Origin of the sequence: Spirosoma endbachense, from assembly GCF_010233585.1 — a bacterium.
Lineage (GTDB): Bacteria > Bacteroidota > Bacteroidia > Cytophagales > Spirosomataceae > Spirosoma > Spirosoma endbachense.
In genome coordinates this window covers 8,332,149-8,389,819 of sequence record NZ_CP045997.1, presented here as the reverse complement: position 1 = coordinate 8,389,819, position 57,671 = coordinate 8,332,149, and the positions used below count along the sequence as shown (strand labels likewise).

Genomic DNA, 57,671 nt, shown 5'->3' with positions numbered 1-57,671 from the left:
TGGTCTGGACGTAGACGAAACCAAACTTGAACTGGCCAGGCAACGGGGTATTATAGCGCTGAACCCGGCCAGAGATACCGATCCGGTGAAAGCTGTGTTGTCGCTCACAAACAACATTGGTGCCGATGGGGTGCTGATCACGGCTTCTGCCAGAACGGATGAACTCGTATCGCAGGCGGCCCGCATGAGCCGTAAACGGGGCCGCATTATAGTAGTCGGTGTGGTAGGGCTAAACCTGAATCGTGCTGAGTTTTATGAGAAGGAGTTGGCGTTTCAGGTATCCTGTTCCTACGGTCCTGGCCGCTACGATGAGGAATATGAACAACAGGGCCATGACTATCCCTTACCCTTTGTCCGGTGGACGGAGAATCGCAATTTTCAGACAATTCTACAATTGATCGCCAGTGGTCAGCTGCCTGTAAAACAGCTTATTGCCGAGGTTGTTCCCTTTGCTGATTACTATAAAATCTATAGTACGATTGGGCAGAAAAATCGGCCAGGCATCGCATCGTTAATGTGCTATCCCGAATCGGTTAGCCAGACCTCGACAGTAAAGCTTTATGAAGCTAAATACGAGCCGAATGCGGGTACAGTCGGCATTATCGGCGCCGGAAATTTCACCGCTGCAACCCTGCTGCCAGCGCTAAAGGCGGCTGGTGCGAATATCAAAGCGATTGCTAGCGCCAGTGGACTAAGTGCTACGTTACTAGCCAGAAAATATGGTGTCAGTGAAAGTACATCGGACTATGGACAACTACTTAATGATCCTGACATTGACCTCTGTGTAATCACGACCCGGCACAATAGCCATGCCCGTATGACGGTCCAGGCTTTGCGGGCTGGCAAACACGTATTTGTTGAAAAACCACTGGCGATTCACAACGACGAGGTAGCACAGATCATGGAAGCTCAGCAACAGGCAGGGCGCTTGGTTATGGTTGGTTTCAATCGACGATTTTCACTCTATTCCCAGAAGATGAAATCGTTGCTGGGTGGGGACCTGTCGGGCCAAATCCCGATGAATGTTATTGCCACGATGAATGCCGGGGCAATTCCCGCGAATTCATGGGTGCATGATCGGGCTGTGGGTGGTGGTCGAATTTTGGGAGAGGCCTGTCATTTTGTTGATTTGATTACCTTCCTGACAAGTAGCCGAGTAATCAGTGTATGTATGAATGCAATGGGGAAGCAGCCTTCCGAAACCAGTGATTCGGCCTCGCTACTGTTACGCTATGAAAACGGGTCAACAGGGGTTATCAATTATTTTGCCAATGGCAGCAAAGCCTATGCAAAGGAGCGTATAGAGGTTTATTCGCAGGAACGGACCCTTGTACTCGACAACTTTCGCAAACTGACAGGCTACGGATTTATGGGTTTTTCGAGTATGTCTGGGCGGCAGGATAAAGGTCATGTTGAGCAGATGTCACGATTAGTTCGACAGCTCCGAAACGGGAAAGTTAACCCCACAGGAGAGCAGCTTATTCCATTTGATGAGCTAATTAATACAACCCAAACGACCCTGGCTGCGTTGCAAAGCCTGCGCGAAAAGGGGTGGATAGACGTAAGTCGTATCGAGCTTTTTCAGGAACATGAGTAAGATTGGTCTTATCTGGCGGACCGTTCGCTATTTGCGCGTCAGGCAGATTGCCTATCAACTCGTCAATCGTCTGCGAAAACGACCGAAACTTCGCTTACCGAAACAGGCTCCAATTGGATATTTTCTGGTCGTGCCAGAAGCGGATAAACCAGTGTCTTATACAGATAGAACATTTACATTTTTAAATCAGCCGGTTCTGTTTGCGTCTGCCATTGACTGGAATTATGTTCAGAATGGGAAGCTCTGGACCTACAATCTCAATTATTTCGATTACCTGAATCAAACCAGCCCCTGTCTGACAACTGAAGAAGGCCAGCGATTGATTCATGAATTTATTACCCATACTGATTCGCTCAGCGATGGCCTGGAACCATACCCAACATCATTGCGAATTATAAACTGGATACAATTCCTAAGCCGACACCAGGTTCGTGACAATAAAATAGAGATTCATCTGTTTGCTCAGATTGACTTAGTAAACAAGCGTCTGGAATATCATCTTGCTGGCAATCACTTACTCGAAAATGGCTTCGCCCTTCTCCTGGGAGCATTGTATTTTCAACAGGAACACTGGTTTCGTCGAGCCTCGAAACTGCTTCGGCAGGAGTTGACCATACAAATACTGGCCGATGGCGCCCATGATGAACGTAGCCCCATGTATCATCAGCTATTGCTCGATCGACTGCTGGATGTCTTGATCGCTTTACAGGCAAATTCATGGCATAACGACGCCAGTCTTGTTGAATTCTTGGCCGGAATAAGCACAAAAATGCTTGACTGGCTAAAGGCGATTACGTTTTCTAACGGTGATGTGCCAATGGTTAATGATGCTGCTTTCGGTATTGCACCAACTTCCGCGCAGATTCTGGTAAAGGCACAGAATCTGCCATTTCGGAAGAAAAGCAAACGGGCTGAAATGTTAATTTTCTCACAGACCGACCAGGATAGCGGCTACCGAATGTACCGTTGGCCACATTATGAGCTTTTTGTGGACGCCGGAGCTGTCGGCCCTGACCATCAGCCCGGTCATGCTCACGCTGATACGTTCTCGTTTGTACTCTACGTAGATGGGACACCTGTCATTGTAGATAGCGGCACATCGACCTATCAGATTGGGTCGCGTCGGGCATGGGAGCGGAGCACGGCTGCGCATAACACGGTAGAAATCAGTGCATACAACTCATCGGAAGTTTGGGGCGGGTTTCGGGTTGGACGGCGAGCGCACGTAGCAATACGCAGGGAAAGTGACGTGGGAATTGCTGCTCACCATGACGGCTACCGTAGCCTTGGCATAACGCATGTTCGAAACTGGGAAATAGAATCACTAAAGTTTAGTATCTTGGATCGAATTATAGGTCACAAAGTCGATTGTAAAACTAGGCTATTCTATGTTGCCCGTTTGCACTTTCATCCCGATGTGTTGGTGAGATCATATACCGACCATGTGATAGCTGGGCCGATAGAGCTAAGGTTTTTATCGGATACAACGCCGAAACTCGTGCTAAAGCCCTATTCGATGGCTGATGGCTTCAACCGATTGCGGTCTGGGCATTGCCTGGAAATTACGTTTACGAATTACCTGCATACCATCGTAACCCACAATGAATGAGAATTTTATACCTGACTTTTTATTTCGAACCTGATCTTTGCGCTGGCTCATTTCGAAATACGCCGTTAGTGGAAGAACTAGCTAGCCAGCTTACATCAGGAGACCTGATTCACGTAGTTACGACGCAGCCGAACCGCTACCAGTCGTTTAAGCTGGCCGCTCCTGGCCATGAAGAAAGAGGAGGCAATCTAAGCTGCCGGGTGCGAATCGACCGCGTTGCCGTTCCGACTCATGCCAGTGGATATGTTGACCAGATGCGTTCGTTTCTGACTTATTATAGAACGGCTCATCGACTGACAAATGGGCAACAGTACGATTTGGTCGTTGCGTCTTCGTCACGATTGTTTACTGCTTTTCTGGGAGCGCGATTAGCACGCGGTAAATTCCTTCCCTTAGTCCTCGATATTCGGGATCTATTTCGCGAAACAATTCTGGAGATGGTTAGAAATCGTTGGGGCCAATTTTGGCGCTTCGGCCTGAATCTGGTCCTGAGCGTCGTTGAGCGTTATACGTTCAGCTATGCGAAGCACATGAACCTGGTTTCAGAAGGGTTTAGATCGTATTTTAATCCCTATCCACAGGCAACCTACAGTTATTTTACGAATGGGATTGACGATGAATTTCTTTCACTTACACCTTCGACAGGTCGGATTACTCTGGAAAAATTAATTCTTTATGCCGGTAACATTGGCGAAGGACAGGGGCTACATAAAATCATTCCACAGGCGGCCCGACTGTTGGGCGATGCCTATCGATTTATCGTCATTGGCGACGGCGGAGCAAAGGCTAAACTAGAGGCTGTTATTCAGATTGAGGGTGTTCTGAATGTCGAATTACGCAAACCTGTAGGCCGGAAAGAGTTACTGCGCGAGTACCAAAAGGCTGATTATCTGTTTGTTCATCTTAATGATCTTGATGCGTTTAAACGTGTTCTGCCCTCTAAATTATTTGAATACGGAGCCACCGATAAGCCGGTTATAGCTGGTGTAGCGGGCTATGCCGCCCAATTTGTGCTGGAATACATTGAAAACAGCATTCTGTTCGACCCCGGTAATGTGAATAAGCTGGTGACGCAACTGCGCGCGACGCCTTACCGAACGGCCTATCGCACTGCTTTTGTGGCCAGATTTCAGCGACGGGCAATCATGGCCGCTATGGCCAGACAGATTCTTAACGTTGTGCCTTCGGTTAATCATTCTGAAACGTCGGCCCTATGACTATTCTGCTGACAGGCGCTTCCGGTTTTCTGGGGAGCCGGATTCTGAAAGAACTTGAGCCTGATAACTCGGTAACGACACTGGGTCGGCAGCTTAGTGGTAGTCGCCATATTGTTTGCGATTTAGCAAAAGAAGCCCCTGATCTGATAGGCCATTCCTTCGATGTTGTCGTTAATGCTGCAGGCAAGGCCCATTCTGTACCACGCAATTCACAGGAGCTGGCCGATTATGAACGAGTGAACGTGCAGGGTACGGCCCGGTTACTGGCTTCACTAGAAAAATTACCGGTTTTGCCGCAATCGATCGTTCACATCAGTACTGTGCTGGTGTATGGACGCTCGGAGGGAAAGCACCTCAACGAACAGACATCACTCGATGCCAAGGATGCTTATGGCTACAGTAAGGTTAAGGCAGAAGCCGTCGTGCAGGCATGGGGGGTAAAGAATGGCGTTCGGGTAACAATTTTGCGGTTACCGCTCGTAGTAGCTGAACAGCCTACCGGTAATCTGGCTGCCATGCTGAAAGGCATACGTCGAGGCTATTATGTGCGGATCGGTGCTGGTTTAACCCGTCGGAGTATGGTTCGGGCCGACGATGTGGCTGCTGTTATCATTCGGGCTGCGTCGGTTTCTGGTATCTATAACCTTACCGATGGGCGGCATCCAAGTGTTCGTGAGCTCGAAGACGCCATTGCCCGTACCGTTGGCAGAAACCGTATTCCGTCGATTCCACTGAGCTTTTCCAAAGCGATTGCTTATGTCGGTGATGGTATAAACGCTCTTATTGGTCGCAGGTTTCCACTTGACTCCGCTGCTCTGCAAAAATTGACGGGCTCGCTAACTTTTTCGGATGAAGCCGCTCGCCAGCACCTGAACTGGAATCCACGCTCTGTCCTTGATAGCTTCAAATGACCCTCATTGGTTATGCGTTTCTGACTGCCTTGCTGGTTGCCAGCGAAGTGTCCTACCTGCGTTTAGCGCAGTATTTTGGCATTGTCGATAGGCCCAATGAGCGAAGCTCACATAGAGGTCAGACGACCATCAGGGGTGGAGGAGTTCTCTTCTGGATTGCGGCCTGGGGTGCGTTCGTCTTTACTTATTTTGACTTTCCTTACTTTTTTGCGGGACTGTCGTTGGTAGCCGCAATAAGTTTTCTGGATGATCTTCACTCGCTGGCAAATCGATACCGGATTAGTATGCACTTTATCGGGATTGGTTTGATGCTTTACCAGACAACTGGTTTCGACCTCGAATTCTGGATGATGGGAGTCCTATTGATAATTGGCGTTGGCATTCTGAACGCCTATAACTTCATGGATGGCATCAACGGTATCACTGCTTTTTATAGCCTTGTTACGGTTGGAACATTCTGGTATGCCTACCTACAGCACCTACCAGAAGGGGCTATAAACAACGCACTATTGCCATTTACTCTCGTTGCAGTGCTCATTTTCAGCTACTTCAATGCGCGATCCAGGGCCATCTGTTTTGCCGGGGACGTAGGTAGTGTATCCATCGCCTTTATTATCCTATATGCGTTAATTGTGTTTATTAAGGCTAGTCAGACCTATCTGCCAACCCTGTTTTTAGCTGTATATGGTATCGATAGTGTTCTGACAATTACGCACCGGCTCTATTTACGACACAATATTTTTCAGGCCCACCGACTTCATTTGTTCCAACTGCTTGTGCATAAAAAACACTGGTCTCACCTGCGCGTATCTGCTTTGTATGCCCTCGTACAACTAGGGATCAATGGGTTGGTTTTGGCTGCGCTCCACCGGCCTTTAGTCAATCAACTAACCCTAGCCGCTATCATTTTAAGCGTACTGGCCAGTATGTATGTCGTGGTGAAATCGCGATTGATGAAGGTAAATTTGGAGACAACAGAGCCGTGCCACGGTTCATCAATAAGCGATGGTTAACCGTGGCACGGCTCTGTTTCGTTTCCAAACAAAAGTCCTAAAAAGCCGAAGGGCCGATTTGCTAAAATCGGCCCTTCGACAATGATAAGTGAAGCAACGTTCAGATTACTTCACGCTCTTACCGATAGCGATCAGATTTTCAGGAGTTTGAAGCCCGATTACCTTTTTCAGTATTTTGCCATTGCTATCAATGAACAATAACGTTGGATAAGCTTCCAGTGGGTAAACCTGCGACAGAGCAGGCCCTTCCCCTTTTTCCATATCCATTTTTACGTTGATAAACTTGGCATTATAGACTTCACCCACCGCTTTTTTGGTAAATACATTCTTCTGAAGAAGCTTGCAGGGACCGCACCAGCTTGCATAGGCGTCCAGAAAAATTACTTTCTTTTCCGCTTTTGCCTTCTTAAGAATGTCTTTCCACGCAGCATCGGTAAACTGGATTCCCTCACTATCTTCTTTAGGGGCTGGTTTATGATCGCCAGCAGAAATGGCCTGTGTGGCTGAGTAGCTAAATCCGACGAATAGAATGGTTAATAACCAAATAACTTTTTTCATGCTCGGACCGGTACACCGGTGATTTTTGAGTTTCGGATGAATAACGCACCGGATGGGCATTTTCGTTTCTACCGGTGTTGAATAAGCAAATTAATACGCACTTTCTCAAAAGGCAAACAGTGTGCCATTTTCCTTATTCTTTCCGACCTTTGTACTCGTTTCAGCCATCATTGCTATGCCCGTTAAACAAGCTGAGTTCTTTGTCAGTAATTCTGATCCAGCCAAATGCCCTAAGCCCGACCGGCCCGAGTACGCTTTCATTGGCCGTTCTAATGTAGGGAAATCGTCACTGATTAATATGCTGACCGGCCGTTCATCGCTGGCTAAAATTTCAGGGAAACCGGGTAAGACCCAGTTGATCAATCACTTTGTGATCGACAATGAATGGTATCTGGTCGATTTGCCTGGCTACGGTTATGCGCAGGTAAGTAAAACTGAGCGCGAGAAATTTGCAGCTCTGATTGATGGCTATCTGACTAGCCGACCCAATTTACTGTGTATTTTTGTGCTGGTCGATTCTCGCATTGAGCCGCAAAAAATTGACCTCGATTTTATGTATAATCTGGGCGAGAAAGGATTGCCATTTGTGATTGTGTTTACCAAAACAGAAAAACTCGGTCCAACCAAGTTGCAGGCAACGCTGGATACCTATCGGGCTAAATTGCTGGAAACATGGGAAGAAGCTCCCCAGTTTTTTGTTACCTCTGCTGTTACGGCTGCCGGGCGTGAGGAAATCCTGTCCTTTATCAGGCCGCTGAACCAGGAGTATAGGAAATAGGTAAGGGAACTGGACTAACCAAATTAACTTCATCAATCCAGATTCTTAATTATCATTTAACCTAATTACCCACTAAAAAAGGCAATACGTCGGCCTAAACAGGCGTTACAATTTTACAAAGTATCTATGGAAGCATTAAAACAAATTGCCAACATTGCCGGTCAAAGCGGCCTTTTTCGGATTTTGAAACCTAGCCGAAATGGTGTTATTGTTGAATCGCTGGACGACAAGAAGGCTAAAACAATGATGGGCCCAACGGCTCGGGTGTCGGTTCTGAACGATATTTCGATTTACGTCGATACGGCCGATCAGTCGATTCCGCTTGCTGATGTGCTGTTGGCTGTCAATGATAAATATGGCGAAACACTGACCGTTGATCCAAAAGGATCACCCAGCGAACTAGCCGATTTTATGGCGTCGGTTGTGCCTGATTATGATCGCGAACGGGTTCGGCAGGCTGATATTAAAAAATTAATTGTGTGGTTCGGCATTCTGCGTCAATACGCGCCCGAAGTGTTCGAAAAACCAACTGACGAATCGGCAGAGGCATCTACAGAGGAAACGCCTGCCGAAGCATCGGCCGCCGAAACAGAAGAAGAAAAAGCATAATTGGGTTTATGTTTCTGGATGATTGCTTACGGAAAGCAGACATCTAAAAACATAAACTAATAAAAATCTCCATTTTCAGTGAGAACGGAAAAGCCGCGATGACCCTTGGTTTCGCGGCTTTTTAGTCGTTAGAGCCAATCCGAAAATTGGCTCTAATCATTAATCGACAGAACTTAGCTTCACCGTATTGGTTCGGCGAGCCTGTGTGAGTGGCATACTGAGGGTATTGATAAAAATATCGCCGGAAGCCAGCTTGCCCTGACTGATCAGCGTCTGTTTGATACCTTCTACAGTCTGATCGACCGTTAGCTCAGGGTTTGGCTCGTAAGGTAACACCTGAACACCCCAGTACAACCCGAGCGTGTTGCGTAGTTGCGGATCGTTGGAGAAGACAAACAAGTCAGCTTTAGGCCGGTGATGCGATAGCCGTACTGCTGTATAGCCCGAATTGGTAATCCCGATAACCGCTTTCGCCTTGGTGTCGCGTGCCAGACGGCAGGCACTCATAACGACGTTGTCATTAATGACATTTTCGCTCGGATGTTCATTAACGTAGGCGTGATACCGATAATAAATCTTGTCGGTTGTGTTTTCAACCTGCAAAATGGTATTGGCCATACTCTCGACCGCCAGAATCGGGTATTTACCAGAAGCTGTTTCGGCACTTAGCATCACGGCGTCGGCCCCATCGAGAACCGAATTGGCGATGTCATTGATTTCGGCGCGGGTTGGGCGGGGAGCATCGATCATACTTTCGAGCATCTGCGTAGCAACAATGACCGGTTTTGCGGCTTTGTTACACTTCTCAACCAGCATTTTCTGAATCATTGGTACTTCCTCGGCGGGTAGTTCGACGCCAAGGTCACCGCGTGCCACCATCAGGCCGTCAGTTGCTGCAATAATGGCATCGATGTTCTGAATGGCTTCAGGTTTTTCGATTTTGGCAATAACGCGGCAGTTTTTACCCTGAGATTTGATGTATTCTTTAATCTCGATAATTTCAGAGGCTTCACGAACAAAAGACAGCGCGATCCATTCGGCATTGTGTTCGAGGCCAAACTTAAGGTCTTCCCAGTCTTTGTCGGTTACGGCAGGCATTGATACCCGCGTATTGGGCAGGTTGACGCCTTTTTTAGACTTCATGGATCCACCATAAACAACTTCAGTGACTACGTCGGTGCCTTCGGTGCCAATTACCCGAACCTCCAGTTTGCCGTCGTCCATCAGAATACGCTCGCCCGCATGGACATCTTTGTACATGTCTTTGTAGGGAGTACTTACGCGCTCTGCTGTACCCAGTACATCATCGTTTGTAAATACCAGTCTGTTGCCAGGCAGAATCATGACGCCGTCTTTATTCTCGACGTTACCGATACGAATCTTCGGCCCCTGCAAATCCTGTAGTACGCAGAGGTTTAGGTTAAACTCCGCATTGATTTCACGGATACGGTTAAGTCTGATAAGGTGATCGTCGTGGGTACCGTGGGAAAAATTAAGCCGGAATACGTTTACACCGGCTTTGGCTAATGCCAACAATTGTTCTTTCGTTTCGGAAGCCGGGCCGATAGTGGCCACGATCTTGGTTTTCTTAGACATGAGGGACGGGAAAATTGGGCAAAAACGGCCAAGAGCCGGTGCAAAAATAACCGGCAGGGTTAATAAACAGTTGTGTTTACTGAAATTTTACGACTTATATCGAAACGGTTGCATCTGGGAATTGAGCAAAATAGCCAAAATGAGCCTGGCTACTAGCCCTTAAGACTTCCTGTGTTATGTGAAGATAAACTCTTCCGACTGAGTTTTAATGATGTGTTAAGCCAGGGCGATTTTGTAAATGATTTCCAGTGATTTTATCGTTTTTTCAATCTTCTTTTCCATTTACGAGTTTAGTTAAAATACCCGGTTTCAAGGGGTAGACAAGGATACATTGTTTTAATCTACTTTCTCTCCCGCTATGGCGAATAAGACCAGTGACCTCGACCAACTTAGTATTAATACGATCCGGCTGTTGTCGGTAGATGCTGTTCAAAAAGCTAATTCCGGCCATCCCGGATTACCGCTGGGTGCGGCACCGATGGCCTACGTGCTCTGGTCGCGCTTTTTGCGATTCAACCCTAAAGACCCGCATTGGCCCGATCGTGATCGGTTCGTGCTGTCGGCAGGTCATGGTTCGGCGCTACTTTATAGTCTCCTGCATCTCTATGGATACGACCTGTCGCTCGATGACCTGAAGAGTTTTCGGCAGCTCCATTCCAAAACACCCGGCCATCCCGAATCAAACCTGACGGCAGGGGTTGAAGTTACAACCGGGCCGTTGGGGCAGGGGTTTGCTAATGGAGTGGGTATGGCTATGGCCGAAGCTTTTCTGGCGGCTACCTACAACAAAGAGGAGCATACCGTAGTCGATCATTATACCTATTCGATCGTAAGTGATGGTGATCTGATGGAAGGAATTGCGTCGGAAGCGGCTTCGTTGGCAGGCCACCTTAAATTAGGAAAGTTGATTTATCTCTACGATGATAACCTGATTTCATTGGATGGGCCAACAAATCTGGCATTTACCGAAGATCGGATGGCTCGTTTTGATGCCTATGGCTGGCATACACAGCAGGTAGCTGATGGAAATGATCTGGAGGCCATTGAGGCAGCTATCCGGGAGGCTCAGGCCGAAACAGAGCGCCCATCGATCATTGCCGTCCGAACCATTATCGGGTATGGTAGCCCGCAGGAAGGCACCAGTAAAGTACACGGTAGTGCGCTGGGAGAGGAGAATGTCCGGAAAACCAAGGAGTTTTTCGGATGGGACCCTGATAAGACATTTGTTGTGCCCGAAGAGGTTGTCCCTCATTTGCTCGAACCCGGACAACAGGGCGCTACTTTACAGGCGGACTGGCAAAAACGATTTGACCAATACAACGCTCAGTTTTCTGCGGAAGCCGATAATTTCAGTCGGTCGTTTGCCGGTAAACTTCCTGAAAACTGGGATGCTGACCTACCCCAGTTCAAGCCTGAAGATGGCCCTCTGGCAACCCGGCAGGCATCGGGTAAGGCACTGATTGCGTTAAAACAGCGGGTGCCTTATTTAGTTGGAGGCTCGGCCGATCTGGCGTCGTCCAATGAAATGCCAACGAAAGGCGATGTTAGTTTTCAGCCTGGCCATTATGGAAATTCTAATATCTGGTTTGGCGTTCGCGAACACGCTATGGGAGCCGCGCTCAATGGTATGGCGCAACACGGTGGCGTGCACCCGTATGGGGGAACATTCCTGAACTTTTCTGACTACATGCGGGGAGCCATCCGCCTGACGGCTCTGGCCGAATCGTCGGTAACGTTCGTATTTACGCATGATAGTATCGGGTTAGGCGAGGATGGGCCTACACATCAGCCCGTTGAGCAATTTGTTTCCCTCCGAACCATTCCAAACACTATTGTTATCCGGCCGGCCGACGCCAATGAAACAACAGAAGCCTGGCGGGTAGCCATGACCCAGCCCAAAACACCGGTCTTGTTGATATTAGGCCGTCAAAAACTTCCAGTGCTGGACCAGAGCAAATATGGATCGGCACGTGGTCTGGAGAAAGGAGCTTACATTCTGAGCGAAGCCGAAGGATCTCCTCAATTGATTCTGATCGCTACGGGTTCCGAGGTTTCATTGGTACTGGATGCCCAGGCCGAACTAAGAAAGGAAGGTATTCAGACGCGGGTTGTTAGTATGCCTTCCTGGGAGTTGTTCGAAAAGCAGGACCGAACGTATCAACATGAGGTCTTGCCGCCTTCTATTCGGAAGCGACTGGCTGTTGAAGTTGGATCACCGATTGGCTGGCATAAATATGTAACAGACGAAGGGACAACAATCAGTATGAATCGCTTTGGATTATCTGGTCCCGGCGAGGAGGTGATGGCCTATTTCGGGTTTACAGTCGAAAATGTGGTTAAAAGAGCGAAATCGGTGTTGCAGGGACAACCGGAAGACATTGAAAAAAAAGAAATAGTGTCCTGATAAATACCATGCGTCCCTACGTTTCACGCAGAAGTTGCCGGATCTCGAGCCGACCTCTGCGTGGAACGTAGGGACGTAATAACTTGTAACTACGGACCCATATACGCTACTCGTACAACCAATTTTCAGATGACGCCCAGCTAAGACTGTACCAGCGACCGTAACGTAGTGCGTTCATACACAGATAGGTTCGCATCACGAACGCGCTCCATAATGGGCCGGATTTTGCAGGTTTCTTCATCTTCGCAGTCGTCGCAACGGACATAAAAGTTCAGGGAAACGCAGGGTGTGGGAGCAATTGGGCCGTCAATTATTCGAACGACCTGGGCCAGATTCACCCGTTCGGGTTCAACCCGGAGCAGATAGCCTCCTCCTTTCCCTTTCTGACTCTGAAGAATGCCATGATTTCGTAATTCCAGTAGAATGGCTTCCAGGAATTTTTTCGGAATACCTTCCTGAGCTGAAATGTAAGAAATCAGCACAGGACCATTTCCGAATTGTTCGGTTAGCACCTTGAGTGCCTTAATGGCATATTTTGCTTTCTTCGAGATCATTTTTACTTGTTCTTATTGGTGAATGGTAGTTTATTAGTCAATGGCGGTAGTGTTCTCTACGTCGATAAGCTGTTAATGGGCTAAGTCTGACCGGATTCTGGCAACTTCACCTACTCTACAATAAATATAGCTATTGGGCCTGCATACCATAAATCGGCTCTTTCATAGTCCCTAATCTGAGACTATGCTTCCTGCTAGTTGTTTCAATTGGCTAGACAGCAGCATTTCCTTCAGGGACCTGTTTCAGTTGCAAAGAACGATTAATAAATTAATACTTCCTACTTAACCTATAGATATTATTCAATTTGAAATCAGGTTAAATTTTATACGCAGGACCAGCTTATCCAGGTATAAGCTAGGAAAGACGACAAAAGGTAAATCTACCGCAGCAATGGCTAATTCTGCTACTAGTTAAAATTTGACGCTACAGGCTAATCTGGTAAAATAGTGTCCTACATGGCTACTATTGCTGGCATTGCAATACTGTTTTCTGCCAAAAAAGCAGTCAATGTGGTGTCGGTTTCTTCAAACCGACACCATGACGCCGGTTCGCCGTGGCGTTTCTCAAAACCGCTTCATTCACACCAATCAACCTGGCCTACTGCCAATACCGGCTAAATGGAGTCAATGTGGCTAGTCAGCTGAACAATTTTACGGATCGAATCACCTACCAGTACTATGAAAAGTCTAATTGGAAGAGAAAGCACTTTGTGGTATACCTATGGGTTCGTGCTGACTACGAAACTGAGCGAGTCCTTTAATTTTTCCACCCGGTAAACTATTAAGCTGCCGAACCACCGGAGTAACACGACGACGACTTACAGGAAGCCAGATATCGGCAACCAGCACATCCGCCGAGCGATCATTGTTCCGGCGAACCTGTACAATGTGAGTCGGGTTTACGGCCAGGCTCTTACTCAGGCGAATAAAGCCAGGCAGCATATTGACACATTTTTTGAGCGTGGTGGAGTTCAGCTCTGGTGATGCGTCAGTCAGAAATATACGAGTGTAGTTTCCCCAACCCATTAAATATAAAATGCGGCAGGTGTTGATACTCAACTTACTAAATTTCATGTAAATTTTGTGGCGATATGGTAACTATTAGTGATGTTATAAAGATATGAGTAAATTTAAAAAATAATAAAATAAGGCAACCCTACATGAGAAGCCTTATTAACTAAATGTTGAAAAGAAAAGTCAAGGGTATATACGTGAGCGATTGCCAAATGGATTTTTGGAAATGTGTTGTACTAATAAAATCGACAGGGCAATCGCTAAAGTGATTTTCGTACGATAAGCTGAAACGGGTTTTCGATGTGTTCTACACTGGTATTGAGTACTAATTGAGCTGCTGTGCGACCCATTTGGGCAAAATCAGTAGACATTACCGTAATGCCTTCCAGCAGGAATTCTTTCAGCGGGGTTTCATTATAGGACAAAATACCAACCTCCTGTCCAACGATATACGTTGTCATCTTGATTTTCTTGATAAGTTCAACAAGATCATCTTCCATTAGATTAATATAAGCTTGTTGCGGATAGATTACTTCCTGCTGAATATTATCAATCACACGAGTGTTAAAATTATGCTCGTAGCAAAACTTATAAAAGCCATTTAGAATTGCTTTCGGGTGATAGGTATACGAGGGAAAGAGAATACAAAGTGTTGTGTATTTTTTTAACAAAGGGAGCGCATCCGTAAGGGCCTGGTAGAGGTCTTTTTCAAAGTTCTGAAATACGGCAGCATACTTTCCGGATACCCCTTCCAGAAGCTTATCCAGAAGGATCAGCTTATGTTTGGGTAAGCTATTAATCAGCTCATTTGCTTTTTCACCCCCTTCATAAAAGTGGCCAATGATCACATAATGAGTATGGTTACGGGCCTGACGCTCAATCAGATCCCGAAATAGTCTGAAATCATTGTTATAGATAAAGAAATCGATCGCTACGCCAGGCCCCAGTAGTTCAACAAATGAGTCGTAAATGATTTTTTTGTGAGCACTCAGTTTGTTGAAGAGTAAAAATATTTTCAGGTTCTGGCCAGTCTTGGTATAGTTTATGTAAAATCCTTTTCCTCGAACGGCCTCGATAATTTCTTTTTCCTTAAGGAGCTCGTAGGCTCGCTCAATGGTTCCTTTGGCCACATCGAATTCGGCACATAACTCATGAATGGACGGCAATTTGTCGCCTGGAATTATATCCCGATTTTCAATACCCTCTACAATTGAATTATAAATCTGCTGATACTTAGGGGTATTCGAATAGTCGTTGATTTTAATATGTCGGAGCATGTTGGATTAATTTAGACCGAACTAGTAGCAGCATCGAACTGGCTGACTAAATTCATTATAGCAAGGCTACCAGCAAAAGCGCAGTCCATAGTAACAGGCAATCTGGATAATAAATAATTCCAGAAGAAACGTTAGACGAATTTCTCTATAAAAAGGTCGTTTTCCCGAATCCTACTACCCGGATTCAGAATGTTTATGCGGTTAAGCTACGAATGAACAATTGATTGAGCTGATAAAATAGCATATGTAAACTAGATGTTGGTTAATCTATTTTTTCGATCGAATATACTTTAGAAAATCAGATAACGGTGGCCTCGCTCACAGAAGAGAGAGCTAGAAGGATATCAATTGGGTTGGCTTGCCTGTCACACTTTTTCAGGCTTTCGATAATGGGCAAGCCAGTCTCGGGAAATAATTACTACAAAAGCTATAGGAAATGATCTATGGAGCCACTCAGCCTACTTTTTGGCCTTGTCTACCGGGCAGAATTAATGAATGGTGGCCAATGGGAAATGTAGATTAATTTATTTAAATAATTATGAAAGTGGGTAAGTATGGGAAAGTTGGCGGCATTGAGATGGTAATATTTGGCCATTGAATTGGTTTTTTGAAAGCCAGTTCAGCTAGTTCTTTAATCCTAATCTCTTTTGTTAATCTCATGAAAAGACTCTATCAATTAGCAGTGCTAGGTCTGATAACGAGCAGTTATTCAGGCTACGCACAGGAGGTAATAGTACAGAAAAGTAATGCGGTCAAAAATGGGCATCTGATCGCCAGGAATGTTACAATGAAAGATAGGTCACACACAGTTACTGCCTTGGCAGATGTAACCGTGTCGGGGAAGGTGATCGACGAGAAAGGGGATGGGCTGCCGGGCGTAAGTGTCATTGTTAAAGGAACGACCCAGGGAACCAACACCGATGGTACGGGAAGTTTTAAAATTGTAGTGCCAAATACCAATGCAACGCTGGTTTTTAGTTTTGTGGGCTATGCGCGTAAAGAGGTAGTTGTGGGTAACCAAACAACAGTGAGTGTTACGCTGTCTCCCGACGACCAAACCCTGAACGAAGTGGTGGTTGTAGGTTATGGTAGCCAGTTGAAAAAGGAAATAACCGGTGCTGTTCAAACGGTAAGTGCAGCAGAGATTAAAGATTTACCTGTTTCGCAGATTGGCCAGAAATTACAGGGTCGTCTGGCAGGTGTGCAAATCAACCAGGCTACTGGTAAGCCTGGTCAGGGTATTAGTATCCGTATTCGGGGTCAGGTATCGGTTTCGGCTGGTAGTGACCCACTTTACGTAGTCGATGGTTTTCCGATAACGGGGAACATTGCCCAGCTTAACCCCGATGAGATTGAAGATCTTTCGGTTTTGAAAGATGCTGCTTCTACGTCGCTGTACGGTTCTCGGGCGGCCAACGGTGTTGTTCTGATTACCACCAAAAAAGGGAAACCTGGCCAGACAAACGTTAGCTTCAGCGCGTATGCGGGGGTACAGAAGGTACCTATGAGAGGTCGTGTGAAAATGCTGAACGCTGTTGAGTTCGCTCAGTTCAAGAAAGACTTCTACGAAGACCAGTTGCAGCCCGTACCAGCCGAGTTCCAGAATCCCGCTCAGTATGAAGGGAAAAATAATGACTGGTATGATGCGTTACTGCGGCAGGCACCCATTCAGAGCTATAACCTGAGTGTTTCTAATAATACCGGCAAGGCCAATACGTCGTTGGTTGCGGGTATCTTCAACCAGGATGGGGTGGTGCTGAACAACAAATACAAACGGTACTCGCTGCGCCTGAACTCAAATTATAACCTGTCGGATAAGGTAACGGTTGGCTTTAACGTAGCACCTTCGTACGTGTACGACAATACGCCCCGGACCGATGGTGACCGCGGAACCGGGATTCTGTTCAACGCGCTGCACACATGGCCGGTAATGCCCATTTACGATGCCAATGGTGAGCTAACCAAATTCAACCAGTTTCCGGCTAGTACAGGTAATATTTTTCAGTATCCTAACTGGCTGCGTGCCGCTAAAGAGCTGATCAATGAAACCAAGAACACAAACCTACTGGCGAATGCCTATGTGCAATACCGACCGATCACTGGGTTAACCCTCCGGTCGACGATGAACATCGAATACCAAAACTCTAAATTCTTTTTCTTCAACCCGTCGACGGCTACCAGCGCTATTAACGTGCCGATCCCAACTACGGCTGTTTCGATTCGGCAGAGTCTGGAAAACACATCCTGGCTAAACGAAAACCTGGCGACCTATACCCGCAGCTTTAACGATCATAACTTCGAGTTGCTGGCTGGTTTCACCAATCAGTGGTACCGTCAGGAATTCAGCCGTATTCAGGCCAATACATACGCCGATGATCGGTTACCAACGATCCAGGGAGCACTTAATATAGACCGGAGTGGTAACCCTAACGCTACAAGAAACGATGTAAACCAATGGGCTCTGACCTCTTATCTGTCTCGCCTGACGTATAACTACAAAGGCAAATATCTGTTTACAGCGGCTGTTCGGACAGATGGCTCGTCCCGCTTCGGCGCGAATAATCAGTTTGGTACGTTCCCGTCGGCTTCGGTAGGCTGGGTAATGTCGGATGAAGATTTTCTGAAGCCAATCCAACAGATTTCGTTTGCCAAAATTCGGGCTAGTTATGGCGTAATCGGTAATAATAACATCGGTAACTACACATCGTATGCCTTAGTTAACAATACGACAAATGCAGTATTTGGTAGCACAGTTGCTACGGGGGCCGTCGTTACGTCGTTGGCTAACCCTAATTTAGGATGGGAAACAACCAGGCAGTTTGATATAGGGCTTGATCTGGGATTACTGAACGACCGTATCCAGTTCATCTACGATTTTTATACGAAACGTACGACGAACCTGCTCTACGCCGTACAGGTTCCGCAGGAATCGGGCTTTACAAACTTCAATGACAACATTGGCGAAATTAAGTTCTGGGGCCATGAATTCTCGCTGACAACCAAGAACACAACGGGTAAACTGAAATGGACAACCAACGCCAACATCTCATTTAACCGCAATCTGGTTGTTTCGCTGGCTCCGGGTATCGACCGGGTATATGGTGGTACAGGTTTCCACATTACGCAGGTCGGTAAGCCCTTCGGCCAATTCTATGGTTTGGTGAAAGAAGGGTATTATAAGAATGCTGAAGAACTCAAGAGTTCACCTGTCATTCCAGGACGTTCGGCTATCGGCACCATCAAGTTTAAGGACATAAATGGCGATGGTGTTATCACGAACGGTGGCGATGCCGACGACCGGACCATCCTTGGAAGCCCATTCCCGAAATTCACCTACGGGATTACCAATGACTTGAAATACGGCAATTTCGATTTCTCGATTACGGGTTCCGGCTCCTACGGAAATCAGTTGTGGGTTCGCCACTTATACAGCACCGCGAACCTGGATGGCGTATTTAACATGGTAGAAGGTGTTAAAGACCGCTTCCGTGTTCAAAATACCATGGTTAACATTAACGGTACTCTTACCGGTGTAGCGACCAATGTTATTACTCAGGGAGCAGGTCAGTTCGGTGCAACGAACAATGGCGGGAACTTCACGGGTATTGAGCGTGACTGGCATAGTTCGCAATTCCTGGCTGATGCATCATTTTTCACCATCAAAAACATAACACTGGGCTATAATATAGGGGCGGTCAATAAGCTCTTCAAATCAGCCCGTGTATATGCGTCGGCTCAACAGGTCTATATATTCACGAAATACTGGGGTGGTCCAAATCCAGAAACCAGTGGAAACGGTGCGGGTGATGGTCCAGGCGACAACTTGAGCCAGGGCGTTGATTTCTCGAACTACCCAGTTCCACGCACGTTCACGCTAGGCGTTAACCTGAATTTCTAAATCAGACCAGCATTTCAAAATCATATTTTCAACATTCTTATTTTATATATAGAATGAAAACAAAACTTATTGCGACCTGGCTTTTAGGAATTGCCCTAACCGGTTGCCAGAAAGATTTTCTGACTGTAATACCCGAAACGGCGTTGAGTTCGGCTACATTCTTCAAAACCGAAGCCGATTTTCAGCAGGCTGTCAATGGGGCTTATGTACCTTTTCGGCAGATGTATAACGAACGGGCCTGGGTTCTGGAGGAGATGCACTCCGACAATACGTATTATGCTCGTAACACGCTCTATGGGGCTGTTGACCCGACAGAAAACGTGGCTGATTTTGCTGTTCCAACGGCTAATGGTGTTACCGCCAATGATAACGTGCTGGTGCAGTATCGGTTAAATTATGTGATTATTGCCCGCGCTAATCAAATTTTAGCGCTCATTGATGGTGCCGGAATAACGTTCAGTACGCCCGCTAACAAAGACAATTTGAAGGGCCAGGCGCTGTTTCTTAGAGCATTTGCCTACTTCGATCTGATTCGGTTATTTGGTAAAGTACCACTGCATTTAGTCCCCATTACGGGTCGGGAAGATGCCGCCTTACCACTTTCGACAGCGGAACAAGTCTATGCTCAGATTGAAAAAGACGCTACGGATGCCAGTAAGCTTCTGCTGAATAAAGCAAAGCAGGAAGCTGGTCGGGCTACGTCGGGGGCTGCTAAAACGCTATTGGCGAATCTCTATCTGACGCAGAAAAAATGGGCTCAGGTTGAACCGCTGATGAAAGACGTAGTAACCAACGATGGCTATACGCTGATGCCTGATTACAACAACGCCTTTGCATTTACCAGCACGAACAAGAACAATCAGGAGTCAGTGTTTGAGGTCCAGTACATGGAAGGCTCGGCCGGCTATAACGGTAACCAGATTTACCGCTTTCTGCCGTCTCCCATAAGTGCAGCGGAGATCGCGCCAATTACCGGTACATCGAACCCGCAGCCTACGTCTCAGGAGAGTAATAACATTCCGACCCCGGATCTGATTGCGGCCTACGAACCCGGCGATAAGCGGAAAGATATTTCCATCGGAACCGTTGTATTAAACGGTAGCCTACGAGCCGAGAAGACCTATCCGTATATCAAAAAATACGCCCGGACCCACTCGCTGCACAACAATACTGGTCAGAACTGGCCCGTTTATCGTTATGCTGAAGTGCTGCTGTTTTTGGCGGAGTCGTTAAATGAGCAGGGTAAAGCAGGTGAAGCTGCTACTTATATAAACCAGGTGCGTACCCGTGCAGGTTTGGCTGCTACAAAGGCAACATCTCAGGCCGACATGCGGGAAGCTATTTTCAAAGAACGTCGCGTTGAGCTGGCCTTCGAAAACAAACGCTGGTTCGACTTGACCAGAACGGGCCGCGTGAAGGAAATCATTGGTGCATATGGTGCGAAGGTAAAAGCTAATCCGGCAGCCTATTATTTCCCGGCTGGCGCGGTTCCTCCCCCGAATGCATTCACTGTCCTGGATGATTATTATGGACTGCCTGCTGTTGAGGCTGCTCTGACGCCCAATTTCTGATGACTTACCTGTCGGGGTGTCGGGTGTCAAAGCCCGACACCCCGATATATAAAAGAGTGAACGAACAGAATTGCATGAAGCGAAGCATGATTAAAAACCAGCCATAGCCGTAAGGTGACTGGCGAATTGTTACAACTTGAACAAGTGAAAGCCACTCGTACTGGCTCGGCGAAATCAACGACATTATCAATCATCTCGGTTCTGCCATCGTCGGCGAAACGAATGATTATCTGGTAGACGAGTAGATACCGACACGGCTGCAGAAACCATGAAAGTGGAAAACTGGACGATCACAACTAAAGAAAAAACTGTTTCCATGCGACCAGTTCGTATCCTGAGTATTCGCCAGCTAAATCAGTAGAATATGCCAAAATATTGCCTCTTATTAACTGACAACAGCAAATGTGGTATAGGTTGAGTCTAAGTCGACAGGCATCAACAATATCCATTAAACCTTTATCTACGAATTACTATGTTTTCTCAATTCAACGTGGCCAAACTCGGATTAGCGGTTGCGGCAATCATTCTGGTCGGTGTATCCTGGATTAGCTTACGCTACCCGGAAACGAACAGACAGGGTGCTGAGAACCCTAAAGTTGACAAGCTAAAATTACAACCTGGCTTCAAAGCCGAGCATATCTACAGCCCTTCTGAAAATAAGCAGGGATCGTGGGTGTCGATGACCTTCGACGACAAAGGGCGGATGATTACATCTGACCAATACGGTGGGCTTTTTCGCATCACAATCCCCGCTATCGGTTCTGGCTCAACCCAACCCAGCATTGAAAAGCTCGTTATTAGTAAAGACACGAGTATTGGAATGGGTTACGCACAGGGCTTATTATACGCGTTCAATAGTTTGTATGTCATGGTGAATAACCGACCTAACAAACAATTCCCCAAGACTAGTGGCTTATACCGATTGCAGGATACCGACGGCGATGATCAGTTTGACAAGGTATCGATGCTGAAAGAACTTAAGGGTGAAGGTGAGCACGGGCCGCACAGTGTCGTGCTATCGCCTGATAAAAAATCCATTTATGTGATCAGCGGTAACCATACAGATGTACCGCCAATGGACGCTTATCGACTCCCCTCTAATTGGAAAGAAGACAACCTGTTCCCGCTCATTAAAGATCCTCGCGGACACGCCAACGACCGAATGGCACCTGGTGGTTGGGTTGCCAATATTGACCCGGAAGGAAAACGGTGGGAGTTGATCGGTGCAGGCTTCCGGAATGCGTTTGACGTTGCGTTCAACGAAGCGGGCGATATGTTCACGTATGATTCGGATATGGAATGGGATTTTGGCTTGCCCTGGTACCGTCCCACGCGTATCTGCCATGTGACAAGTGGTGCTGAATTCGGCTGGCGCACAGGTAACAGCAAATGGTTACCTGGTAATCCGGATAATCTACCCGCCTTGCTCAACATTGGTCAGGGGTCGCCTACCAACGTGCTATACGGCCAGAACGCCAAATTTCCGCAAAAATACCGTCAATCTCTTTTTGCTTTCGACTGGAGTTTTGGCATTATTTACTCCATTCATCTGAAGCCTAAAGGGTCTACTTATGAAGGTGAACGCGAAGAGTTTATTTCGGGCTCTCCACTTCCGCTAACCGATGGTGCCATCGGGCCCGACGGTGCCCTTTATTTCCTGACGGGTGGCCGCCGATTAGAATCTGACTTATACCGGGTTTATTACGCAGGTACTGAATCGACTACTCCTCCGACCCCGGTTCTGACGGCCGAGCATAATCTTAGAACCAGTCTGGAAAAATACCACGGGGAGCCTAATGCGGCTGCCATTGCAGCTGCATGGCCTAATCTGAACCATTCGGATCGGTTTATACGGTATGCGGCCCGGATTGCTGTCGAGCACCAGCCAGTTGCCCAATGGCAGGAAAAAGCGTTAGTCGAAACCGATCCACAGCGTTCCATACAGGCTATCGTTGCCCTTGCCCGTCAGGGTAGTGCCGATGTAAAAAGTAAGGCAATTAATTCGCTACTAAAAATTAACTTCAGCCAATTGCCTGAATCGCAGCAGTTTGACTTGTTACGCGCCTTTGAGCTGATTTTCCTGCGAATGGGAGCACCAGAAGCGGCAGACAAAGACAAAATTGTTGCCTACCTGAATCCGAAGTATCCGGCCAAAACTGCGTTGCTCAATCGGGGACTAAGCAAAGTGCTTATTTATCTGGAAGCGCCCAATGTAGTTAATAAGACATTGGCCTTAATGGATCTAAAAGATGAACCAGGCAGTAAAAACCTTGATCTGGAACCAGCTACAGCCTCGTCGGATCTGATCTTGCGTAACCCTCAGTATGGAATGGACATCGCCAAAATGCTGGCGAAAGTACCACCGCTTCAGCAAACCTATTATGCGGTGATGCTAAGCCGGGAAGACGCTGGCTGGACGCCCGAACTTCGTACGAAATATTTTAGCTGGTTTGGCAATGCATTTAAATATGAAGGTGGCCGGAGTTACGTCGGCTTTATTGACAGAGCCCGAAAACTAGCCCTGAATCACGTTCCTAAAGATCAGTTCGATAAATTTAACAAACTATCCGGGGCCGATATTTTGACCAGTTCAGGCAACGATATCGTTAAGACCGATTATTCACCTAAAGGGCCAGGTCGGCGCTGGATGCTGGATAGAGCGGTGGCAATAGTCGATAGCATGGGTGCCCTGAAAACGATGCCTAATTTTGATACGGGTAAGAAAATATATTCGGCAATTCTATGCAGCAGTTGCCACAGTATGCAGGGATCGGGTGGAGACATCGGTCCTGATCTGACACAACTCGGAACTCGATTCTCGAATAAGGATATTCTGGAGGCCATCATTGAGCCAAGCAAAACCGTCTCGGATCAGTATGCATCGAGCATCTTTTATTTGAAAAATGGACAGTCTGTTGTAGGACGGTTGGTTAATGAGGATAAGGTCAATTATTCGATTTCCCAGAACCCGTTTGCGCCGGACCAACTCCGGAAAATTCCAAAGAAAGACGTAACCTCGAAGCGCTATTCTCAGGAGTCGATTATGTATCCAGGTCTTATTAACAGCCTGAATCCTAACGAACTAGCCGACCTGATGGCTTATCTGAAATCTGGAGGTAAACAGGATAGTGAGATCTATAAAAGCACTCAGGGAACCTCGAAAGGGAAATAAATTTAGGTGCCAAAACGCATGATTACTATGTCGATAACAAAGTTCAAGCTTACTCACGTTGGACTAGTACTGGCTATATTACTGGCTGGTACTAGTGAAATCTCCTGGGGACAATCGAAAAAACAGAAGTCTGGTAAAGATGGCTTTGTCCAGATATTTGACGGTAAATCGCTGAAAGGCTGGGACGGTGATCCGAATTACTGGCGGGTTGAAGATGGCTGTTTGACGGGTGAGATAACCCCCGATAAACTCCTGAAAACCAATTCGTTCATCATCTGGCGGGGTGGCGAACCCGGCGACTTTGAGTTTACGGGTGAGTTTAAGATCACAGAAGCAGGAAACTCTGGGATCAACTATCGGAGTGATCAGTTAACGGATGTGCCGTTTGCGCTCAGAGGGTATCAGGCCGATATCGATGGGAAGATGCGCTATACCGGTCAGAATTATGAGGAGCGGAAACGGACAACACTGGCCTATCGTGGTCAGAAAACAACCATCGGAACCTACGCGGGTGAAAACACGCCGGAGGCCATACGAGCCAACGTGAAAAGTAATGCCTGGAATGGGTTGAATGTAACCGGTTCGCTGGGTAGCTCCGACTCGCTTAAGACTTTTATAAAAAGCGAAGACTGGAATACCTTTCATTTAGTTATTAAGGGTAATCGCTTACAGCACTATATCAATGATGTGTTGATGAGTGAGGTAACGGATGATGACACCGTTAATCGAAAAGCGAAAGGATTACTTGGCGTGCAGGTACACGTAGGACCACCCATGAAGGTGCAATACCGAAACCTGATGCTGAAACAACTGTAGATAGTAAACCGCCAACTTCCCGAAACAATTGACCTGTTTCGGGAAGTTTTGACATAAGCTTATTTTGACACTACAACCCTGGCATAATAAAATAGGGAATCCGGCCCAGTTGGGTGGTATTGAAACCGCGGTACTGGATAATGGGGCCGGAAGAGGTACCCGCATTGCCTGGATCAATACCGGAACGGGGCTGCGCTATAAAGTGGTCATTGACCGGGCAATGGATATTGCCGATGCATTCTACAACCAGCACAGCCTGGCCTGGCTAAGTCATTCCGGCATCACCCGGCCCGAACCGTTCTCGGATCGGGGAATCGATTGGCTCCGGACCTTTAATGGCGGTCTGCTGACAACCTGCGGACTGACGCATGTGGGTGGACCTGAGCAGGATTCGTATGGTGAGCGTGGTTTGCATGGGCATATCAGCAATATTCCGGCAGAGATTGAATCCATAATTCAGCCTGATCCAGCTACGGGACGGCTTGAAATGAGCATTACGGGTCGGATAACGGAAACCAGAGTATTTGGTCCTAGCCTGGAACTAAGGCGAACTATATCGGGTACCCTCGGCCAGCCTTCCATTCGAATTCATGATGAAGTGATCAATCGGGCCAATACACCGGCTCCGCATATGCTGCTTTATCATGTTAATTTTGGGTGGCCTTTAGTCGATGAGGGAGCGGATATTATCTGGAAGGGCAACTGGCAAACCCGTGAAGGTGGTATCAATGGCGAGATTTTTCGGGAAGGTAATGATTTTCGGAAGTGTCCGGCTCCGCTGGAAACCCATCGAGGTACTGGTGAAGCCGTTGCGATAATCGATATCGTTGCTGATGAATCGGGTCGGTGTAGTGCCGGATTGTATAACGCCAAACTGGGGGTAGCGCTGGCCTTACGCTTTCGGAAGGAGCAACTTCCCTGGTTAACCAATTGGCAGCATTGGGGAGCAGGTGAGTATGTCACGGGCATCGAACCGGGCACTCATCCACCCATTGGTCAGGCCAAAGCCAGAGAAGAGGGCTCTCTGCTGTTTATCGCGCTGGGCGAACGCCGGGTCTACGATCTGGAGATCGAGGTGTTGACCGACCAAACGGCAATTAGTGACTTTGTGAGCAATTAGTAAAAGTCGAGTAACAATAAATCTGTATGCAAACAACCGAAAAAGTAACCGTAGCTGAAAAAGCTTTAGAACAGGGGAAAGGAATTTTGCGGCTAACGCCAACTTGGGTTCCGCGTTCATTCTGCGTACCAGGAAGACGCATAAAACTACATCCAGATGATTATTATGTGCTGGGTGGAGAGCGTGGCGGTATTGATGAGCGCTGGTTCTCATCGACTACACCCGCTAAAAACGGCCCATTGACAGGTGAAAATGAGGGACTGAGTCACATCGTTTTTCAGGACGAAGACGGAACCGAAACGCTGTTTTTGCTTAAAGATGCCGTTGACGAATTAAAGGGAGAACTGATCGGCGACCGCTTATGGAATGAGTATGGTGCCTGGCCGATGTACTCCAAGTTTTTCGACAATATGGGGCCATTGCCTCACCATCTTCATCACAACGACGAACAGGCCGCGCTGATCGGGCAACTGGGCAAACCCGAAGCCTATTATTTCCCCCCTCAGGTTAATAACCACGGTGGTGATTTCCCGTATACCTTTATTGGTATTGCGCCGGGCACTACGAAAGAGCAGATAAAAGAATGCCTGCAAAACTTCACCAAAGGCGATAACAAGATCACAAATTATTCGTCAGCCTATCGGCTCGAACCCGGAACAGGCTGGGATGTTCCTCCTGGACTGCTTCACGCGCCGGGAAGCCTATGTACTTACGAACCACAGAAAGCGTCTGACGTATTTGCTATGTATCAGTCGCTGGTTAACGAAGCCATTATTCCGGAAGAGTTGCTGTGGAATGGTACACCCAAAGACCGGATCGGCGATTACGATCAACTGATGGAAGCCATCGATTGGGACCTGAATACCGATCCGCAAATGATGGCCAATCGGTTTATGAGCCCAAAGCCGGTTAGCGATGTCGACGAAATGAAGGCTAAGGGGTATAGTGAAGTCTGGGTTTGCTACAAATCGGATGCGTTTAGTGCAAAAGAACTCACCGTTTTACCGGGAGCGACCGTAACCATCAAAGATAGTGCGGCCTATGGTCTGATCATGATGCAGGGACATGGTAAATTAGGGGTCTGGAATGTGGAAACACCCGCTCTGATCCGGTACGGACAATTGACCAACGATGAGTTTTTTGTGAGCGAAAAAGCAGCACTGGAAGGTGTAACGATTGTGAACCACTCAACCACCGATCCAATTGTCATGCTCAAGCACTTCGGCCCGTCTAACCCAGATCTGACGTTATAGGGAGTTTTCAGTTTTCGGTTTATAGTTTTCAGTTTGAGCCCGGATCGTTACTCCGCAAACTGAAAACTGAAAAAAATTAAATCTTAAATTTTCCCTTTTCATGAACGAGAATAACTATCCTAAACTCCACAATGCCATGTGGCCGGGAGTAGTTGGCAAAGGCCCCGGCTCCGAACCCATTATTGCTTTCGATACCATGCTGGAAAAGACCGCTGCCGCTGAGGTAGATGGAGTCAAATTCGATGGCGTCGATCTGGCTCTTTTCGAACATCTCGACATCAATATGTCGGACGACGACATAAAACGATTAGCCGATAAAGTTGGTGGCTATGATCTGAAAATTGGCTCGCTGGTTGCACCCATTTGGGGTGGCCCCGCCATGGGGTCCAAAGAAGAGCGCGCCCAGTTTGTTGAGATGGTGCGGAAATCATGCCATATTGGTCAGAAGCTTAGCGAAATTGGCATTCGGCCCAGTGGGGTTGTTCGCATCGATTCGGCCAGTTCGCCAACGGCCTGGGATGCTGATCCAGTCGGAAATTCTAAATTGATCGTACAAACCTTTCAGGAAGCCTGCGATGTAGCTGCTGAATACGGCGAGAAACTGGCTGCCGAGGGCGAAATTTGCTGGGGCGGTATGCACAGCTGGAAAACCATGCTCGAAACGCTGGAAGCCGTTGATCGCCCGAATATGGGTTTCCAGGCCGATATGGCCCATACCTTGTTATACACGATGGGATATAACCGGGAACAGGATCGCATCCTTCCCGAAAACTTCGATTGGAGCGATCGGAAAACGCTGAATGATGCGCTGAAGACCCTAACGAAAGCATTACGCCCCTGGACAATCGATTTCCATGTTGCCCAGAATGATGGAACCGTATTCGGTTCCGGTTCCCACGATAAAACAGGCCGCCACTGCCAGGCACTGGACCCAAATGGTAAACTCGACGTTGCCCATGATGCAGGCTACTGGCTGCGGGATGAAAACGGTCAGCTTACCAAAGCATTCAAGCATATTTGCTGGGATGGTTGTATGTTCCCGAATGAGGTAATGATGCGCCCACAAACGTGGAACGATATTCTGGCTACCATGATAAAAGTCCGGCAGTTACACGGCTGGTACGAAGCATAAACTAAGTTTTCACGGGCTGCCCGTGCGTTTTCAACTACAGTCTTCAGTGATTGACGCATCGAATCCGGTGCGTTGATCCTGACAGGAGATCGTATTGAAAATTGAAAACTGAAACCTATCTTAAAAATGGCAAACAAAAAAGAATTACGCATTGGCTTAATTGGAACTGGTTTTATGGGCCGGACTCATTCCAATGGATATAATCGTGTACCTAATTTTTTCCCTGAACTGGCTTACACGCCCGTCTTGAAAACGGTTTGTTCACGCAATGCAGAAAAAGTGCAGGCTTTTGCTGATCAGTGGGGCTACGAATCCGTCGAAACCGACTGGAAAGCCGTCATTGCCCGCGACGATATCGATGCGGTTGATATTTGTACGCCAAATGACACCCACGCTGAAATTGCCATTGCGGCTGCCAAGGCAGGGAAAATGATTCTCTGCGAAAAACCGATTGCCCGCAATGTTGCTGAAGGCCAGCAAATGGTCGATGCGGCAGAAGAAGCAGGGGTTGTTACAACCGTTTGGTACAACTACCGACGTATTCCGGCGGTTACACTGGCCAAGCAAATTGTCGATTCCGGTAAACTGGGTAAAATCTTCCATTACCGGGCTAACTTTCTTCAGGACTGGACCATTAGTGCAGACGTACCACAGGGCGGTACCGGCACCTGGCGTATGGATGCCGAGGCTGCTGGTTCGGGTGTAACCGGCGATCTGCTGGCTCACTGTATCGATACGGCCATGTGGCTTAATGGCGGAATCAAGGATGTGTCGGCCGTTACGGAAACCTTCGTTAAAGAACGGATGCACCAGCTGACCGGTAAAATGCAGTCCGTCGGTATCGACGATGCCTGTATTTTCCATTGTCATTTTGAAAACGGCTCACTGGGCCTTTTCGAATCGACCCGTTATGCTCGTGGACATAAAGCTTTATACACCTTCGAAATAAATGGTGAAAATGCGTCCATCCGTTGGGATTTACACGATCTGAACCGGCTGGAGTATTATGATTATGCCGACGATTCGATTGTGCGCGGCTGGCGGTCCATTCACGTTACCGATGGCGACCAACCCTACATGAGCAAATGGTGGGTTCCCGGATTAGGTATTGGTTACGAGCATAGCTTTATCCACCAGGTAGCCGACTTCCTCAAAAGTCTGGAAACGGGCGAACCCTGCGCGCCAACGTTCAAAGATGCACTGGAAACGCAGAAAGTTTGCGAGGCCGTTCTTGACTCCGCAGCCTCTAAAAGCTGGAAAGAAACCGGCGTTGAGTGGACTATGCCCTAAGTAGTTCAACGAATGAGCTTGCTTCAGTAGGTTTCAGGCTAGTGTGGTGTTTTTGGGCTGTCAGTCTCTCGAATCTGATAGCGCGAAAACACCACATATTTGTATCAGCACCTATCCCGATTTATCGAATATGAGCCTAGATAACGATTATATTCTTCAGGTACGTGGGCTGACAAAAACGTTTTCTGGCGTTACAGCGCTGGATAATGTTCAGTTAAACCTCCGAAAAGGAGAGGTTCATGCGCTGATGGGTGAAAATGGGGCCGGGAAATCGACATTCATGAAGATTTTAATCGGTCTGCTAAGGCCGGATTCCGGTGAAATTATCTTTGAAGGTGATCAATTGAGTACTAAAAATGTCAGCGAATCCCTGAAGAAAGGTATTTCGATGATTCATCAGGAGATCCTGATCGTGCCTGAACTGACCGTTGCCCAAAATATTTTTTTGGGGCGGGAAATGACCCGCCTATTGCCCGGCTGGCTCGATGATCAGCGGATTTATAAACAGGCCGAGGTTATTTTGAGCCAAATGGGCGTTGATATCGATGCCAGGACCAAAATGAAATACCTGAGTGTGGCCGAAATGCAAATGGTCGAAATTGCTAAGGCCATTTCCAACGATGCCAGGGTAATTATCATGGATGAGCCTACGTCGGCCATATCGGATAAAGAAGTAGCTACCCTTTTCGCGATCATTAAAGAACTCACCCGAAAAGGCGTTGCCATCATCTACATCTCGCACAAGATGGACGAAATTTTCGCCATATCCGATACCATTACTGTTCTGAGAGATGGTCAGTATATAGCGACAAAAAGTGCATCAGAGATTGATACAAACAGCCTGATATCGATGATGGTTGGCCGCGAAATCGACAGCCTGTTTCCGGCTACGACCGCCCGGAAAGGCGAGGAGATCTTATCGGTTAAAAATCTCGGTCGGGACGGAAAATTTTCGGGCATCAGTTTTGCCGTTCGGGCCGGGGAAATTCTGGGCATAGCGGGTCTGATGGGAGCAGGCAGAACCGAAATTGCCCGCGCCATTTTTGGCCTCGACCGACTCGATCGTGGTGAAATTCGCGTCAAAGGCGAACGGGTCAATATAAATTCTCCACAGGATGCCATCCGACACGGTATCGGCTATGTCAGCGAAGACCGGAAAGGATTAGGATTCGTAGCGAACCTGTCGGTTAAGGATAACATCACATTATCTAGTCTACTGAACCACAGAAAAGGGTTATTTATTCAGAAAAAAAGCGAACTTGGAGCCGCATCGAACATGGTCGGGAGTCTGCAAATCAAAGCATCCAGCATCGATCAGAAGGTTGCTAACCTGAGTGGAGGTAATCAGCAAAAAGTAGTCATTGGAAAAGTGCTACTTTCGTCGCCAGCGGTCATCATTCTCGATGAGCCGACCCGAGGTATTGACATAGGGGCGAAATTCGAGATCTATAAGCTGATCAATCAGTTGGTTGCAAAAGGATTGGCCGTCATTATAATCTCTTCTGAATTGCCCGAATTAGTAGGAATGAGTGATCGAATTCTTGTGCTGTCGAGGGGGGAGCAAACGGCTGTTCTGTCGAAAGAAGAAGCTACTCAGGAAGCGATCATGGCTTATGCAATGCCACACTAATATGTTCCAATAATACGGATGAAAAACGGACTAACTAGCTATTTCAATCAGGTTGGGGGCACTTATACACTACGTACGCGAGGCATTGGCCAATACGGCATCATTCTCGCATTCATTCTCCTGTGCATTATTCTGGCAGTAATCACGCCCAAATTTCTGACGCTGTCGAACCTGACCAATATAGTGACCCAGGTTTCCATCAATGCGTTACTGGCTTTTGGGGTCACGTTTGTTATCATAACGGGTGGCATTGATCTGTCGATTGGATCAATGGTTGCGGTTACTGGCGTCGTTGCGGCTTTATTTGCGCATCCCGACGAATATCCGGTGGTGGTTCCCCTATTGATGGGCTTACTCAGTGGATTGCTACTGGGTGCTTTCAACGGGTTCGTAATTACCCGAACCAAGGTTCCTCCCTTCATTGTAACCCTGGGCACCATGACGATAGGAAGAGGACTGGCGCTCATTCTCAGCAAAGGAAGGCCAATCTCTAATTTATCGGATTCATTTAATTTCATTGGCGGAGGCAAACTGCTGGGTATACCATCGCCCATTCTTATCCTGATACTTGCGTTTGTGGGTTGCTCCATCATTTTAAAGAAAACGATCTTAGGCCGATACATGTATGCAGTTGGGGGCAACGAGCAGGCGGCCGAAGCCTCCGGTATTCGACTGAACAAGGTAAAAATGGTCGTGTACACGCTATGTGGCGGACTGGCGGCACTGGCCGGAATTTTACTGACATCCCGCATTACGACCGGGCAGCCAAACGCAGGTGTCGGCTTCGAGCTTGACGCCATTGCGGCTGCAATCATTGGCGGAACCAGCACCTCGGGCGGAATAGGAACAATAACCGGTACGTTAATTGGTGCGCTATTGATTGGCGTAATCAGTAACGGGCTTGACCTGTTAAATGTAACATCGTATTACCAGCAGGTCGTGATGGGAATTATCATCATCGGGGCCGTCGTGCTGGATAGTTTGAGTCAAACCAATAAAGCATAAACTAACTGAATAATCGAGTCGAAATGATGCGCATACAGTCAACTTTAATGAACTACACTCTTATACTGGCGGTCTTGCTTACGGGCTGTAATCAATCAACTTCCAGCGAGAAAGGGCAGGATAATCAGGATAAAAAGCTGGTAGTTGGGGCGACAATGCTCAGTATGCAAAACGAATTTATTGTCAATGTAAACGACGAGATGGCCAAAAAGGCCGAACAGAGCAATGTCGAATTCATTACAGTAGATGCCGAGCGGTCGGCGCTGAAACAGATTGAACAGGTAGAAAGCTTTATTGCCCAAAAAGTCGATGCGATCATTATGAATCCCTGCGAAGTAGAAGCCAGCTCGCCGGCTGTAACAAAAGCCTTGGCGGCTCATATACCAATCATCAACGTGAACTCGGCTACCAGTGCAAAACCAACGGCTTTTGTTGGCTCCGATGACGTTGAATCGGGGCGTATTGCTATGAACTACATTGCAAAGCGATTAGGAGGCAAAGGCAATGTAGTTATGATGCATGGCTATATGGGGCAGGCTGCTCAGATACAACGGGAACAGGGAGCCCGCGAAGTGCTCAAACAATACCCTGGCCTGAAGTTGATTGCACACCAGACTGGCGAATGGGATCGGGCGAAGTCGATGGCGTTGATGGAAAACTGGATTCAGTCGTATGGGGCCGAGATCAATGCTGTTTTTGCTCAGAATGACGAGATGGGGATGGGCGCAGTAAAGGCGCTGACTAGTGCAGGCTTAAAAGATAAAGTTGTCGTTGTCAGTATCGATGCGATTCCGGATGCGTTGCAGGCGGTCAAAAATGGCACCTTAGACGCGACTGTCTTTCAGAACGCCGAGCAACAGGGGGCAAAAGCCATTGAAACCGCCATCAACATTGCTAAAGGCAAGGCATACGAGAAAGAAACGCTGATCCCGTTCGAACTGGTGACCAAGGACAATTTGACCAAGTACATGAAGTAAACGAACCGACAAACCGGGATTGTCAGCGCCCGAAAGGGTGAGATTTGGTTGGGCTACCAAAGTGCCTGTTTATTACCTGCTTTCTGCCAAATTAGCCAGCCCTGGCAGTTTATCTCCCATAGTAATACTTCAGACGTAGCTGCCTGTGCAGAGGTTGGTTGTATGTCCATAATAATGTCCGCAAGTGAACAGCCATTGTCCAGTTGCGGACATTAATTATTTCTGGCACGACTGATAACTGGTTGATAATCAATGGTAATTTTTATTGGCACAACCTTTGGCTTATGTATGTCGAACAGGTAAACAACTGAACACAACAACTCAATCTCTGGAACACTAAACACAAATACTACTATGTTAACGTTAATGAGCAAATTGGCCGTTTCTATTCTGATGAGTGCAGCTACACTGGCCAATCCAACAACACCCAAAACAATGTCATTCGACGCCAGTGCCTTCGTAACCATTGATAACCAGATTCGGGTATCGGTTAGTAAGACCGCTGAGGTGCCGGTTGAAATTGTACTGCGCAATGCGGAGAATCAGGTAATCTTCCGTCAGGATATCAGCAAGAAGGAAGCCAAGTATGCGGTTAAATTGAATGTCAATGAATTGGCCGACGGTAAGTATGAACTGGAAGTTAAATCGAACGAAGGAAGCATTCGGAAGCAGCTGAATCTGTCAACCCGGCCTGTAGCTCAGACAACCCGTATTGTTGCCATGCAATAGCAATTAGTTGCTTTCAGTAACCAATGAAGCCCGGCGTGAGCCGGGCTTCATTGGTTTAAGGCAGATAGAAAAGCAAGCGACTATCAGTCAGCAAGGTGCATAAAACGTTGCGCGTAATGCCTGCCATGGAAGCGGCTTTAGCGAAACGACAAATGGAAATTCGCGAGATGTTGAACTAACTGACTGACATGTAAGAAAATAGTGTAAAATGCTGTAATTTAGGTTCCTGTACATTAATTCTGGCCTTTCTATGGATAACCTGTCATTTAGAAAACTTTTGGAACAGTATGTGTTTAGCGTGACTAAAAACTATATTGATCAGGTTAATGAGGAAACACAAGGCAAATTAATTGAGCTGTTTATTAAGGTCGGCAATGAGCCCAAGGTAAACCCTATTGAGGAACCCGTTTTACCGAAACGCCGGTATCGGAATGAGCGAATCAAGATGATTGAACGCTTACTGGCGCTTCATCAAGCCAATATTGAAGCCGCACGTACCTATATATTACAACTAGATCTTTTGTTAAAGAGAGCCAAAAAGCGTATCATCGATACCTACAGGAAGAACCATCTTATCAAACGCTATCAGTTGCTCAAAACGAGATATATTATTTATTTGGCCAAAATAGAGACGTATCATCAATACGAACTCAGTAAGCTGCGAACCTAATTCTTGTAAATCTTCAATAAAAAATGTCAAACTGAGACACTATCAGTCAGTTTTTAAAATGCCTTTCTCTTTTAGAAATTGAATGCTTTTGGCGTGGTTGTCGAAGCATTGTTTCTTGTCAGTAACAGGGAGCAATTCAATGGTCACATACCGTACATTCTGCTTCGCCATCAGCTCAATGACTTTATCGACCTCGAGTGGATTGCTGGTAAGCCTTGGCTGAGATTCACCTTCCTTTAACGTTTTTAAATGAGTGGTCACCCAGCGATTTCCCATCGTTGCTAGAAAATCAGCTACTTTTTGTGGATCAGCATTTTCTCTTGATGAATTCCGAAAAGGATTTCCTATATCGAATTGTAAACCAGTACCAGTGGTATTCCTGAAAAAGCTATCCAGCCCTAAATAGGCATCACTATTACTAAAAAAAGGTTCATTGAGATTTTCAACGATAAATTGAATCTTGTTATTTTTTGCAACCCGAGCACAGCTATCAGCCAGGCTACTTAATTGAATCATCTCTGCCTTATTCCATCCTTTTTTGGTGCTATCAAGCTCAAACTCAGATTTTGAAACCAGTGCCCGTAGAATACCGGGACCTGTGAATAGCAAGGTATTGGCTAGACCTCGTTCAAATACGTCATAATAACCCGTATCAAGAATATTTTTCTGGATTTCATATATCACATCTAATTTGTTCTTTCTAGCCAGTTCAGCCAATACCTTGCATTCGTCCTGAGAAAGACTTGCCTGATCATCGCGTAGTTCTATAAAATCATAACCTTCTTTTGATGCATAATCAATAATCTCACTCAAACTTTCCACATTAACAGGCATGGCCTTTTGGAAATTTTGTGTTGAAAACCCAATTTTTAGATTTGGATATTTACTGAAGACTAGCGATTTATTTTTAGTATGTTTTGTGCAGGCAGCAAACGATAGGCAAATAAAAAGTAAAGAGAATAACCTCATTTTAATCATAAATTTTTCGGTAAAAATGGTTGCTGGCGTTCCAGGAAAACTTTGTAGCTATGATTGAAAAATGAATAAATCTATTTGTTGAGCTATGTGTTCAAATAGATCATATATGGTAATGTGCTGGACCAGGCTAAACTGGACTGGAGAAAAAAGCATAGTAGATATTCTACTATGCTTTCTGTAATCCAACCTATCTAATTAAAAACATTACCACGGAAAAATTTTCATATTTTTAATTTATTGGCCTGAATAAAGTAATTATGATGTGGAATTTATGCTGTTTTTTTTTCGCTATCTAATTACTTTTTTTTGCCTTTCTCTGGTGCTGCCTGCGGGATGAATTCAATAAAATCAACACGGGCCGACTCGCTGCCGTTGGCCATTCCTATTAATTTTATTTCGTCGCCACTGTTGATTTTAACATTGGGAATGGTTTTTCGTCTCCAGCAGCCTACATCTTCAGTTAATTTCCAGGTAGCTTTTTGTTTGCCGCCAACATATAAAGCTAAATTCCCCTGGCCCTCTTTTTCGTCAGCGTAAGACACGACAATCGTATACAGACCCGATGGATTCGCAAATGCCGAGGTTGCTGTTCCTGTACCCGTTGTCTGTACGCATTGTTCGATGAGAAACTTGTCAGGATTATAGCCTGAAAGGGTCATCTCCTCGACCTCCATTCCCGTAATTGGCGTAAATCCAGGAACGCCTGCTTCACTGATGCCGTTTCGGACCGCGCGCAGCATAGAATAAGGTGAACCGTCGTAATGCTTAACACCTATTCCCTTGGCCCCACCATCAACAGAAATTTTGATACTTGACTTAACAATAGGCACTGTTGTCAATAAACGGGTAGGAACGCCTGGAATAATAGGAACATCGTTACCCATAAAATATTTTGTCGTGGCTATTCTGGATTTTCGATCCGATTTCTGATAGCCATTTTGCTCGGTATGGGTGGATAGGTGAACGGAATTGATATTATTTTTTAACTCTTCGAGCGCTAATCCCGACGTGCGATCATTCAGATCGTTCAGGCGAAAATCAATTTTAGGATTTTCCTGATGGATTTTATCCGTAACGAGTTTGTAAATTTCGGTCGTACACGCTTTTCTGAAATTGCGCCAGTTATCCAGTTGAGGCTGAGCGTACGGATTGTCTTTTAAAACAGGGATTGCCGCTTCCATATCAAATCCCATTGATTTTGCCTTGTGTTTACAGGATTCGCAAAAGCAGGTTCCACCGTGAATGGGATCGTCGGACCGACTGAATAACAGCATGCACGTTTGAATGTAGTCGACATCATAATTTTTGGCTAGATCGCCATAAAGTGCCAGCAAATATTCCCGTACTTCAGGGTTATTGGTGCAGGGCCGATCAACCGTTTTATCATTTATATCGTGTTGTTTGTATTCCGGATGATTGGTTAGAACCTCCACCGGAATATACGTATGCGAGACCTCTACCCCGGCTCTAAGGCCGCGTCCATGCGCTTTATCAAGTACTATTTTGAGCCAGTCCGTATTGTTGAGCCAGGGCTGATTCGACATCAGCGGTTTTATACGCCCGTATGATTCCAGGTGAGGTTTAAAATAAGCCCGGGAATCTTCGGCATCCCATTCTGTTCGAACGGGGTTATGGATAAAATTAAACGTACCCGGTAGTTTATCGTTGTTGAAAGGGCGATGTTCCTGGTGCATTACGGCAATTAAATAAACCGAATTTATACCGGCAATACTGGTCATGTTATCGAGTATGAGGTCGATTCCTTCATCATGCACTTCCCAGGGATAAATACTACCAGTAACCTCAAAATTTGGAGCTGGCACATTAGACCGTTGTATCGATTGGGCATTCAGATTTACCAGGCAGAGACACGAAATGAATGCCAAAAAACACTCCTTTTTCGTAATGAATAATTTCATGGCGTTTATTTTATAAATGGGAAAAATTGATTTCAATTTTGGCTTTTCTGGCACGATTTGTAGTGGTCGGTTCAGGTTTTTTCAGGCACCAATTTTAATTAATTCGCTAAAGTTGGTGTCTGGTTTTTTCGTCTGGCAATAATCAGAATAGTAGATGCCAGCGTGACTAACAGGACGGCCAATACAATCAGATAGATGTAACCTCGGGATGCGTCGGGGGCTGCAACCAGTTTTTTGCTGTTGATCATTTCATAAACTGGAATTATCCATTTTACTGCGTAAGCCTGTGCCAGGGTAATAAAACAGATGACAACCAGCATGATAAAACTATGCTTCACCGTAAAGCGGAAGAGTTGTGATTCCTGCCCGACCAAATCACCGGCTGCCGCTGCCACCGCAATCGATTGAGGGGAAATCATTTTGCCCACAACTCCGCCCGACACATTGGCCGCCACCGTCACCACCGGATCTACGCCAATGGATGTTGCTGTAGCATACTGTAGTTTACTGAACAACGCATTGGCCGACGTATCCGAACCCGTAATGAAAACACCCAGCCAGCCGAGTACAGGTGCGAAAAATGGAAATAAATAACCCGTGTTAGCCAGCACTTCGGCCAGGGTTAGGGTTATGCCCGAATCATTGACGATGTAGGCAAAGCCTAGCACCGCAGCTATCGTCAGAACGGGGAATTTTAACTGATTTAATGTGGCCGCAAAAACTTTGGCCCCTTCACTGTATGTCAGCCCGATCATGGGTATCGCAATCAGGTCGGCAATTAAGATGGCTGTTCCGGCAGCAGATAAGTAATTGAATTTGAATACTTTGGGTAGCAGTGCGCCGTCCTTGTCCTGGATAACGTTATGAAGGCCAGGCACTTCGAACTGAAATAACCCCAGTGAATTTAGCGCGTCCTTAATAGGCTGCATGCCCCAGGCAATAACCATTATGGTCAGTACGATAAAGGGCGACCAGGCTCTTAATATTTGCCCGCCCGTATACGTAATATCGGTATTGAGCGTAGGGGCGGGTTCATTGGCAAAGCGCCAGATGGTTTTCGGTTTCCAGAATCGGAGAAAAACCATCAGACATACAATCGATCCCAGGCCCGCAATGACATCGGGTAGGGAAGGCCCCAGGAAGTTAGAGGAGAGATACTGGAGTAAGGCGAATGAAACTCCCGACACCAGCACCGCTGGTAAAACCTCCTTTGCCTTTTTAAAACCGGCAATAATGGTTACCAGATAGAAAGGGAGTATGATGGACAGGATGGGAAGTGTACGCCCGACCATTTGCGAAATAGGCATCTCAGGAATGCCCGACACTTGTGAGGCCACCGTGATGGGAATGCCGATCGAACCAAAGGCAACAGGAGCCGTATTGGCAATGAGGCAAATGCCCGATGCATAGAGCGGATTGAAACCCAGCCCAACCAGCATCGCTGCGGTGATGGCGACGGGTGCGCCAAAGCCAGCCGTTCCTTCCAGAAATGAGCCGAACGAAAACGCGATCAGTAACGCCTGCAACCGCCGGTCGGAGGTGATCGACGCCATGAAGTGTTTGATGATTTCGAATTGCCCACTTTTGACGGTCAAATTGAAGAGAAAAACCGACATGATCACCAGCCAGCAGATCGGGAACAGGCCATATAAACCCCCATGTGCAATGGATAAAACGGCCAGTTTTACGGGCATGCCATACACTAAAATAGCAATGACGGTTGCAATGGCTATGGCGATTAAACTGGCCTGATAGCCTTTCATTTTTTTGATAATCAATGCCCAGAAAATGAAAATAATGGGCATTGCCGCTACCAAAACGGACAAGGCGATGTTATTAAGTGGATCAATAACCTGTGTCCATTTCATAGTTGTCGAGCGTTTGTTTGTTCAATGGAAAATAGTGAAACCATGCTTGTCGGAATAACGATAGTGTGTATACGTATTTGATTGAAAAGAGGAAGTCGTGCTTGTCAACTGAATCGATAAAATGGCAGTCGCCTGATCAATAGTTAGTTTTGGGCTACCCACTTTTTATCGGTTTTCTCGCCCATTTCCAGCACCAGCGTGCCGCCATTCATCAGCTCCTGGTGCGAAAAGGACAACGAGGTCAGGGGTTTGCCGTTCATACTCGCCGACTGAATGTATTTGTTGGTGCGGGAGCAATTATGAGCAATCAGCGTAAATTTTTTGCCATTGGGTAAATCGATCGTCACCTTACTAAACAGGGGGCTGGTGATGCTGTAACGGGGAATGCCGGGTGTGGTGGGGTAGAATCCCATAGCCGAGAAGACCACGAAGGAAGACATCGAACCGCCATCTTCATCGCCTGGCACCCCGAAGATGTTATCCTGGAACCAGGTGTCGAGCAGGAGCCGGGTGTACTTCTGGGTTTTCCAGGATGCGTTGGTAAAATTGAAAATGTAGGGGATAAAGAAGGTGACCTGATTGCCCATCGCAAACTGACCGATCATACCCGTCTGGTTGGGCCATTTTTCCCAAAAAACAGGTTTGCTACGGTCCATTCCTTCGCGGAAAAGCTGATCGAGATTTCGTTCCATCTTATCGGCTCCGCCCATCAAATCCCGTAATCCTGCAAAGTCCTGCTGTGCATTCCACATATAACTCCAGGCATTGTTTTCATTATAATAATCGAATCCGTTGTGCCCGCCATCGAATTTTGGGTCGATCTCAATCCAATCCCCTTTCGCATCTTTTGGGATAAACAGATTATACTTTTCATTCCAGAGATTCCTGTAATTTTTTGTTCTAGGCGCATAGCGTTTATAAACATCCTGATTGCCCAGTTCCCTGGCCAGTTCACTCAACGCCCAACTGTCGTAGGCATCGCCCAGGGTTATGGCAACGGCAGACCGCTTCTGACCCGATTTAAGTGAAGCAAATGCATCGGTTTCGGTTTCGCCGGGATGCAGCGCAGGATAGTAGCCATTCTTGACGTAAAAATCTTCGAGACCTCCTTTGGGGCCGTTTCTGAACGGAAGCATCGTTGCCTGTTCTGCGTTTTTGAGCATTCCGTCGAAAGCCGTTTTTAGGTCGAAATTTCGGATTCCTTTCCGGTAGGCATCCAGAAACATGACCGTTGATTTGAAACCAAACATACCCGGCCGATCACCAAAGGGGCGTGGATACTCGGGCATCCAGCCGCTTTGCTGGTACATCGTCACGTAAGATTGGAGCATGTCCGCTTCCCGTTTGGGGTCGAGAATGGTTCGCAGGGGGTGCAAAGCCAGATAGTTGCCCCAGGTATAATCATCGGTATAAAATGGCCGCTTATCCTCATGCACCTTTTTGTCATAGCCACTGAAGTAGGTTCCGTTTTCATTGACATCGATCATCCGAACGTAGCACCGGTAGAGGGCGGTATAAAAACTACGTTTCTGGGCTTCGGTGCCGCCTTCTACCTTGATCTGGCCGATGGTTTTTTCCCAGGCCGCTTTGCCTTTGGCCTTTAGCTGATCGAAACTAACGGCGGTGAGCTCTTTCTCGAAATTCTTTTTGGCCTGTTCCCGACTGATGAATGAAATGGCGTAGCGAAACTCTACCACCGGGCTATCCTGTTCGCCATAACTCACCCAGGCACGTTCGCCATCCATTTTCTTTGGCTTCTCAGGGGTGCCACTAACGGTATATTTACCCCAGTCTTTCTCGCCGGTTTTTTTGCCCGTTTGCGGCTTTCCCGTGAAAGCGCCATATATATAGGCGACGCCCTGCTGATCATGAATCGCATCGACAACGAACTCCGTTCCGACCAGTTTATTGCCGTCCTGAAATTCATATTGTCCATTTTTATAATAATGCGACAGCAACAGATTTTTGCTGACACCAGCCGGAAAAGTAAACCGATAAATGCCTGTCTTTTCACCAGCCGTATATTCAGTTAGAATATCATCGTCAGTTAGTTTTACGGAATAATACCAGGGCTGGGTTACTTCCAGATCATGATCGTAGGTCAATCGTCGATACCAGGCCGTATCAGTCACCGCACCTTTAGAAGGCTTGATGGAAAAAATCATTTGAGGAGTAATGATATTCTGAGCCAGCATCGGGAAATCGGTAATCTGCATATCCAGATGATCCTGACGCTTGGGAAACACCCTGATCATTTGATTGGGCAAATGAACGATTGGCCGATTTGTATTCAGCAACGGGGCGACATTGCCAATCGTGGGGTCAATATACTGTAGACCAGAGCTGCTTGCCTTGCCCGTTTGTCCAACGCTGTATTGACACAAACTGATAGCGGCAACTACCGTAGTTAAAACCGTTTTATGTAAACTAGTAAAGAGCCTGGACATATTTATGTTGCAATTGATTGAGCCTGACAAAATGAATTCAATCTATTAAGGGTACTACCGACTTGTCTAAAAGAACTAGTAGGTTATATCCCACTTTTTATCGGTTTTCTCGCCCATTTCCAGCACCAGCGTACCGCCATTCATCAGCTCCTGATGCGAAAAGGACAACGAGGTCAGGGGTTTGCCGTTCATACTCGCCGACTGAATGTATTTGTTGATTCGGGACGAATTATGGGCAATCAGGGTAAATTTTTTGCCATTGGGTAAATCGATCGTCACCTTACTAAACAGGGGGCTGGTGATGCTGTAACGGGGAATGCCGGGTGTGGTGGGGTAGAATCCCATAGCCGAGAAGACCACGAAGGAAGACATCGAACCACCATCTTCATCACCCGGCACCCCGAAGATGTTATCCTGGAACCAGGTGTCGAGCAGGAGCCGGGTGTATTTCTGGGTTTTCCAGGGCGCATTCGTGTAATTAAACAGGTAGGGGATAAAGAAGGTGACCTGATTGCCCATCGCAAACTGACCGATCATGCCCGTCTGATCAGGAAATTTATCCCAGAATACGTACTTGGGCCGGTCCAGCCCTTCGCGGAAAAGCTGATCGAGGTTTTGCTCCAGTTTATCAGCACCGCCCATCAGTTCCGTAAATCCTTTGATATCCTGCTGAACGTTCCATCGGTAACTCCAGCCATTATTCTCATTGTAATAGTCGTTACCAGCATGCCCGCCATCGAATTTTGGGTCGATCTCAATCCAATCCCCTTTCGCATCTTTTGGGATAAAAAAGCCGGATTTGGCATGCCAGAGATTCTTATAGTTTTGCGCTCTTGGCGCATAGCGTTTATAAACGTCCTGATTGCCCAGTTCCTTGGCCAGTTCACTCAACGCCCAACTGTCGTAGCTGTTTCCGAGGGTAACGGCAACGGCCGATCGTCGCTGACCATTACCGCGTAGTTTCGCCACCGAATCGGTTTCGGCTTCGCCGGGACGTAGCGCCGGATAGTAGCCTTTCGCATAATAAAAATCGTCCAGCGCTCCTTTGGGGTCATTCCGATGCGGAAGCATCGTTCGTTTTTCAGCGCTTTTCAGCATGCCTTCCAGGGCCGTATTCGAATCGAAATTTCGGATTCCTTTCCGGTAGGCATCCAGAAACATGACCGATGATTTGAAGCCGAACATGCCCGCACGATCGCCATAAAATTTTGGGTACTCAGGTATCCAGCCACTTTGCTGGTACATGTTTACGTAGGACTGTAAAATATCGGCTTCCCGTTTGGGGTCGAGAATGGTTCGCAGGGGGTGCAAAGCCAGATAGTTGCCCCAGGTATAATCATCGGTGTAAAACGGCCGCTGGTCGTCATGCACCTTTTTGTCGTAGCCGCTGTAATATTTCCCATCTTCCGAGATGTCGACCAGGCGGGCGTAGCACCGGTAGAGAGCCGTGTAAAAGCTACGTTTCTGGGCTTCGGTGCCGCCTTCTACCTTGATCTGGCCGATGGTTTTTTCCCAGGCTGCTTTGCCTTTGGCCTTTAGCTGATCGAAACTAATGGAGGTGAGTTCTTTCTCGAAATTCTTTTTGGCCTGCTCCGGACTGACAAACGAAATGGCGTAGCGAAACTCTACCACCGGGTTATCCTGTTCGCCATAGCTGAACCACGCGCGTTCGCCTTCTACTTTTTTGTGTTTTTCCGGAATGCCTAAGACGGTATAACGCCCCCAATCTTTTTCGCCCTGTTTTTTGCCGCTTTCAGGCTTGCCCGAAATTTTTCCATACAAGTACGCAATACCTTTCTGCTGGTGATTCGCATCATTGACAAACTCCTGGCCAACCAGTGCATTGCCCTCCTGTAGTTCATATTGCCCATTTTTGTAATAGTGCGACAGCAGAATATTTTTTTTGACGCCAGCCGGGAAAGTAAACCGATAGATCCCCGATCGTTCTCCGGGCGCGAATTCCGTCAGGATATTGTCGTCAGTCAATCGTACCGAATAATACCAGGGCTGAACTGTTTCAAAGTCATGGTCGTAGGTCAGGCGCCGATACCAGCCCGTGTCGGCTAAAGCCCCGGCGAAGGGTTTGATCCCGAAAATGACCTGGGGTGTAATAATATTTAGAGATGACATCGGAAAGTCGGTAATCTGCATATCCAGATGATCCTGACGCTTGGGAAACATCCTGATCATTTGATTGGGCAGATGAACAACTGGCCGGTTGGTGTTATATAAAGGAGCTACATTGCCAATGGTTGGGTCGATGTAGTTTAGGCCCGTTGCTGAGCCAGCCGGACTGGAATTCTTTTTTTGCTGAGAATAGCCAATTTGCATTCCTGCAAGCGAAAGAAGGGCCGACAGGATCAATAGGATACCGATTTTTATTTTCATAATTGAGAGCGGAAATACAGCAACAAACTGGGCCATCTGTTTGCTGGATAATCAGACCATTCGCAGCCTGATTATCCAGCAAAGAATAATAAGAAATTTATTAATTATACCCCGGATTCTGTGGTAATACGGTGGGGTTATTGATGATCTGTATTTCAACCAGCGGAATAGGAAACAGCGCCATATACGGTTTCAGACCCAGGGGTTGCATCACACTAACCAAACGATCTGTTCTGGCCAGATCAAACCACCTGACACCTTCCATAGAGAGCTCCCAGATGCGTTCGTCATAGATTTTGGTCCGCAGTTGATCCTTGGACAGGGCCGTAAATTTGGGCATGTTGGCGCGGGTGCGTACCTGATTCAGATACGTAAGAGCAGCATCTGTTTTGCCATTTTCATTTAAGGCTTCGGCATACATCAACAGAACATCGGCATAGCGAATGACTTTCCAGTTTACTTTGCTATCGTTCAGTGAGTTTGTAATGGCCAAATACTTTTTGGTGAATGTCGCAATCTGTAAAAAGCCCTGGAAAACGCCATTGTTGTCCGTGTACCCTTTGGCTACGGTAATGTCCCGTCGGGGGTCGGCCGGATCGAATGAATCGAACAACGCAAGGGTAGGCGTATTCTGTTCGCCCGCTCCGCCTTTTATGCCATAAAATGTTTCCGCTAATGAATTGGCCGATTTCGGTAAAAACTTATTGGAAAAACCACTGCCTGCACCCAGATTACCATCCTGATATTCAATGTCGAAGATGTATTCGGCATGGTGCTCATCTTTTGTATAGTCGAACAGGTCTTTGTAATTGGGGAGGAGCGAATAACCCAGCGTTGTTACTTCCTGGAGTTTAGCTTCGGCTTTTACAAAATCCTTACGGGTCATGTACACCCGGCCCAGTATGGCTTTGGCGGCCCCTTTGGTAGCTCGTCCAACGTCGACACCGGTATATTTTGCTGGTAGCTTTGCCTCGGCATCGAGTAAATCCTTGATGATTACCTCATCATAGATCTTATCGGCCTTCTCGCGTATTTTCGTGTAACCCTCCTCAATAGTTGTTGGCTTTGTATTCAGAGGGACATCGCCGAATATGCGCACCAGATCAAAATAAGCAAACGCGCGTAAAAATTTAGCTTCGGCAATGTGTCGGTCTTTGTTGGTCACAACGGCCGGATCAGCCGCAGCTATTTTATCTAAAATGAGATTGGCCCGACTGATGGCGCTGTAATAATTCCGCCAGGTAGATATCATTAAGGCCGCATCACTATTCATGTTAAACTTATCCACGGATACCAGAAACGCATCATTTCCAAGCGCATGCCACGAATCATCGGCACGCAAATCACCAAATATCCAGAAATCCTGATATTGGTTTCGCAGCATGCTATAAATACCGACTACCGCATCCTGAAAATCTTTATCCGTTTTATAGACGGCGTCAACACTAACGGTGGATATGGGATTTAATTCAATAAAATCCTTTTGGCACGACATGGTGAGAAAGGATGCCAAGGTTAGTATGAAGGCTATTTTTTTCATCTTTTTTGAGTTTTTTTATTTGTTGCCTTACATTAAAATCCCACATTTAAACCGATGATGATGCTTTTGGGCAATGGATAATCATTGGCTTCTACACCTGGTGTCAAAGGGTTATCCGTCGTGCTGACATCCGGATTAAACGCCGTGTTTTTGGTGAAAATAAATGGGTTCGATGCGTTCACATAAACACGGAGTGAACCAAGCCCAATCTTTTGCACAATGTTGCCCGGTAATACGTAAGCCAGTGATATGTTGTTGATGCGGAGGTAAGAACCTGTATCGAGAAATAACTGGCTTGGCAGGCGAACACCACCCGTAGGGGTATCATTAGGGCGGGGTGTTACGCCGTCGCCGGGGTCCTGTTCCGATTTCCAGTAGTTATTGCTAAATGCGTACCCTCTTACGCGGGCCCGGCCGCTGTTTCCACCCCCCCTTGAGGTGTTATAGACCTGGCTTCCCTGCGACCCCTGTAGCGTGACACTGAGGCTGATATTTTTATAGCTAACCCGGTTCGTCATGCCGTAATAGAAATCCGGATAGGGGGACCCCATTATTGTTTTATCCGCATTGGTAATGATGCCATCACCATTGATATCGACGAACCGTATATCGCCAACATGCGAGCGGTCACTTCCGGTAGGATTGTAAATTGGACCCTTATCCAGTTCGGCCTGGGTCTTAAAAATGCCATTGGTCAGCCATCCATAAAACATACCGATCGGTTGTCCGATCTGGGTAACGTTATTGCCCGAGTAAATCGGATCACCCTGTGGTCCTAACTTCACTACCTTATTCCGATACGTAGACAGGTTAAAGTCAGTTGACCACTTAATTTGTTTGTCAACATTGACGGTACTTAAGACAAACTCCCAGCCCGTATTTTTCACTTCACCGATATTCTGTAATGCCGTACTAAAACCGGTATTATTGGGAATATTTACGTTCAGTAATAAATCCGTATTCCTCGATTGGAAATGGTCTATTGATGCGCTGATTCGGTTGTTAAAGAAACTTGCATCGACGCCAAAATTAATGGAGGTCTGTTTTTCCCAGGTTAAGTTGGGGTTGCCAATTCGACCGGGTGCAATGGCGGTTGCTACTGCGTTACCTAACCCATAATTTTCGTACGTAATGGTTCCGTATTGATCATAATTGCCAATGTTATTATTACCTGTTTCGCCGTAACTCGTTCGTAGTTTCAGTTCGCTGATACCGCGTATATTTTTCAGGAAATTTTCGTCCGAAATACGCCAGGCTAACGCTACAGATGGGAATAGACCGTATTTATTTTCAGTCCCAAAACGAGATGATCCATCCGTCCGAATGGATGTTGTTACGTAATATTTGCTGTTGTAATTGTAGTTTACCCGTGCCAGATACGACAGCAACGACCACTCATAAATAGTGGATGTTCCGTTCGTTATCAGACCGCCAACCGCACTTAATGTAGGCACTAAATTATTCGGGAATTTATTGCTGCTGATCAGATTGGATTCCCCCCGTTCTTTCTGAACAGTATAGCCAGCCAATGCAGATATGGAATGCTTATTGATGCTTTTGCTGTAATTCAATGTATACTCAGTCAGCCAGTTCGTAATCAGAGACGCATTATCCGTACCCAACGCCAGTTCATTGGCAAAATAAGGACGTTGCGGTCTGAAGTACATTCCCTTGCCACTTAACAGGCTGCCGCCAATCAGGACGTTGAATTTCAGGTCATTAAGGATTTGGTATTCGAGTCCGATATTCCCCAGCAGGCGCAATCCTTTTTGGGAGGTGATGGTTTCCTGAGCTACGGCTAACGGGTTATAAATGTCGGCCATGTCGGCCAGACCAGCATAATTAAAATAGTTGCCATTGGCGTCTAACAATGGACGAAAGTTGTGAACCTGTAATGTAGAAGCTACTATTCCCAGCGTACTGGCCGTACCACCACTGACACCAGTAGATGGGAGTGAACGCTGATCTGTATACGATGGATTGAAGTTTAATTTCAACGAAAACCGTTTTGACAACTGAGCGTCAATGTTGGTTCGTAAGGAATACCGTTTGAAACCGCTATTAATAATAATGCCATCCTGATTGAAATATTCGCCACTGACGGCATAGCGTATATTCTCGGAACCTCCCGTAGCTGATAATTGAATCTGGCGTTGGGGCGCGGTAATCAATACTTTGTCCAGCGAATTTTCATCGGTCTTATTCCGACCTTCCAGAACATCCATAATAATGGCCGGTACTGGCGTAAACCATGAAGTTGCTGGTCCGGTTACATCCTTACCTGCATCCAGATTTTTATTGCGCATGCCATCATAGAAGAAATTTGCCTGTTCTATCGAATTCTTCATGATGGGTACTTTGGATACCTTTTGCCAGCCGTAGTAGGTATCGAGCGTAACGGTTGCTTTGCCCGATTTTCCCCGCTTGGTATTAATGATAACGACCCCATTTGATCCCCGCGATCCATAAATGGCCGTGGCGGAAGCATCTTTCAAAATATCCAGTGTTTCAATATCATTTGGATTCAGGGTTTGAATGTTATCGGTCGGAAATCCATCGACAACATACAGAGGCCCGGCCCCAGCCGAAATACTGCCGATACCGCGCACTCTGATTTGTGGGGCTGCACCGGGTTCACCCGAAACGGCTTTAACCTGAACCCCGGCAACGCGACCGGCCAACCCTTGTTCAATACGGGTAACACCCAAGTCTTTTACTTCTTTACTGCTGATGACACCAACTGAACCAGTCAGGTCTTTTTTCTTGACAGTTCCGTATCCCACAACGACAATCTCATCGAGGGTTTTATTATCGGTTTTTAGAGCAACATCGACCGTGGTGCGATTTCCCACATTAACTTCCTGAGGCAGGTAGCCAACAAAACTAAAGATCAGAATGGCTGATTCATTCGGCACATCCATTTTATAGCGACCGTCTGCATCGGTAGTCGTTCCTTTTTGAGTACCTTTTACAACAATACTTACCCCAGGTAAATTCTCCCCTTTTTCATCGGTTACTGTGCCCTGAATGGCAATATCCAGCACTTTCTCTTTGTCGAGCGACAAGTCGGAGCCACGATTCTGTAACAATTGTTGATTATCTGGCTCATTATCACCTCTATGAGGCAGAACAGTTGAGATAACAGGCATCAGCCCGGTGCTGGCCTGTATTCTTTCCGCTGATTCTTTAACGACAACGACATAGCCGCCATTCTTTACTTTTTTGTAAAGCAGCCCCAATGGTTTCAGGATCGCATTAAGATTCTGCTCAATGTTCGCATTGAAGTTAATAACATCTCCATCCACGGTCAGCCCTTCTACGTTCCGGTCCAGGAACAGAATGTCGACAGAATAGTGATCCTGTAACTTTTTCAGAACATCTTTCAGCTTTTTGGCGGATGTTTTGAGTGAGCCTTCTTTTACGTGTATTGGCTGGACGCTGGCTATTAGTTGCGAAAATCCAGGGCGTACTCCTCCCAGCACCACTCCAACCAGGAGTAGCACGCGTACAATTTTCTTCATAGTTTGTAGTAGGTTTTGGGTTAATGAGCTTGGGTTATGATAATCGTATCACCTTGCTGTCGATAACTCAGATTGGACGCACTCGCCAGGGTCTCCATCAACTCGGCGGCACTGTAGGCCGTGAAAGCCCCCGAAATCGTCCACTGCGTCAACGCTTTATCCGGGATCTGAACCTGGATGCCATAATTGCTGGCAAACAAACCGCTAATCTCGGCTAACGTAGTTCCATCAAAGACAAACCGATGCTCCTTCCAGGAGGTATAGTCCTGAGGTTTAGGGGTTTGTCGGAGGCTGATATGGCCTTTCTGATCGAAGGTGACCAGATTGCCGGGCTTCATGGTCAATTGTTTGCTGGTCGTTCCTTCCTGATACTTCAGCTGGACTTTGCCTTTGTTGAGCACCACCTTGGTACCCTGCTCGCGGGTATTGACCAGAAACTGAGTACCCAGCACCAGTACCTCGAAATTTTTATTGGTCTGGACCACAAAGGGTTGATCGTCAACCAGGTGTTTGATGTCGAAATCGGCCTCGCCCACTAAAGCCACATGACGGGTTTTACGGCCGAAGCCAAATCGGGGTACGCGTAAGGAGGAGTTGGCATTGAGCGTGACGTGGCTGCCATCGTCGAGGGTCAGGCTACGGGTTTCCCCGAAGGCGGTTCTGTGGGTGGCAAACAGGAGTGTATCTTTAAAGAGAAGCCCGCCCAGCAGGAGGAGTACCGCGCTAACAGATGCGGCTATCATCCAGCGAAGCCAGGTAGGATTTAACCGACGCGTTGTGGCTGTATCTTTTGCTAGTAGTTGAGTCGTATCTGTCTGAGCTACAGGTTGAGTCGCCATCCGTTGCCGATGCCGTTTGAAGGCGGCATTGGCGTCTGCCATAAATTGCGGATTCTGGCTTTCCCAACTAGCCAGGCACTCGAAAAAGAATTCCCGATTACTTTCCTCTCTAGCCCACTCGTCAATAGCCTGTTTTTGCAAAGCCGTTGCCCGGCCGGCAAAGTAGTTGAAGAGCGTTTCTTTCGATACCTGATTTTTCATGTTGAGATCGTTAGTAGCATCATGACGATTTTATAAGAAAAAATACTTAGTCATGTCGCTAAAAAATAGGTATTCAGCTCAAAAACTGGACGATTAGATATAAAGTGAGTAACCATTTGTCTTTTAAGGTGCTCTGAATCTGGCGCATAGCCTGATAAATATGGGCTTCGATGGTGCGAAGCGACAGATGCAGCTCATCGGCAATCTCCTGGTATTTCTTCCCTTCAAAGCGGTGCATCACATAAATCTGACGCCGTTTGAGAGGCATGGCATTGATGGCATTCTCCACATCGTGGTACAACTCTTCATACTGGGTAATCGAGTCGGGACTTTGGGTGATGTGGGCGGCAATCGAGTCGGCTTTATCGAGCGAGGTGGTGTGGCGCATCTCAGCCCGAACGTGATCGAAGGCCCGGTTTCGCACGGCAGTAAATAAGTAGGCGCGGTAGGAAGTGGTAATGGATTGATACCGAAGATCGGCGTGAAACTCGTAGAAGATATCCGAAACGATATCTTCGGCGATGGCTTTGGAGGAGACATACCGAATGGCATGGCTGCACAACAGGGCATAATACTGGCGGAACAGGAGGCTAATGCCCGCATCCGCATTCTGTTCAAAGGTTTTCCGAAGAAACAATTCGTTGTCCCATCGTGCCTGCTGGTCAGGGTTATGGCCAGTTTCTTCTAGAGCCAAACCGGATGGTTGTTCTGCTGATTGATGCTGAGTTAGTTGCCAGATTTGTCCCATCTCTATTGGTGAATGAAGCCGATCGTTCATTTCTGTACCGTCGCTTGGTAAAAAACACGGAGTTGTCTATTTCCGAGAGCGGTATTTATTACTTAGAGACTGTAAAGAACACAAAAACACTTAGTCTTTTTTTAATTATTTTTTTGAAAAATTGAACTATAATCTGGCTACTATAAAAATAGAGTTGTTGTGGCATAAGAACGATACCTCTCAAACAATTTAATTCGCTTTCTAACGAGTGGTGAAGCCGGTAAACCTCTCACTATTCAGTTGATAGATACGAATTTCTGAAAATTTTATCTGTTTTTTTCTTGTAGGTGTAATTAAGGTTAAGCCTTGTTATGGCAACTTCATATGTTGCCCAACTTTTAGTTAAATGCAGGCCAAAATAGACAGTTTTGCACAAGATTAAAGATTCATTTTATTGACTTGAAATTGTTTATGAGATATTTATATTGAAAATTAAATATTAACCGTTTAATTAATTTGTTCACTAAAAAGATGCCATTTCTGGATAAAATACCATTAAATAGTTGCTTAGTACTTTAGCTTATTCTACTTTTACTACACTTCGTTTCTACAGGAATTAAATCGGCAAGTGAGATTAGTAAGCGGTGAAAATAGTCAGGAAACGAAGTGCCTACCCCACATTAGTTCATTCACTAACACGCCCTGTTCGCCATGCCTTCACCTGCTTACAAGCCCGATCATCCGGCCCCATTGATGAATTAACGAATTGCCATCTGGTGATTCTTCGCGACAAGTCATTGACTTGCCTGCCCACTGGTTCGTATCAATCTGCGTTTACTACTGGTGTCTATTTTGACAGCCAGGGCTCTTGGCTCCCCTTTAAGCACATAATTTCACTTCTGGTCGTCTGGTAGCTTGACCAGGTATGAACATCGGTTGTTCAGAATATTCCCCTACAGATAACTCGACCGCCTTTTTGGGTACAGCGATACCCGATCCCAATTTTCTGATAAGCTGGTTCCTGCCTATGGGTTATTTCGATGCCCAGAATTTGTCGTTTTGCTTGATTATCAGGCGTCTATGGGGCGATCGAGCCGTATTCGCACTGCTCGTGCACATGCTCTTACAAATTAACCATCTATTCATCTAACCACAACTTCCTTATGTCAACGACGTCCTCTTTTGCAACAGGGTACAATCTGGCCGAAGCCCAATTGACTATGACCCTTTCTACGCTGGCCTACATCGACGAGAATCCGTTACCAACCGATACAACGCCCGCTATTCAGGCTGCCCGGATGCGAACTGATATCAACGCTGCTTTACAGAATTCGGCTTATTCCGACTGGCAGGTTGCCTGGGGGCCTGGTTTGAATGATGACCGGAGCAATATGCTGTATGTGGCAAATAATGCAACGACCAGTCAGTATGCCGTTGTGATTCGTGGAACGGCCTGGACGTTTGTTCTGGACTGGATTGAAGACCTTACGGCCGTTCTTGCGTTGGTGCCTTTTGCCCCTGCCAACAATATTGACGTTCAGATTGCCTGGGGTACCTATTGGGGATTGACCCAGCTAACCTCCGTAACGGGCGTCGATCCATCCAATCAGCAAACAGATGTGCTAACGTTTCTGAAACAGGCCGCTTCTCAGTCCGATATTTACGTTACGGGGCATAGCCTGGGTGGTTGTCTGGCTTCCGTATTGGCTCCAACTCTGGCTTCATCGACGGGGTTGGGTAGTGCCGACAATCTGAAAGTATACACATTTGCTGCGCCTTCTGCCGGGAATAACTCGTTTGCTACCTACTATAATAGTCTGTTTACAGACAATGCAGGAATCAGTACGGCATACCGGGTATACGATGACCTTGATGTCGTACCGAATGCATGGGCATCGCTTTCAACTATTGAAACGTATTACCCGCCGTTTGTTAACTGCCCGCCCGATATTCAATCGACCATTAACTGGGCACAGAGTCAGATTAGTGGTAAAAACTACACGCAGGTTGGTACGGATGCCCAGCAAAGTGTAATAAAACTGGCAGGTCAGATCCTGTTTGGTCCCGCAACAGCGGGGGCTACTCTCAGCCCGATTGACGATGTTTTATTCGGGCTGGAGGCACTCTGGCAACACGGAGGAGCTAACTACCTGAACCTGTTGAGTGCTACCCAGTTATCGGCTACGACGGCAAAACTCAGAAGTTTTGCCTTACTCCAATCGGTAGTCTAAGCGGCTTGTAAACACAAACGTCATGAAAAAAATAGTGTTAACAGGTCTGGTTGTATCGGTGGGTTTGCTACTGTTGCAATGCGGTCAATCCGCAAAGCAGGAAACGAAAGAAGAGGGGACAGCTAATGCGACTATGGCATCTGCCGAAATGCCCGGTGTACCGATCAAGCCCGTTTCTTTGCCAGATCCTGGCATTCCCGGCTTCAAATTTCCGGAAGCAGAAACCGTCGTCGACAAGTGGATTGATGGGAATGAGTTGAAAAATATCTACGTACATGGCTGGGGCATTTGGACTGCCCTGAACATGAACTCTGGCGAGACCTATAACGGTGAAAATTTACGGGTCTTCGAAACCTGGCTCACGCCCGACGATATAACCCAGGCGATTAAAGGCCGGGAAGTGAATAAATCGCTCCAATTGGCGAACATGAAACGAACACGCGGCCGATTGCATGTACCTAATCAGCTTATACATGCCAAAAAACACAGACGGCTACAGACGAACGCTCAGATCCCTACGACAGAAGCAGATCGCATTCTGGCTTTTGTGAAATACGATCCATCGGCGGCTGAGTTTACCATCAAAAACACGCTGTATGATTCTACAACGCTGCAAACCATGCTGAATAATGGTCAGACCGACGTTCCGGATTTTCCGAACACCTCCATTACGACCAAGCCTGTTTTTCAGATCATTACGCAGGATAGTTTGAAAAATGGCTATTACAAGCTTAAAGTTTGGAGTGGTCCGCCTAAAACACCGATACCCTATGGCCCCGATCAGTGGCCGGGTTATGTCTATATTGACTTATCGAATCGGGGTAAAGGCGATGGAAGCATCGACAGGGATGGAAAAGGCCCAACTCCGCAGACGACTTACAATGTCAGCGATTTTGTTCATTTCAATCTTGACAAGGAAACGGCCCGCCAGTTAAGTGAAGATTTTAATCTTAAATCGGCCAGGGAGGGCGATGTTGCTATTTTACTGGCGATGCACGTAACCTCAAGAGAAACAAAGCGCTGGACCTGGCAAACGTTCTGGTGGGCTCCCAATGCTGATAAGCCTCCACTGCCCAGTTCCAGTGCCATTGCCGACAGCCGACCAAAACAACTCATAGGCCCTGCCCGTCATTACGCAATGGCCATTGCCTACACGTTTATAAATCCGAACCAGCCGCTAGTAGGCGGTAACAATATAGGCACATCGATCTATGCGTATAACCCGTATCTGGAAGCAGGATTCGATGAGTCTACATTTTTCCGGGAAGCGAAGGTTATGACCAATGGTAAACTGGTTGTCAATAATGTAGGGGTTCAGACAAACTGCATGAGTTGCCACGCTTTAGCCGCCTTTTTTTCTGGCGAGGGGAGCCAGGAGGACGATTACATCGCCGATACCTACCTGTCAATGAAAGACCCTTATTTTACGGGTAAACTTAAAGTCGATTTTTTATGGTCGATCCGCGACAACGTTGGCAATCTGCTTCCCGCTAAGAAAGAAAAAGTTGCCCAGAAGTAGCTAGAGCCGGTTGGTGAGTGTGTTATAGATGGTGTGCCGTTCGTTTGGCATATCATCTGTAACACATATGCCTATTGCCTTAGCCAATAGATCATTGTGGGAAATGAGCTTTCCGCTGTCATTCCCATCCAAACCAGCAAGGGCAAACCAACATAGTTTCTGTTGCTGAACATATCGATTAGCCACTGACTTTGCCCGTTGTAACCTTCGGGGTGGAACACAACGTCGTAGGGCAATCCTAGTTTATGACAGGCCGCAAAGGTCCAGAGTAATACGGCCAGTTCGTCGCCCTGTTTGTCCGGGCGTTCATGCGTGATGTTGTTATGGAGCAGATAGCGCTCGGCTGGAAGGGTTACCGCGATGTGACCGGCTTCATGCAGCACATCGCCGGGCGAGATCAGTTGCAGGGGAGAAACGTTCAGGGTTCCATGATCAATCAGAATACCCGGCAAAAAAGTCGATTCCGTGATCGTAGTCTCGACGACATCAAGTCCTATCTCATGCAGAAAATCGTAAATCCGGCTCAGGTGCGGATCATTCATTCGCTAAAAGGCTGAAAATGTGAGAACTAGATTTTCATTTTTGCAAGGTTAACGCTTTACGCTCATGGCCTACTCTGGTAAACCAGCTCGAAAGATTGGTCGGTTCGATTGGTTACCATACCTGATAGGGTTAGTCCGGTTCAGTAGACAGTTGATCGATTAACTTTCGGGCGGTTTCCGTATTCTGACGGTTCAGTTCGGCAATGATCCGCTGCTTCATGGCAGGTGACGGTTGATGACTGCGCTGTTCTTCCGAAAAGTCATATCCGGCTTCTTCAAACAATTCGTCCGACCACGCGTTTCGCCGACAATCCAGCACCAGATGCACACGATCGCAGCGACCATCATTAAGAACGCTGTGGAGAAGGTCGAAGTTAGCATACCAGCATTCACCCGCAGCCATTGGCAATACCGTTCCATCGACCCGAAACGCAACATCATTACCCGTTTCGATGGGAATGTGAATCCGGAAAAATCCATATTCATAGCTGGTTTGCGAATCCCGGTGTTCATGAATACGGCTTCCGGGAGCCAGCGCTAAGAGTCGAACCGATACTTTCGGGCAGTCAAAAAGATCCAGAATGTACTGAAAATAAGGGCAGTCTTGCATCAACGGCGTATCGAGATAGGCACCGGGGTGAGCCCGAATATCTGTTTCGGCTCCCGATGCTGATCGTAAGGCTATACTACTCCATTGCCCGGAATAATCAGTTTTATTGAAATGTTGAGGCCATTCAACCGTTCGACATGCTTCCAGATCAGCGACCAAACGCGTTAGGTCGAACGCGAATGGTAAGCGAAAAAAACGATTTTTCATACGGAAATGAGTTATCCGTCATGGGATCCATTTCTGGTAAATGGGTCCCATGACGGATTGAAAGGCTTACTGTTTAATAAGTTTAATAATTGCCGATTGAGTCGGTGTACTGACACGCAACAGTAATAGCCCGTTCGATTGCTCCCGAAGCTTCATGCTGTGCTGCTCCACGGGTAATTGTCCCTGTGTCAGCTGTTCCGTGATTACCTGTCCACCCGCATCCGTAACGCATAGCCTCAGAGATTGATTTTGTGCGCCACGCACTTCCAGTCGTAGTGTTTCGCCATACACTGGATTGCCTAATACGGTCACCGTCAATGGCTCGGCTGCTTCTGCCGTTCCCCGACGGGCACCTGTATTACAGGCAGCCAGCCAGTTATAGGCAAAGCCCACTTCACCGGGTGTTCCGGTCTGCACGGCTCGCAGATTGATAACCGGATTGTCGGTGAAGAGCGTGAGCGTGTAGGGCCCCGGATTGGTGGTTGTCGCTAGCTCATTGACCACCGAGAAGGAGATAGGCTGTCCCGAGAGGCCGCTGTATTGCGGGGTAAAGCTCACCTGCCGCTGCCCTGTGGTGACCGTCACACAAGTCACCGTGGTTACCGCCGTGATGGCGAAAGGACTGGTTGGAGGTGGTTGGGTAGCATCGCAGGCAGCCAGCCAGTTATAGGCAAAGCCCACTTCACCGGGTGTTCCGGTTTGCACTGCTCGTAGGTTGATAACCGGATTGTCGGTATAGAGGGTGAGCGTGTAGGGTCCCGGATTAGTGGTTGCCGCTAGTTCATTGACCACCGAGAAGGAGATAGGCTGTCCCGAGAGGCCGCTGTATTGCGGGGTAAAGCTCACCTGCCGCTGCCCTGTGGTGACCGTCACACAAGTCACCGTGGTTACTGCTGTGATGGCGAAAGGACTGGTCGGAGGTGGTTGGGTAGCATCGCAGGCAGCCAGCCAGTTATAGCCAAAGCCCACTTCACCGGGTGTTCCGGTTTGCACTGCTCGTAGGTTGATAACCGGATTGTCGGTGTAGAGGGTGAGCGTGTAGGGCCCCGGATTAGTGGTTGCCGCTAGTTCATTGACCACCGAGAAGGAGATAGGCTGTCCCGAGAGGCCGCTATATTGCGGGGTAAAGCTCACCTGCCGCTGCCCTGTGGTGACCGTCACACAAGTCACCGTGGTTACCGCAGTGATGGCGAAAGGTGTATTCACAATCGGGGCGGGACTGACGGTGAGCACCAGGGTTGTGGTGGCCGTTAATGAACCCGGATCAGTGGCTTTCACGGTGATGGTGAAAGGCGATCCGACCGTAGTGGAGGGCGTGCCTGAGATGGTAGCCGGAGCGGTGAAGCTCAATCCAGCGGGCAGACTACTGACCGACAGGGTTAGACTGGCAGGTGTCTCCGAATCGGTGAAGGTGTTGGCTGGGATGAGATAGCTGAACCCACTGCCCACCGTGGCCGACTGGGGCGGGATAGCATTAGCCACCGTAGGGGCGGTATTCACGATAGGAGCAGGGCTGACGGTGAGCACCAGGGTTGTGGTGGCCGTTAATGAACCCGGATCGGTGACTTTCACGGTGATGGTGAAAGGCGATCCGACGGTAGTGGAGGGCGTTCCCGAGATGGTAGCCGGAGCGGTGAAGCTCAATCCAGCGGGCAGACTACTGACCGACAGGGTTAGACTGGCAGGTGTCTCCGAATCGGTGAAGGTGTTGGCTGGGATGAGATAGCTGAACCCACTGCCCAC

40 protein-coding genes (1 of these 40 only partly in view) are annotated in these 57,671 nt (G+C 47.2%); 23 read left to right on the top strand and 17 right to left on the bottom strand.

What is annotated here, in order from left to right; translation table 11 throughout:
• The 5 genes in view from GJR95_RS34030 to GJR95_RS34010 are tightly spaced (each overlapping or abutting the next) and all read left to right on the top strand, a layout consistent with a single transcriptional unit that may run on beyond the window.
• Positions 1-1,597, top strand: partial view of a bi-domain-containing oxidoreductase gene (locus tag GJR95_RS34030; RefSeq protein WP_162390096.1) — the 3' portion only. It extends 581 nt beyond the left edge of the window; the window shows 1,597 of its 2,178 coding nt (coding positions 582-2,178); the start codon falls outside the window, past its left edge; it ends in the stop codon at positions 1,595-1,597.
• Positions 1,590-3,206 carry an alginate lyase family protein gene (locus GJR95_RS34025; RefSeq protein WP_162390095.1) on the top strand — a complete coding sequence of 539 codons (1,617 nt, stop codon included), beginning with the start codon at positions 1,590-1,592 and terminating at the stop codon, positions 3,204-3,206. The genes GJR95_RS34030 and GJR95_RS34025 overlap by 8 nt, the downstream gene beginning before the upstream one ends.
• Positions 3,203-4,423 carry a glycosyltransferase family 4 protein gene (locus GJR95_RS34020; protein ID WP_162390094.1) on the top strand — a complete coding sequence of 407 codons (1,221 nt, stop codon included), beginning with the start codon at positions 3,203-3,205 and terminating at the stop codon, positions 4,421-4,423. Before GJR95_RS34025 ends, GJR95_RS34020 begins: the two co-directional genes overlap by 4 nt.
• Positions 4,420-5,334, top strand: a complete 915-nt coding sequence (locus GJR95_RS34015; RefSeq protein ID WP_162390093.1) for an NAD-dependent epimerase/dehydratase family protein — start codon at positions 4,420-4,422, stop codon at positions 5,332-5,334. The genes GJR95_RS34020 and GJR95_RS34015 overlap by 4 nt, the downstream gene beginning before the upstream one ends.
• A complete protein-coding gene (locus tag GJR95_RS34010; protein ID WP_162390092.1) occupies positions 5,331-6,347 on the top strand; it encodes an MraY family glycosyltransferase in 1,017 nt (338 codons plus the stop codon). The genes GJR95_RS34015 and GJR95_RS34010 overlap by 4 nt, the downstream gene beginning before the upstream one ends.
• A 105-nt stretch (positions 6,348-6,452) precedes the next feature.
• On the opposite strand, the gene GJR95_RS34005 is transcribed toward GJR95_RS34010, so the two are convergent.
• Positions 6,453-6,905 carry a thioredoxin family protein gene (locus GJR95_RS34005; protein WP_162390091.1) on the bottom strand — a complete coding sequence of 151 codons (453 nt, stop codon included), beginning with the start codon at positions 6,903-6,905 and terminating at the stop codon, positions 6,453-6,455.
• A 175-nt stretch (positions 6,906-7,080) separates the two neighbouring features.
• Between GJR95_RS34005 and yihA the strand changes: the two genes are divergently transcribed.
• Positions 7,081-7,683 carry a ribosome biogenesis GTP-binding protein YihA/YsxC gene (gene yihA, locus GJR95_RS34000; RefSeq protein WP_162391973.1) on the top strand — a complete coding sequence of 201 codons (603 nt, stop codon included), beginning with the start codon at positions 7,081-7,083 and terminating at the stop codon, positions 7,681-7,683.
• Between the two features lie 126 nt (positions 7,684-7,809).
• Positions 7,810-8,292, top strand: a complete 483-nt coding sequence (locus GJR95_RS33995) for a DUF5606 family protein (RefSeq protein ID WP_162390090.1) — start codon at positions 7,810-7,812, stop codon at positions 8,290-8,292.
• 159 nt (positions 8,293-8,451) lie between these two features.
• Here the strand turns inward: GJR95_RS33995 and pyk are convergent, their stop codons facing one another.
• The gene (pyk, locus tag GJR95_RS33990) at positions 8,452-9,888 is read right to left on the bottom strand and encodes a pyruvate kinase (RefSeq protein WP_162390089.1); all 1,437 of its coding nucleotides are present in this window, start codon (positions 9,886-9,888) and stop codon (positions 8,452-8,454) included.
• A gap of 358 nt (positions 9,889-10,246) precedes the next feature.
• Between pyk and tkt the strand changes: the two genes are divergently transcribed.
• Positions 10,247-12,292: a transketolase gene (gene tkt, locus GJR95_RS33985; RefSeq protein ID WP_162390088.1), complete on the top strand. Its 2,046-nt coding sequence runs from the start codon at positions 10,247-10,249 to the stop codon at positions 12,290-12,292.
• A gap of 140 nt (positions 12,293-12,432) precedes the next feature.
• Here the strand turns inward: tkt and GJR95_RS33980 are convergent, their stop codons facing one another.
• The 3 genes from GJR95_RS33980 to GJR95_RS33970 all read right to left on the bottom strand — a co-directional run bounded on the left by GJR95_RS33980 (position 12,433) and on the right by GJR95_RS33970 (position 15,137).
• Positions 12,433-12,846 (bottom strand): RrF2 family transcriptional regulator, encoded by a 414-nt coding sequence (locus GJR95_RS33980; RefSeq protein ID WP_162390087.1) that lies wholly within the window; start codon positions 12,844-12,846, stop codon positions 12,433-12,435.
• Between the two features lie 687 nt (positions 12,847-13,533).
• The gene (locus GJR95_RS33975) at positions 13,534-13,920 is read right to left on the bottom strand and encodes a LytTR family DNA-binding domain-containing protein (RefSeq protein WP_162390086.1); all 387 of its coding nucleotides are present in this window, start codon (positions 13,918-13,920) and stop codon (positions 13,534-13,536) included.
• Positions 13,921-14,120: 200 nt separating this feature from the next.
• Positions 14,121-15,137 carry a GntR family transcriptional regulator gene (locus GJR95_RS33970; protein WP_162390085.1) on the bottom strand — a complete coding sequence of 339 codons (1,017 nt, stop codon included), beginning with the start codon at positions 15,135-15,137 and terminating at the stop codon, positions 14,121-14,123.
• A 787-nt stretch (positions 15,138-15,924) separates the two neighbouring features.
• On the opposite strand from GJR95_RS33970, the gene GJR95_RS33965 reads away from it, so the two are divergent.
• The 13 genes from GJR95_RS33965 (at position 15,925) to GJR95_RS33905 (ending at position 34,400) form a co-directional block, all read left to right on the top strand.
• Entirely contained in the window at positions 15,925-19,035 is a 3,111-nt protein-coding gene (locus tag GJR95_RS33965) for a SusC/RagA family TonB-linked outer membrane protein (RefSeq protein WP_394370010.1), read from the top strand.
• Positions 19,036-19,088: 53 nt separating this feature from the next.
• Positions 19,089-20,606, top strand: a complete 1,518-nt coding sequence (locus tag GJR95_RS33960; protein WP_162390083.1) for a RagB/SusD family nutrient uptake outer membrane protein — start codon at positions 19,089-19,091, stop codon at positions 20,604-20,606.
• A gap of 472 nt (positions 20,607-21,078) precedes the next feature.
• Positions 21,079-23,778, top strand: coding sequence for a c-type cytochrome (locus GJR95_RS33955; RefSeq protein WP_162390082.1), 2,700 nt, complete (start codon positions 21,079-21,081; stop codon positions 23,776-23,778).
• A gap of 27 nt (positions 23,779-23,805) precedes the next feature.
• On the top strand, positions 23,806-24,594 hold the full coding sequence (locus GJR95_RS33950) for a 3-keto-disaccharide hydrolase (protein WP_162390081.1): 789 nt from the start codon (positions 23,806-23,808) through the stop codon (positions 24,592-24,594).
• Positions 24,595-24,658: 64 nt separating this feature from the next.
• Entirely contained in the window at positions 24,659-25,714 is a 1,056-nt protein-coding gene (locus tag GJR95_RS33945; protein ID WP_162390080.1) for an aldose 1-epimerase family protein, read from the top strand.
• 26 nt (positions 25,715-25,740) lie between these two features.
• Positions 25,741-26,967 carry a class I mannose-6-phosphate isomerase gene (locus GJR95_RS33940; RefSeq protein ID WP_162390079.1) on the top strand — a complete coding sequence of 409 codons (1,227 nt, stop codon included), beginning with the start codon at positions 25,741-25,743 and terminating at the stop codon, positions 26,965-26,967.
• Between the two features lie 100 nt (positions 26,968-27,067).
• Positions 27,068-28,099 (top strand): sugar phosphate isomerase/epimerase family protein, encoded by a 1,032-nt coding sequence (locus GJR95_RS33935; protein ID WP_162390078.1) that lies wholly within the window; start codon positions 27,068-27,070, stop codon positions 28,097-28,099.
• A gap of 126 nt (positions 28,100-28,225) precedes the next feature.
• Positions 28,226-29,389, top strand: coding sequence for a Gfo/Idh/MocA family protein (locus GJR95_RS33930; protein ID WP_162390077.1), 1,164 nt, complete (start codon positions 28,226-28,228; stop codon positions 29,387-29,389).
• Between the two features lie 130 nt (positions 29,390-29,519).
• On the top strand, positions 29,520-31,019 hold the full coding sequence (locus GJR95_RS33925; RefSeq protein WP_162390076.1) for a sugar ABC transporter ATP-binding protein: 1,500 nt from the start codon (positions 29,520-29,522) through the stop codon (positions 31,017-31,019).
• An 18-nt stretch (positions 31,020-31,037) separates the two neighbouring features.
• Positions 31,038-32,024, top strand: coding sequence for an ABC transporter permease (locus GJR95_RS33920; RefSeq protein WP_162390075.1), 987 nt, complete (start codon positions 31,038-31,040; stop codon positions 32,022-32,024).
• A gap of 47 nt (positions 32,025-32,071) precedes the next feature.
• Positions 32,072-33,001: a sugar ABC transporter substrate-binding protein gene (locus GJR95_RS33915; RefSeq protein WP_232540952.1), complete on the top strand. Its 930-nt coding sequence runs from the start codon at positions 32,072-32,074 to the stop codon at positions 32,999-33,001.
• Between the two features lie 354 nt (positions 33,002-33,355).
• Positions 33,356-33,730 carry a DUF3244 domain-containing protein gene (locus tag GJR95_RS33910; RefSeq protein WP_232073971.1) on the top strand — a complete coding sequence of 125 codons (375 nt, stop codon included), beginning with the start codon at positions 33,356-33,358 and terminating at the stop codon, positions 33,728-33,730.
• A 250-nt stretch (positions 33,731-33,980) separates the two neighbouring features.
• Entirely contained in the window at positions 33,981-34,400 is a 420-nt protein-coding gene (locus GJR95_RS33905) for a hypothetical protein (protein WP_162390073.1), read from the top strand.
• Between the two features lie 42 nt (positions 34,401-34,442).
• On the opposite strand, the gene GJR95_RS33900 is transcribed toward GJR95_RS33905, so the two are convergent.
• The 9 genes from GJR95_RS33900 to GJR95_RS33860 all read right to left on the bottom strand — a co-directional run bounded on the left by GJR95_RS33900 (position 34,443) and on the right by GJR95_RS33860 (position 50,879).
• A complete protein-coding gene (locus GJR95_RS33900) occupies positions 34,443-35,369 on the bottom strand; it encodes a sugar phosphate isomerase/epimerase family protein (RefSeq protein WP_162390072.1) in 927 nt (308 codons plus the stop codon).
• Between the two features lie 305 nt (positions 35,370-35,674).
• Positions 35,675-37,297, bottom strand: a complete 1,623-nt coding sequence (locus GJR95_RS33895) for a hypothetical protein (protein WP_162390071.1) — start codon at positions 37,295-37,297, stop codon at positions 35,675-35,677.
• Between the two features lie 98 nt (positions 37,298-37,395).
• The gene (locus GJR95_RS33890; RefSeq protein ID WP_162390070.1) at positions 37,396-39,165 is read right to left on the bottom strand and encodes an L-lactate permease; all 1,770 of its coding nucleotides are present in this window, start codon (positions 39,163-39,165) and stop codon (positions 37,396-37,398) included.
• Between the two features lie 143 nt (positions 39,166-39,308).
• A complete protein-coding gene (locus tag GJR95_RS33885) occupies positions 39,309-41,612 on the bottom strand; it encodes a GH92 family glycosyl hydrolase (RefSeq protein WP_162390069.1) in 2,304 nt (767 codons plus the stop codon).
• A 75-nt stretch (positions 41,613-41,687) separates the two neighbouring features.
• Positions 41,688-44,000, bottom strand: a complete 2,313-nt coding sequence (locus tag GJR95_RS33880) for a GH92 family glycosyl hydrolase (RefSeq protein WP_162390068.1) — start codon at positions 43,998-44,000, stop codon at positions 41,688-41,690.
• Between the two features lie 100 nt (positions 44,001-44,100).
• Positions 44,101-45,540: a RagB/SusD family nutrient uptake outer membrane protein gene (locus GJR95_RS33875; RefSeq protein ID WP_162390067.1), complete on the bottom strand. Its 1,440-nt coding sequence runs from the start codon at positions 45,538-45,540 to the stop codon at positions 44,101-44,103.
• Between the two features lie 32 nt (positions 45,541-45,572).
• Complete coding sequence (locus GJR95_RS33870; protein WP_162390066.1) at positions 45,573-49,061, bottom strand: SusC/RagA family TonB-linked outer membrane protein; 3,489 nt, start codon at positions 49,059-49,061, stop codon at positions 45,573-45,575.
• Between the two features lie 20 nt (positions 49,062-49,081).
• Complete coding sequence (locus tag GJR95_RS33865) at positions 49,082-50,101, bottom strand: FecR family protein (RefSeq protein ID WP_162390065.1); 1,020 nt, start codon at positions 50,099-50,101, stop codon at positions 49,082-49,084.
• Positions 50,102-50,174: 73 nt separating this feature from the next.
• Positions 50,175-50,879 (bottom strand): RNA polymerase sigma-70 factor, encoded by a 705-nt coding sequence (locus tag GJR95_RS33860; protein WP_162390064.1) that lies wholly within the window; start codon positions 50,877-50,879, stop codon positions 50,175-50,177.
• 1,103 nt (positions 50,880-51,982) lie between these two features.
• On the opposite strand from GJR95_RS33860, the gene GJR95_RS33855 reads away from it, so the two are divergent.
• Both GJR95_RS33855 and GJR95_RS33850 read left to right on the top strand, forming a co-directional pair.
• Positions 51,983-53,050 carry a lipase family protein gene (locus GJR95_RS33855; RefSeq protein WP_162390063.1) on the top strand — a complete coding sequence of 356 codons (1,068 nt, stop codon included), beginning with the start codon at positions 51,983-51,985 and terminating at the stop codon, positions 53,048-53,050.
• A 22-nt stretch (positions 53,051-53,072) separates the two neighbouring features.
• Positions 53,073-54,569 (top strand): hypothetical protein, encoded by a 1,497-nt coding sequence (locus GJR95_RS33850; protein WP_162390062.1) that lies wholly within the window; start codon positions 53,073-53,075, stop codon positions 54,567-54,569.
• 71 nt (positions 54,570-54,640) lie between these two features.
• Here the strand turns inward: GJR95_RS33850 and GJR95_RS33845 are convergent, their stop codons facing one another.
• From GJR95_RS33845 to GJR95_RS33835, 3 genes are all read right to left on the bottom strand, one after another.
• Entirely contained in the window at positions 54,641-55,111 is a 471-nt protein-coding gene (locus GJR95_RS33845) for a hypothetical protein (protein ID WP_162390061.1), read from the bottom strand.
• Positions 55,112-55,241: 130 nt separating this feature from the next.
• Positions 55,242-55,928, bottom strand: coding sequence for an aspartyl/asparaginyl beta-hydroxylase domain-containing protein (locus GJR95_RS33840; protein WP_162390060.1), 687 nt, complete (start codon positions 55,926-55,928; stop codon positions 55,242-55,244).
• A gap of 66 nt (positions 55,929-55,994) precedes the next feature.
• The coding region (locus GJR95_RS33835) for a putative Ig domain-containing protein (protein ID WP_232540951.1) at positions 55,995-57,671 on the bottom strand (1,677 nt) is incomplete at its 5' end.

Bases quoted from the DNA above. Each gene is read 5' to 3' on its own strand.
- GJR95_RS33955 (WP_162390082.1), top strand. From the start codon at position 21,079: ATGTTTTCTCAATTCAACGTGGCCAAACTCGGATTAGCGGTTGCGGCA.
- GJR95_RS33940 (WP_162390079.1), top strand. From the start codon at position 25,741: ATGCAAACAACCGAAAAAGTAACCGTAGCTGAAAAAGCTTTAGAACAG.
- GJR95_RS33855 (WP_162390063.1), top strand. From the start codon at position 51,983: ATGTCAACGACGTCCTCTTTTGCAACAGGGTACAATCTGGCCGAAGCC.
- GJR95_RS33885 (WP_162390069.1), bottom strand. From the start codon at position 41,612: ATGTCCAGGCTCTTTACTAGTTTACATAAAACGGTTTTAACTACGGTA.
- GJR95_RS33875 (WP_162390067.1), bottom strand. From the start codon at position 45,540: ATGAAAAAAATAGCCTTCATACTAACCTTGGCATCCTTTCTCACCATG.
- GJR95_RS33860 (WP_162390064.1), bottom strand. From the start codon at position 50,879: ATGAACGATCGGCTTCATTCACCAATAGAGATGGGACAAATCTGGCAA.
- GJR95_RS33920 (WP_162390075.1), top strand. From the start codon at position 31,038: ATGAAAAACGGACTAACTAGCTATTTCAATCAGGTTGGGGGCACTTAT.
- GJR95_RS34015 (WP_162390093.1), top strand. From the start codon at position 4,420: ATGACTATTCTGCTGACAGGCGCTTCCGGTTTTCTGGGGAGCCGGATT.
- GJR95_RS33895 (WP_162390071.1), bottom strand. From the start codon at position 37,297: ATGAAATTATTCATTACGAAAAAGGAGTGTTTTTTGGCATTCATTTCG.
- GJR95_RS33905 (WP_162390073.1), top strand. From the start codon at position 33,981: ATGGATAACCTGTCATTTAGAAAACTTTTGGAACAGTATGTGTTTAGC.
- GJR95_RS33930 (WP_162390077.1), top strand. From the start codon at position 28,226: ATGGCAAACAAAAAAGAATTACGCATTGGCTTAATTGGAACTGGTTTT.
- GJR95_RS33975 (WP_162390086.1), bottom strand. From the start codon at position 13,920: ATGAAATTTAGTAAGTTGAGTATCAACACCTGCCGCATTTTATATTTA.
- GJR95_RS33840 (WP_162390060.1), bottom strand. From the start codon at position 55,928: ATGAAAAATCGTTTTTTTCGCTTACCATTCGCGTTCGACCTAACGCGT.
- tkt (WP_162390088.1), top strand. From the start codon at position 10,247: ATGGCGAATAAGACCAGTGACCTCGACCAACTTAGTATTAATACGATC.
- GJR95_RS33950 (WP_162390081.1), top strand. From the start codon at position 23,806: ATGTCGATAACAAAGTTCAAGCTTACTCACGTTGGACTAGTACTGGCT.
- GJR95_RS33935 (WP_162390078.1), top strand. From the start codon at position 27,068: ATGAACGAGAATAACTATCCTAAACTCCACAATGCCATGTGGCCGGGA.
- GJR95_RS34005 (WP_162390091.1), bottom strand. From the start codon at position 6,905: ATGAAAAAAGTTATTTGGTTATTAACCATTCTATTCGTCGGATTTAGC.
- pyk (WP_162390089.1), bottom strand. From the start codon at position 9,888: ATGTCTAAGAAAACCAAGATCGTGGCCACTATCGGCCCGGCTTCCGAA.
- GJR95_RS33845 (WP_162390061.1), bottom strand. From the start codon at position 55,111: ATGAATGATCCGCACCTGAGCCGGATTTACGATTTTCTGCATGAGATA.
- GJR95_RS33925 (WP_162390076.1), top strand. From the start codon at position 29,520: ATGAGCCTAGATAACGATTATATTCTTCAGGTACGTGGGCTGACAAAA.
- GJR95_RS33880 (WP_162390068.1), bottom strand. From the start codon at position 44,000: ATGAAAATAAAAATCGGTATCCTATTGATCCTGTCGGCCCTTCTTTCG.
- GJR95_RS33915 (WP_232540952.1), top strand. From the start codon at position 32,072: ATGAACTACACTCTTATACTGGCGGTCTTGCTTACGGGCTGTAATCAA.
- GJR95_RS33970 (WP_162390085.1), bottom strand. From the start codon at position 15,137: ATGCTCCGACATATTAAAATCAACGACTATTCGAATACCCCTAAGTAT.
- GJR95_RS34010 (WP_162390092.1), top strand. From the start codon at position 5,331: ATGACCCTCATTGGTTATGCGTTTCTGACTGCCTTGCTGGTTGCCAGC.
- GJR95_RS33870 (WP_162390066.1), bottom strand. From the start codon at position 49,061: ATGAAGAAAATTGTACGCGTGCTACTCCTGGTTGGAGTGGTGCTGGGA.
- GJR95_RS33980 (WP_162390087.1), bottom strand. From the start codon at position 12,846: ATGATCTCGAAGAAAGCAAAATATGCCATTAAGGCACTCAAGGTGCTA.
- GJR95_RS33960 (WP_162390083.1), top strand. From the start codon at position 19,089: ATGAAAACAAAACTTATTGCGACCTGGCTTTTAGGAATTGCCCTAACC.
- GJR95_RS34025 (WP_162390095.1), top strand. From the start codon at position 1,590: ATGAGTAAGATTGGTCTTATCTGGCGGACCGTTCGCTATTTGCGCGTC.
- GJR95_RS33995 (WP_162390090.1), top strand. From the start codon at position 7,810: ATGGAAGCATTAAAACAAATTGCCAACATTGCCGGTCAAAGCGGCCTT.
- GJR95_RS33910 (WP_232073971.1), top strand. From the start codon at position 33,356: ATGTTAACGTTAATGAGCAAATTGGCCGTTTCTATTCTGATGAGTGCA.
- GJR95_RS33850 (WP_162390062.1), top strand. From the start codon at position 53,073: ATGAAAAAAATAGTGTTAACAGGTCTGGTTGTATCGGTGGGTTTGCTA.
- GJR95_RS34020 (WP_162390094.1), top strand. From the start codon at position 3,203: ATGAGAATTTTATACCTGACTTTTTATTTCGAACCTGATCTTTGCGCT.
- GJR95_RS33965 (WP_394370010.1), top strand. From the start codon at position 15,925: ATGAAAGATAGGTCACACACAGTTACTGCCTTGGCAGATGTAACCGTG.
- yihA (WP_162391973.1), top strand. From the start codon at position 7,081: ATGCCCGTTAAACAAGCTGAGTTCTTTGTCAGTAATTCTGATCCAGCC.
- GJR95_RS33890 (WP_162390070.1), bottom strand. From the start codon at position 39,165: ATGAAATGGACACAGGTTATTGATCCACTTAATAACATCGCCTTGTCC.
- GJR95_RS33900 (WP_162390072.1), bottom strand. From the start codon at position 35,369: ATGAGGTTATTCTCTTTACTTTTTATTTGCCTATCGTTTGCTGCCTGC.
- GJR95_RS33865 (WP_162390065.1), bottom strand. From the start codon at position 50,101: ATGAAAAATCAGGTATCGAAAGAAACGCTCTTCAACTACTTTGCCGGC.